A 55,972-nucleotide genomic window follows, 5' to 3' on the forward strand; every position below is an offset into this window, starting at 1 on the left:
GGGGAAACGCCCGGTTACATTCCGAACCCGGAAGCTAAGCCTTACAGCGCCGATGGTACTGCAGGGGGGACCCTGTGGGAGAGTAGGACGCCGCCGAACTCCTTTTAGAGCTCTGGCTCTTGGGCATACAGCCCGAGGGCCAGAGCTTTTTTGCGTTGAGGTAGGGTCGGGGGGCATCGTCGATACATTTCCCCACAGGAGGATCCCGGGTGGAGGTCCAGGAGACGCGGGTGCAGACAGACCGCGTCCTCACCATCCCGAACATGCTCAGCATGGCACGGCTCGTTGGCGTACCCCTGTTCCTGTGGCTCATCCTCAGGCCGGAGTTCGGGGGGCCGAAGAGCGACGGGTGGGCGCTCCTGGTGCTGGCCTTCAGCGGCGTCAGCGACTACCTGGACGGCAAACTGGCGCGGCGGTGGAACCAGATCAGTAGTCTCGGCCGGCTGCTCGACCCGGCCGCTGACCGGCTCTACATCCTCTCGACCCTCGTAGGACTCACCTGGCGTGAGATCCTGCCGCTTTGGCTGACAGCCGTTCTGCTGGCGCGTGAGCTGGTTCTCCTGGTCATGGTGGGCATCCTCCGGCGGCACGGCTATCCGCCGCCGCAGGTGAACTTCCTGGGGAAGGCCGCCACCTTCAACCTGATGTACGCCTTCCCACTGCTCCTGCTCAGTGACGGAAGTGGTTGGATCTCGTCACTCGCTGCTATTTTCGGCTGGGCGTTCGCAGGATGGGGTACAACTCTGTATTGGTGGGCAGGAGTGCTTTACGTGGTCCAAGTCCGCCGTCTGGTTCGTGCGGACGCTGTGGCCGATTGAACTCGCTGATCAGCACGCGCATCGTGGCGCGGCGGCCCGCACTGTAAAAGTGCCGGCCAGTCCTGGCGGGTGAAGTCGGCCAGACCGTCGTCTCTTCGAGGAGGACGCTTCCGACATGAAGGCCGTCGTGATGGCCGGGGGTGAAGGCACCCGCCTTCGCCCCATGACCTCAAGCATGCCCAAGCCGCTCCTGCCGGTGGCCAATAGGCCGATCATGGAGCATGTTCTGCGGTTGCTCAAAAAGCATGGGCTCAACGAAACCGTTGTGACCGTCCAGTTCCTTGCGTCGCTCGTCAAGAACTACTTCGGTGATGGCGAGGAGCTCGGAATGGAGCTCACCTATGCCAATGAGGAGAAGCCACTCGGTACCGCCGGGAGCGTGAAGAACGCCGAGGAGGCGCTGAAGGACGACGCCTTCCTCGTCATCTCCGGCGATGCCCTCACCGACTTCGACCTCACCGAGCTGATCAATTTTCACAAGGAAAAGGGCGCTCTGGTCACGGTCTGTCTGACCCGCGTCCCCAACCCGCTGGAATTCGGCATCACCATCGTGGACGAGGAAGGCAAGGTCGAGCGCTTCCTCGAGAAGCCGACCTGGGGGCAGGTCTTCTCCGACACGGTGAACACCGGTATCTACGTCATGGAGCCCGAGGTCTTCGACTACGTCGACCCCGATGTGCCCGTCGACTGGTCCGGTGACGTCTTCCCGCAGCTGATGAAGGAAGGCAAGCCCGTCTACGGCTATGTCGCGGAGGGCTACTGGGAGGACGTGGGCACGCACGAGAGCTATGTGAAGGCGCAGGCCGACGTCCTGGAGGGCAAGGTCGACGTCGACATCGACGGCTTCGAGATCTCCCCGGGCGTGTGGGTCGCCGAAGGAGCCGAAGTTCACCCCGACGCCGTACTGCGCGGGCCCCTCTACATCGGCGACTATGCCAAGGTCGAGGCCGGTGCGGAGATCCGCGAACACACGGTCGTGGGGTCCAACGTCGTCGTGAAGAGCGGTGCCTTCCTGCACAAGGCCGTCGTCCACGACAACGTGTACGTCGGCCCGCACAGCAATCTGCGGGGCTGTGTCGTCGGCAAGAACACCGACATCATGCGCGCAGCGCGGATCGAGGACGGCGCCGTCATCGGTGACGAGTGCCTGGTCGGTGAAGAATCGATCGTCCAGGGCAATGTGCGGGTCTATCCGTTCAAGACCATCGAGGCGGGTGCGTTCGTCAACACCTCGGTGATCTGGGAGTCCCGGGGACAGGCGCATCTCTTCGGGGCCCGGGGCGTGTCCGGCATTCTGAACGTCGAGATCACACCGGAACTCGCGGTGCGGTTGGCCGGCGCGTACGCGACGACGCTGAAGAAGGGCTCGACCGTCACCACGGCCCGAGACCACTCCCGTGGTGCCCGTGCGCTGAAGCGAGCGGTCATCTCCGCGCTGCAGGCCAGTGCCATCGACGTACGGGACCTGGAGAACGTGCCGCTGCCCGTGGCGCGGCAGCAGACCGCGCGGGGCAGCGCGGGCGGCATCATGATCCGGACCACGCCCGGAGTGCCGGACTCCGTCGACATCATGTTCTTCGACGGACAGGGCGCCGACCTCTCCCAGGGCAGCCAGCGGAAGCTGGACCGGGTGTTCGCGCGGCAGGAGTACCGGCGCGCGTTCCCCGGGGAGATCGGGGATCTGCACTTCCCGGCCAGTGTCTTCGACTCGTACACGGGATCGTTGCTGCGGAACGTCGACATCACCGGCATCGCGGAGTCCGGCCTCAAGGTGGTCGTCGACGCCTCCAACGGCAGCGCCGGCCTGGTGCTGCCGAGCCTCCTCGGCAAGCTGGGCGTCGACTCGCTGACCATCAACCCCGGCCTCGACGAGTCCAGGCCGACCGAGACGGCCGACATGCGGCGCTCGGGGCTGGTCCGGCTCGGGGAGATCGTGGCGTCCTCCGGCGCCGCCTTCGGCGTACGGTTCGACCCCGTCGGCGAGCGGCTGTCCCTGGTCGACGAGAAGGGGCGGATCATCGAGGACGACCGGTCGCTGCTCGTGATGCTCGACCTCATCGCCTCCGAGCGGCGCAGCGGCCGGGTGGCGCTCCCGGTGACCACCACCAGGATCGCCGAGCAGGTCGCGGCCTACCACGGCACGCAGGTCGAGTGGACCACCACCTCGCCCGACGACCTCACGCGCGTGGGCGGTGAGGAAGGGACGATCTTCGGCGGCGACGGCAAGGGCGGCTTCATCGTCCCGGAGTTCAGCAGCGTCTACGACGGCACCGCGGCCTTCGTACGGCTCATCGGGCTGGTGGCGCGCACCCAGCTCACGCTGAGCCAGATCGACGCGCGCATCCCGCGGGCGCACGTGCTCAAGCGGGACCTGGCGACCCCGTGGGCCGTCAAGGGCCTGGTGATGCGAAGGGTCGTGGAGGCGGCCGGAGACCGGTTTGTGGACACCACCGACGGCGTGCGCGTGGTGGAGACCGACGGCCGCTGGGTGATGGTGCTGCCCGATCCGGCCGAGGCGGTCACCCACCTGTGGGCGGAGGGCCCCGACGACGCCTCCGCGCAGGCCCTGCTCGACGAGTGGTCGGCGGTCGTGGACAGCGCGGGTCGGTGAGCGGCCGACGCGGGCGGTAAAACGAGCGGTACGCGTGCGTGCCGGACAAGTGTCCCCAACGGGGCCTGTCCGGCACGCCGGTAGGTCCGTTCGGAGGTAGGGGCCGCGGCGTGCGACGATGTGCGGCATGCCGCAGCAACCCCCCGTTCGGAGCACACCCGCGCGGCCCGTTCGCCCGGACGCCTCCATGTCGTTGATCACCAACGTCATGGACCACAGCCTCGACGACGGATACGCCGAGGCTGCCGCGCGGCGGAAGGCCGACGGAGACGGCGGCATGCCGAAGACGCTCAGGGCGAAGCTGGGGCTGGCAGGCGGCCTGGTCCTCGCCGCTCTGATCGTGACCGTCGGCGCCGCACAGGCCCGGGTCGCGGCCCCGGTGGTGGCCAAGGAGCGCGAGGAGCTGATCGACCGGATCGATCAGGAGACCGAGGCCGCGGACAAACTCGAGGACAGCGTCGATGAGCTGCGCGCCGATGTGAGCGCACGGCAGCGCGACGCGCTCCGGGACAGCGGAGGCGACGGGTCCACGCTGGTGGGCATCCTGTCCGGCGCCGTCGCGGTGCACGGGCCCGGGGTGCGGCTCGTGGTGAACGACGCCAAGGACGCGAGCGCGGGCGGGGACGGCGACGCCCGGTCGACCTCCGGGTTCTCCGACACCGGGCGGGTGCGCGACCGTGACATGCAGCGTGTGGTCAACGGTCTGTGGGAGTCCGGAGCCGAGGCCGTCTCCATCAACGGGCAGCGGCTGACCGCCCTGTCGGCGATCAGGGCCGCGGGAGACGCGATACTGGTCGACAACAGGCCGCTGGTGCCGCCGTACACGGTGCTCGCGGTGGGGGACGGCGGAGAGCTGAGCGAGCGGTTCCAGAACAGCGCGGACGGGCTGTATCTGCATGCGCTGCAGGAGAACTACGGCATCCGGACGGCCATCTCCGTGGAGGACGACGTCCGGCTGCCCGCCGCACCGAGTGTGATCGTACGTACCGCACAGCCGATAACCGAGAAGGGCACATCGTGATCGCCGTACTGGGCCTCGTCGTGGGAGTCGTGGCCGGACTGTTGGTCCGGCCCGAGGTTCCGGCGGTCGTCGAGCCTTACCTGCCGATCGCCGTCGTCGCGGCGCTCGACGCCGTGTTCGGAGGGCTGCGGGCGATGCTCGACGGCATCTTCGACGACAAGGTCTTCGTGGTGTCGTTCCTGTCGAACGTCGTCGTCGCCGCCCTGATCGTGTTCCTCGGCGACAAGCTCGGCGTGGGGGCCCAGCTGTCGACGGGCGTCGTGGTGGTCCTCGGCATCCGCATCTTCTCCAACGCCGCGGCGATCCGCCGGCATGTGTTCCGGGCGTGAGGCCGATGAACGAGCACGAGCACCACGAGACGACACGCCCGGCGGTGTCCCCGCCGAGGTCCGCTCCGGACGCCTCGCCCGCGGCCGGCCTGCGCAGGGAACTGCCCGCCGAGGTACCCGCCGAGGCACCAGCCGGGACGCCCATGAGGGCGCCCGCACCCGCGGAGGAGGAGGTTCCTGAGCCTCCGCCCGGTCTGACCGGCCGGCAGCGGCTGGTGAAGGGGCTGTGGCCGCCGCGGGTGACCCGGGCCCAACTCATCGTCGCCCTGTTGCTGTTCGGCCTCGGTTTCGGTCTGGCCGTCCAGGTGGCGTCGAACAGCGACGGCGACAGCGCGCTGCGCGGGGCACGTCAGGAAGATCTTGTGCGCATCCTCGATGAACTGGATGACCGCACAGAGCGTCTTGAGGACGAGAAGCAGGGACTCGAGAAGCAGCGCGACGAGCTGGAGAACAGCTCCGACCAGGCCGAAGAGGCCCGTAAGCAGACGATCGAGAAGGAAAGGCAACTCGGAGTGCTGGCGGGCACCGTGGCCGCGCAGGGGCCCGGGATCACGATGATCATCGAGGACGCGAAGGGGACGGTCGAGGCGGACATGCTGCTGGACGCCGTCCAGGAGCTGCGTGCGGCCGGCGCCGAGGCGATCCAGGTGAACGGCGTGCGGGTGGTGGCGGGCACCTACCTGACGGACTCCGGGAACGGCGTCGGCGTGGACGGGAACAAGATCACCGCACCCTATCGTTTCAAGGTCATCGGCAAGCCGCAGGACCTCGAGCCGGCGCTCAACATTCCCGGAGGCGTGGTGCAGACTCTCGAAAAGGAACAGGCCACCGTTACCGTGGAGCGGTCGACCAAGATCGTCGTGGATGCCTTGCGGGCGGTGAAGCGGCCTGACTACGCTCGGTCGTCATCCCAGTGAACCGGGGGTGCATGGGGGGTGTTCGGCAAGGGCATGAGGTTGCGGGGGGTCGGCGCACTGAATGGGTGGTGCGTGGTGGAAACTGTCTGGCGGAGGCGGACGTTGTGAAGATGTCCGGGTCGGCCAATGTGTTCAGTCAGGGTTCGTCCTGCCCCACGGGCGGGTCTGTTTCGGTCAAGGGGAATCGCCCGTGAAGTTGTTTGCGAAGTTGTTCGGCAAGAGCGCGCGGCGAGAGGGCAGCGACAACGCGACCGCTCGTCATCGCGCACAGCCTGAGGCGGAAGGTCAGCGCCCGCTGTACCGGGACCAGGTGGGTCAGGGCGCGTCGTCCGTTGACCCCGCGCAGCCGGGCGGCATAGGTTTCGGGCAACCGTCGACCTCAGGTACGGGTGGAGGGTTCTCCGACCCGTACGCGTCCCACGCCCCTGGGGGGCAGCCGCGGCAGGAGGATCCGTCCATGTCGGCCCTGGTGTGTACGAGGTGCGGTAACCGCAACGCGGAGAACAGCCGCTTCTGCTCCAACTGCGGCGCGCCGCTGAGGCCCGGGGTCACCCCGGAGCGCCCCTCGGAGACGACGTCCACGATCTCGATCTCCGGTCTGGAGGCCTACGACGCCGAGGCCACCGGTCAGACGCCGACGCCGACGCTCTCTCCCGAGGCGCAGGCGGCCGTCGACGCGCTGCCGATGGGTTCCGCCCTCCTGGTCGTGCGCCGCGGGCCGAACTCGGGCAGCCGCTTCCTGCTGGACGGCGACCTGACCACGGCCGGGCGTCACCCGCAGAGCGACATCTTCCTGGACGACGTGACGGTCTCCCGTCGGCACGTGGAGTTCCGGCGCGCCCCGGACGGCTCCTTCACGGTGGCCGACGTGGGCAGTCTGAACGGCACGTACGTCAACCGGGAGCGGATCGACCAGGTCGACCTGTCCAACGGCGACGAGGTGCAGATCGGCAAGTACCGGCTGGTCTTCTACGCGAGCCAGCGGGGCTACTGACCTCCCCGGATCCGTCCGGGGGACTCCAGGGAAGGTTCATGGTTCAGACACCGAGCGGCGGTGCCGGCAACGGCGCCGCTGCCGCGGGCACCGGACTGATGAGCATCGGCGCGGTGCTGAACATGCTGCGCGAGGAGTTCCCCGAGGTCACCATCTCCAAGATCCGCTTCCTGGAGTCGGAAGGGCTGGTCGAGCCGCAGCGGACTCCGTCGGGGTACCGCAAGTTCAGCGCCGGGGACGTCGAGCGCCTCGGCCATGTGCTGCGCATGCAGCGCGACCACTACCTGCCGCTCAAGGTGATCCGTGAGCACCTTGACGCCATGGAGCGCGGCGAGGCCGTCCAGCTGCCGGTGCTGGGCCGTCCGGGGGACGGGGACACCGGTCAGGAGCCCGTCGTCGAGGGGCCCACGGCGGCGCGTATCGGGCGCGGCCGGCTGCTGGCGGCTGCAGGCATCGACGAGCGGACGCTCGTCGAGTGGGAGTCGTACGGGCTGCTGGCCCCGGTCGAGGACGGCATGTACGACGCCGAGTCGGTCACCGTCGCCGGGCTCATCGCCGAGCTGGGGCGGTTCGGGATCGAGCCGCGTCATCTGAGGGCGATGAAGGCCGCCGCCGACCGTGAGGCCGGTCTGGTGGACCAGGTCGTCGCCCCGCTGAAGCGCCACCGCAACCCGCAGACCAGGGCCCACGCCCAGGCGCGCACGAAGGAGCTGGCGGGGCTCACGGTGAAGCTGCACGCGGCGCTGGTGCAGGCGGCGCTCGGGATACGGCTGCCCTGAGACGGAGCGGTGCGGGTGCCCGGATCGGCCACCTGTTCCCTGCCCGACTACCCAAACGTCCCGGGCACGGCCTAGGGTTGCTGTGTGAACGAGCTCGATGTCGTAGGTGTCCGGGTCGAGATGCCCTCCAACCAACCGATCGTGCTGTTGCGTGAAGTGGGCGGCGACCGCTACCTCCCCATCTGGATCGGACCGGGGGAGGCGACGGCCATCGCCTTCGCCCAGCAGGGCATGGCACCCGCACGGCCGCTGACCCACGACCTGTTCAAGGACGTGCTGGAAGCCGTCGGGCAGGAGCTCACGGAAGTGCGCATCACCGATCTGCGTGAGGGCGTCTTCTACGCGGAGCTGGTGTTCGCCAGCGGTGTCGAGGTGAGTGCCCGCCCCTCCGACGCCATAGCGCTGGCCCTGCGGACGGGTACGCCGATCTACGGCAGTGACACGGTGCTCGACGACGCCGGGATCGCCATCCCGGACGAGCAGGAGGACGAGGTGGAGAAGTTCCGCGAGTTCCTCGACCAGATCTCGCCGGAGGACTTCGGGAGCAGTAACCAGTGAGGGCGGTCGGTGGTCGCCGTTCGGGTCGGCCGCCGGTCTCGTGCCGGAGGCATTCGGCTAGCCTTTCCCCACGGTGAGGCACGAGAAACCACTCTTAGGGTGATTATCACTCGGCGTGCCGAGTGTGGCGATCGTTGACGCACCCTTGGTGACTGCCTACCTTCGAGGAGGCAGGTCAAGGACGGAGGTCGGCGTGAGAAGCAGCGGCGACGGTACGGCTGGGGGTGCTCCCGGACGTGGTTTCGGGACGAGCGGACCGTACCCTCCCCAGAGCTCCCGGCTCCGTCCGAACGGGGGGCATCCCGTGCACGACGGCGCGATCGACCACGTTCCGCAGCGACCGACGGCTGTGCCGAGCAGCGGAGGGGCGACGTCCATGGCGTCCGAGCAGATCGGCTACCGGGGGCCCACGGCCTGTGCCGCCGCCGGTATCACCTACCGACAGCTCGACTACTGGGCCCGTACGGGCCTGGTCGAGCCGAGCGTGCGGCCGGCCCACGGATCGGGCACGCAGCGGCTGTACAGCTTCCGCGACGTCGTCGTACTGAAGATCGTCAAGAGGTTCCTGGACACGGGCGTCTCCCTGCAGAACATCCGCACGGCGGTCCAGCACCTGCGTGAGCGCGGCTTCAGCGACCTGGAGCGCATGACGCTGATGAGCGACGGCGCGACGGTCTACGAGTGCACCTCGCCCGACGAGGTCCACGCCCTGCTCCAGGGCGGCCAGGGCGTCTTCGGCATCGCCGTGGGCGTGGTGTGGCAGGACGTGGAGAGCGCGCTGTCCCAGTTGCACGGCGAGCGGGTCGACACGGGGGAGACCCTGGTCGGGCACAACCCGATGGACGAACTGGCGCGGCGGCGGAACAAGGCCGTCTGAGACCGTCCGGGGACGGCCGTTGTCAGTGGCGTAGGGCAGCATCAAGGACGTGAGATCCGCGCCCACGATCCTGCATCTCGACATGGACGCCTTCTTCGCCTCGGTGGAGCAGGCGTCCAAGCCGAGCCTGCGCGGCAAGGCGGTCGTCGTGGGCGGGCTCGGGCCGCGGGGCGTGGTGGCCACCGCCTCGTACGAGGCACGGATCTTCGGCGTCCACTCGGCGATGCCCATGGCGCAGGCCCGGCGGCGTGCGCCGAACGCCGCGTACCTGGTGCCGAGGTTCGCTCTCTACCGGTCGATCAGCGAGCAGGTGATGGGGTTGCTGAGGGCTCTGTCACCGTTGGTGGAGCCGTTGAGCCTGGACGAGGCGTTCGTGGACCTGGAAGCCGGCGGCGCGGCCCGGGACGAGCGGTCGGCGCGGCTGGCCGGGGCGAAGCTGCGCGCGGACATACGGGCGGTCACGGGGCTCACCGGGTCGGTGGGACTCGCGGCCTCCAAGATGCTGGCGAAGATCGCCTCGGAGCAGGCGAAGCCGGACGGACTGGTGCTGATCGAGCCGGGCACGGAGCGGGCCCTGCTGGGACCGCTGTCGGTCCGCACCCTGCCGGGCGTGGGGCCGGCGACCGGTGACCATCTGCGGCGGGCGGGGATCCACACGGTCGACGAGCTCGCCGAGGCCGGGGAGGACGAACTCGTACGGCTGCTGGGCAAGGCCCACGGGCACGCGCTGTTCGCGATGGCGCTGGCCCGGGACGAGCGGCCCGTGGTGGCCGAGCGGGAGGCCAAGTCGGTGTCGGTCGAGGACACGTACGACGTGGACATCCACGACCGGACGCGGGTCGGTACGGAGGTGCGGCGGCTCGCGGAGCGGTGTGTGCGCAGACTGCGGGCAGCGGGGCTGTCGGGGCGGACCATCGTGCTGAAGGTGCGCCGGTACGACTTCTCCACCCTCACCCGGTCCGAGACGCTGCGGGGCCCCACGGACGATCCGGTGGTGGTGCGGGAGGCGGCCGCGCGGCTGCTGGACTCGGTCGACACGACGGGCGGGGTGCGGTTGCTGGGCGTCGGGGTCAGCGGACTGGCCGACTACACGCAGGAGGACCTGTTCGCCCAGGCGGGCGGGCACGCGGACGACCTTCCGCACGAGGAGGCCGAGACCGCGTCCGCGCCGGAGCCGGAGACGCCCGCCGAGCGGCGCTGGTCGGCCGGACAGGACGTACGCCACACCGTGCACGGGCACGGATGGGTGCAGGGCAGCGGGCTGGGCCGGGTCACGGTGCGCTTCGAGACACCCGGCTCGGAGCCGGGCCGGGTGAAGACCTTCCGGGTCGACGACCCGGCTCTGGAACCGGCGGAACCGCTGCCGCTGGTGCCCCTGAGACCCGGGGAGGACGAGGGTGCGGGAGCCGGCGGAGGGCCGGTGGGCGGGGCGGATCAGGCAGGCTTGTCGTTCCCGGCGAGTTTGCCGAAGTCGCGGTCCGGGAGGGGAGGAGGAGCGGCGAGGTCCAGGCCGTAGTGGTGGTAGAGCTGGAGTTCCTGCTCGGGGGAGAGGTGGCGGCCCACGCCGAAGTCGGGGGCGTCCTTGATGAGGGCGCGTTCGAAGGGGACGTGGAGGGCGCCGTCGATGAGGTCGCTGGGTTCCAGGGGGACGAAGGCGTCCCTGCTGAACAGGCCGGTGCGTATCGCCGCCCACTCCGGTACGCCGGTGGCGTCGTCGAGGTAGACCTCGTCGATCGTGCCGATCCGGTTTCCGTTGCGGTCGAACGCCTTGCGGCCGATCAGGTGGCGCGGATCGATGTCGGTCTGCACGGGCCCTCCACTGGTCGCAAACTCATCCGTAAGCACCACAAAACGGCACAATCCGCTGGACGGCCACTCGAAGGTACCGGCGCGGTGCTCGCTGGTACGCTGGCAAACGGCTGCTGACCCCGTGCGGGAGAGCCCTCCGGACACCATCGGGGGCGCCGAAGGAGCAAATCCTCCCCGGAATCTCTCAGGCACACGTACCGCACGGACGAGGTCACTCTGGAAAGCAGAGCGGGTGTCGACGGCTTCCGCTCTCACCGACGGTGAAAACCGGACGCCTTCGGGCCGTCCGGTGAAACTCTCAGGTTGAGATGACAGAGGGGGAGGCCGTCCGGGTACCCGCGCCGTGGTGCCCTCGAAGGTCGTCGGACCAGGAGGCCTCCTCAATGACCGCCCCTCGCACTCCGCTCTCCGAGCTCGAACGGGGAATCCCCTTCGAGCAGCGCCACATCGGCCCCGACCACGAGGCCCGGGCCAAGATGCTCGCCCAGGTCGGTTACGGCTCGCTGGACGAGCTGACGGCCGCCGCGGTGCCGGATGTGATCAAGAACGCCGACGCGCTGGACCTGCCGGGGGCCCGGAGCGAGGCCGAGGTGCTGGCCGAACTGCGTACGCTGGCCGACCGCAACGAGGTGCTCGGCTCGATGATCGGGCTCGGGTACTACGGCACCTTCACCCCGCCCGTCATCCTGCGCAACGTGATGGAGAACCCCGCCTGGTACACGGCCTACACGCCGTATCAGCCGGAGATCTCCCAGGGCCGGCTCGAGGCGCTGCTGAACTTCCAGACCGTGGTCGCGGAGCTCACCGGGCTGCCGACCTCCGGCGCCTCCCTGCTCGACGAGGGCACCGCCGCCGCCGAGGCGATGGCGCTGTCGCGGCGCATGGGCAGGAACAAGAAGGGCCTGTTCCTGGTCGACGCGGACGCGCTGCCGCAGACGATCGCGGTGATCGAGACCCGTGCCGAGCCGACCGGCGTCGAGGTGGTCGTCGCCGACCTGAGCGAGGGCATCCCCGCCGAGGTGGCCGAGCGCGAGATCAACGGCGTACTGATCCAGTACCCGGGCGCCTCCGGTGCCGTACGTGACATCAAGCCGCTGATCGACCAGGCGCACGGGCTCGGCGCGCTCGTCACCGTCGCCGCCGACCTGCTCGCCCTCACCCTGCTGAAGTCGCCCGGTGAGCTGGGCGCGGACATCGCGGTCGGCACCACGCAGCGCTTCGGTGTGCCGATGGGCTTCGGCGGGCCGCACGCCGGTTACATGGCCGTGCAGGAGAAGATGGCGCGCAGCCTGCCCGGACGGCTCGTCGGCGTCTCCGTCGACGCCGACGGACACAAGGCCTACCGCCTCGCGCTCCAGACCCGTGAGCAGCACATCCGCCGCGAGAAGGCCACCAGCAACATCTGCACCGCCCAGGTGCTGCTCGCCGTCATGGCCGGGATGTACGCCGTCTACCACGGCCCGGAGGGGCTGCGGCTGATCGCCCGGCGCGTTCACCGGTACGCCACCGTCCTCGCCGAGGGGCTGCGGTCCGGCGGGGCCGAGATCGTGCACGGCTCCTACTTCGACACGCTGACCGTGCGGGCCGCCGGGCGGGCCGCCGAGGTCGTCGCCGCCGCCCGCGACAACGGCGTCAACCTGCGTCTCGTCGACGCCGACCACGTCTCCATCGCCTGCGACGAGACCACCACCCGGTCGCAGCTGGCCGCCGTGTGGAGCGCCTTCGGCGTCGAGGGCGACATCGAGGTCCTGGACGCGGCCGCGCGGGACACGCTGCCGGACGCCCTGCTGCGCAACGACGAGTACCTGACCCACCCCGTCTTCCAGCAGCACCGCTCCGAGACCGCGATGCTGCGCTACCTGCGCCGGCTCTCCGACCGCGACTACGCGCTGGACCGCGGCATGATCCCGCTGGGCTCCTGCACCATGAAGCTCAACGCGACCACCGAGATGGAGCCGGTCACCTGGCCCGAGTTCGGGCAGCTGCACCCCTTCGCGCCCGCCGAGCAGGCGCAGGGCTACCTCACGCTCATCCACGAGCTGGAGGAACGCCTCGCCGAGGTCACCGGCTACGACAAGGTCTCCCTCCAGCCCAACGCCGGCTCCCAGGGCGAGCTGGCCGGTCTGCTCGCCGTGCGCGGCTACCACCGGGCACGCGGCGACGAACAGCGCACCGTCTGCCTGATCCCGTCCTCCGCGCACGGCACCAACGCCGCCAGCGCCGTGATGGCCGGGATGAAGGTCGTCGTCGTCAAGACGTCCGACGACGGCGAGATCGACGTCGCGGACCTGCGGGCGAAGATCGGGCAGTACCGCGACGAGCTGGCGGTGCTGATGATCACCTACCCCTCGACGCACGGCGTGTTCGAGGAGCACGTCGCCGACATCTGTGCCGAGGTGCACGAGGCCGGCGGCCAGGTGTACGTGGACGGCGCCAACCTCAACGCGCTGGTGGGTCTGGCCAAGCCCGGGCACTTCGGCGGCGACGTCTCGCACCTGAACCTGCACAAGACCTTCTGCATCCCGCACGGCGGCGGCGGCCCCGGTGTCGGCCCGGTCGGCGTACGGGCGCATCTGGCGCCGTACCTGCCGAACCACCCGCTCCAGCCCGAGGCGGGCCCGGAGACGGGCGTCGGGCCGATCTCGGCGGCGCCGTGGGGCTCGGCGGGCATCCTGCCGATCTCGTGGGCGTACGTCCGCCTCATGGGCGGCGAGGGACTGAAGCGGGCCACACAGGTGGCCGTGCTCAGCGCCAACTACATCGCCAAGCGCCTGGAGCCGCACTACCCGGTGCTCTACACCGGTCCCGGCGGCCTGGTCGCGCACGAGTGCATCATCGACCTGCGCCCGCTGACCAAGGCGACCGGCGTCAGCGTGGACGACGTGGCCAAGCGGCTGATCGACTACGGCTTCCACGCGCCGACGATGTCGTTCCCGGTGGCCGGCACGCTGATGATCGAGCCCACCGAGTCCGAGGACCTGACCGAACTCGACCGGTTCTGCGAGGCGATGATCGCGATCCGCGCGGAGATCGAGAAGGTCGGCTCCGGCGAGTGGCCCGCGGACGACAACCCGCTCCGCAACGCCCCGCACACCGCCGCCGCGCTCGGCGGGGAGTGGGAGCACGCGTACGGCCGTGAGGCGGCCGTGTTCCCGGCCGGGGTGAGCGCCGCCGACAAGTACTGGCCGCCGGTGCGCCGCATCGACCAGGCCTTCGGCGACCGGAACCTGGTCTGCTCCTGCCCGCCGCTGGACGCGTACGAGGACTGACCCATGACGAAGGGCCTCGCTCCGACGCCGGAGCGAGGCCCTTCGTCACGGGCCGCTAGGCCGGGTAGGCGTGCGTCTGCGTCGCTTTGACCGCCGCCCAGGCCGGGGCGCCCGGACGCAGGTCGAGTTCGGCCGCGGCGACCGCGGTGAGGTCGGCGGCTAGGGCGAGTTCGCCGGTGAGCTCCGCGCGGATCCGGTTCCCGTGGGTCTCGAGACCGGCGACCTCGCAGCGCCAGAGGTTGCGGGCGCTGGAGCCCGCCGGCCGCTCCCGGTACAGGGTGACGGCGTCGGGCGGGAACGCCACGAAGGCGGGCCCGGAGAGGTCCTCCGTGGTGCTGACGGCGGGGCCCGCGTCGAGCCGCACCGTGTGGCCCTCGGCCTGTCCGCGGTACAGGTTGAGGCCGACCAACTGGGCGATGTACTCGGTGCGCGGGTGGCGGGCGATGTCGGAGGGCGTGCCCTCCTGCACGATCCGGCCCCGCTCCACGACGACCAGACGGTCGGCGAGCACCATGGCGTCCAGCGGGTCGTGCGTGACCAGGACGGCGACGGCCTCGAACGCGGCCAGATGGCGGCGGAGCCGCGCGCGCACCTCCAGCCGGGTGCGGGCGTCCAGGGCGGCGAGCGGTTCGTCCAGGAGCAGCAGCCGGGGGTGGGTGGCCAGGGCACGGGCGAGGGCCACGCGCTGGGACTGGCCGCCGGACAGCCGCCGGGGCTTGGCGTCCGCGTGTTCGGCCAGGCCCATGCGGTCGAGCCACTCGGCGGCCCGGGCGCGTGCCTCCGTCCTGCCGGCGCCACGGCAGCGCGGCCCGAAGGCCACGTTGTCGAGCGCGGTCAGGTGCGGGAAGAGCAGGTAGTCCTGGAAGACGACACCCACCGGACGCGACTCCGGCGGTGTGCGGCGCAGGTCCACGCCGTCCAGCCGCAGATGCCCGGTGCTGAGCGGGGTGAGGCCCGCGAGGGCGCGCAGGGCGGTGGTCTTGCCGGCCCCGTTCGGGCCCAGCAGGGCGACGACGTCACCGGGTGCGGCGGCCAGCGCGACGTCCAGGTGGAAGGAGCCGCGGTCCACGACGAGCCGCGCGTCCAGGCCCTCGGCGGCGCCGGCCGGGTCGGGCACATGCTCGGAGTCCTTCTCGATGCCGGTCACGAGGCGGTCATCCAGCGGTCGCGGAGCCCGGCCAGTACGGCGATGGACACCGCCAGCAGGACCAGGCTGAGGGCGATGGCGGCGGCCGGGTCGTTCTGCAGGGCGAGGTAGACCGCGAGCGGCATGGTCTGGGTGCGGCCGGGGAAGCTGCCGGCGAAGGTGATCGTCGCGCCGAACTCCCCGAGTGCCCGCGCCCAGGCCAGTACCGCGCCGGCCGCGATGCCGGGAGCGATCAGCGGCAGCGTGACCCGGCGGAACGCGGTGGAGCGGGAGGCGCCCAGGGTGGCGGCCGCCTCCTCGTAGCGCGGGTCGGCGGCCCGTAGCGTGCCCTCGACGCTGATGACGAGGAACGGCATCGCCACGAACGTCTCGGCGAGGACGACGCCCGTGGTGGTGAAGGGCAGGGTGACGCCGAACCACGCGTCCAGCCACTGGCCGACGACGCCGTTGCGGCCCAGGGCGAGCAGCAGGGCGACACCGCCCACCACCGGGGGCAGCACCAGCGGGAGCGTCACCAGGGCGCGCACCAGGCCGCGGCCGGGGAAGTCCGTGCGGGCCAGCAACCAGGCCAGCGGGACGCCGGCGACCAGGCTCAGCGCGGTCGCCGTCGTGGCGCAGAGCAGCGACAGGCGCAGTGCGTCCCACACCTCGGGGCTGGTGAGCTGCTCGGGAAGGCTGCGCCAGGGGGCGCGGAGGAGCAGGGCGATAAGGGGCACCAGGAGGAACGCCAGGCCCAGGAGGGCGGGCACGAGGAGGGCGAGGGGGACACCGCGGCCGGGGGCGCGCAGACGTGCCTTCCGGGGGGCTTCCCGGCCGGTGGTCATGGCGTCAGGAACCCCGCCCGGCCCAGTACCTCCTGGCCCTCGGGAGACTTCACCAGTGCCACGAACGCCTTCGCCGCCGACGGATTGGGGGCGTTCTCGAGCCGGGCGATCGGATAGTCGTTGACGGCCTCGGCGGACTCCGGGAATTCCACGCCCTCCACCTTGTCACCGGCCGCCTTCACATCCGTGCGGTACACGACGGCGGCGTCGGCCTCCTTCAGCTCGACCTTCGTCAGGGCGCTCTTGACGTCCTGCTCGTACGAGACCGGTTCCAGCTCGACCCCGCCTGCGGCGAGGGCGGTCCGGGCGGCGGCTCCGCAGGGCGCCGTCCTGTCGCACAGGACGACCTTGAGGCCGGACGCGGTCAGGTCATCGAGGGAGTCGATCGCGTGCGGGTTGCCCGGCACGGTGGCGATCTCCAGCCGGTTGCGGACGAACGTGCTCGGGCTGCCCGCCGTGCGTCCCTCGTCCGTGACGAGCTTCATCGTCCTGGCGCTGGCCGCCGCGAAGACGTCGGCCGGCGCACCGTTGTTGACGCCGGCCGCCAGGCCGTCGCTGCCGCCGAAGCTGAAGGCGACCTCGGTCCCCGGGTGCTCCTCCTCGAAGCGCTCGCCCAGCGTCGTGAAGCTCTCCTTCAGCGAGGCGGCCGCGAAGACGGTGACCGTGCCGGTGACGCCCTGCCCGCCGGACTCCGCGGACGCCGACGCGCCCGGGCCGGACGCGGAGCAGGCGCTCAGTGCCAGTACGGCGGCGGCTGCCCCGGCGCCGGCGATCCGACGGGTCCGATGCGAACGGGTCATGGCGGAGCACTCCCTCCGTGGGCCGGTGGAAGAGCCCGCGAAGCCCTCCCGATGCGCCGATCATACTGGCGCATTCACCAGCCTTTTACCGTCTTTCCCCGCGCATGAGCCAGGAAAATTGGCCAGAAGGCGCGCATGTGCGTTCACTCGGGTGCGTTGTGGCCGTCAGGTGCGGTCGATATGGACGTTCGTCGACTTCACGCGAGCCGTGGCCTCCACGCCGACCTCCAGCCCCAGCTCCTCGACGGCCTCCCGGGTGAGCAGCGAGACGAGACGGTGCGGGCCGGCCTGGATCTCCACCTGGGCGGCGACGTCACCGAGCTTGATCGCGGTCACGATGCCGGGGAAGGCGTTGCGGGCGGAGGTGTACGGGGCGCCCTCCTCGACGGCGCCGGCCCTGGCGAGTTCGACGGAGAACGCCGCCAGGTCCCGTCCGTCGACGAGCCGGCGTCCGCCGTCGTCGCGGTGGGTGGTGAGACGTCCCGCGTCCGCCCAGCGGCGGGCGGTGTCCGGGCTCACGCCGAGCAGCCGCGCTGCCTGGCCGATCGTGTAGGACTGCATGCCGGTCACGATAGGCCGTACCGGAGGCGCGTCGGCCCCGCCCGGCGGGAGCCGCCGTGCTCGCCCGGACGACGAGGTCCGTGCCCAGTTCCACGCGGGGGAGTCCGGCTGTTCGTCGAGGGTGGGACGCGGCACCGCGCGGACGACGAGTCCGCCCATGTCGGCCAGGGGCCGGCGGACGGTGGTCGGCGGCGGCGCGGCCCAGCGGACTTTCGGGAGGTCGTCGAAGCCGACCACGCTCATGTCCTCCGGGACCCCGACCCCCCGGCCGCGCGGCGCCCCGATCGCCCCGGCGCCATCCGGTCGCCGGCCGCGAACACCGCGGTCGGCGGCTTCGGCGGGTCCAGCAGGACGTTGCGGCCCGCGAAGCCGGACTCCGGCTCGAAGTCGCCGGGCACCGTGGGCGACGCGTCGGGCGTGACGCCCGAGCCTTCGAGCGCCGCGCGGTGGCCGTCTGCCGTGCGCGGGAGCAGAGCAGCCGCGGCGGCCCGGCGGTCACGCCGCTCCTGCGGTGCCCCAGGGCGAGCGGATGCCCGGTCGCGGCCGGACCGCCCGACCGGTCGGCGGCGCCGGTGGTCGGTACGTCCAGGCCGGGAGAGTCCGCCGGGTCCACGGCCATCAGCGGCACCCCCGGGATGTGCGACTCGTCGAGCGGCGTGGGCTCCAGCGCCGAGGTCACGAGGATGACGCCGTCGGACGCGCGGGCCCGCAGGTTGCGCATCCACTCCCGGGCGTCACCGGAGCGCCCGTGGATCGCCGACGCCGCCGTGCCCGCCCCGGCGCCGTGGGCGACCTCCTCGACACCGCGGAGGATCTCCACGGCCCAGGGGTTGCCGAGGTCGTCGAAGACGAGGTCGATCAGGGCCGCGCGGGAGGGGGAGGAGGCGGGGCGCCTGCGGCAGCCGTGACGGCGCAGCAGGTCCTCGACCCGGGCGCGGGTCCGCGAGGAGACGTCGGAGCGGCCGTTGACCACGCGGGAGACGGCCGCCACGGAGACGCCGGCCCGCCGGGCGATCTCCGTGATCGTGACTCCGCCCCCGGCGCCGGCCTCCTGCGCTGCCACGTGCCCCACCTCCGTGACGAAACCCGCGGAACCTCCAGGGTCTCCCGGAAAGCGGGCGCCCGGGGGAAGGCGTCGCGGCGCGGACTCCTGCCGGAGGGCCGCCCGGTCACTCCTCCCACGTGCCCGACCACGGTGGGTGACGCACCCCGGACACGCGTCGGGGCCGGCGCGCGGGAAGTCCTGCGTCCGGCCCCTCCTCGTCTCCCGGGCGGGCCCCGTTTCCGCCCGGTCGTGCTCAGGCGGTGGTCAGGCTGGCGTCCCGGGGGCGCTGCGGGGCGATGACCCTGCCGTCGGGCAGGAGTTCACCGGTGTCCTCGAAGAACACGACACCGTTGCACAGCAGGCTCCAGCCCTGCTCCGGGTGGTGCGCCACGAGACGGGCGGATTCCCGGTCGGCGGAGTCGGCTGAGGGGCACGGTGGCTGGTGCTGGCACATGGGTGGGATCTCTCGCTCTGTGGTGACCTGTGAGTCGGCTGTCGTCTCAGTTCCGCGGCGTGAAGCTTCGTTCATGGCCGCCCCCCCGTTGTGATGAGTCGGTCGGAAACCAGTGTTGCCCCATGGGCGAGGATCCGCAGGGATTTCGCGGCACCGCTCCTCACAGGTTGAGGACGCGTCACCCACGCGGACGGTTCATCTCAACTGCACTGTCACTTCGGGTGGTTCACCGTGGCCGGATGGGGCTAGTCCTCCCCTGGGAACAGCATGTGCCCCGCCGCGTCGAAGGGCCGGGCGGCGGGGCACGCGGTGTCTTCTCAGGCGGATGAACCGAGCAGGCGGGTCGGTGCCACCCGGTGCGTCAGGACCGGGAGCAGGTCGGTGAACCGGTGCGGGCGGTGGGCCGCGATGCCGGGCGGCGCCGGGGCGAGCGGGACGAGCAGATCGGTGGCGCCCGGGTGGCCGGTGGCGCCGTCCGCGGTGGGGTCGCCGTGCAGCCAGAGCGTCAGCATGTAGAGGCCCGGCACCGAGAGCAGCCGGGGCTGGTACGGCTGCGTCATGGCGTCGGCCTGGCGCAGCGCGAGTTCGGTGGAGGTGATGTAGGGGCCTTCGAAGAAGCGGGAGAACGTCCAGCCGTCGGCGGTGAGCACGGTGTCCGCGGCGGCCACCGCGCGGTCGCCGGTGCGGATCAGGAAGCGCCAGCCGGTCAGCCGGGTCGTGGTCCCGCTGTCGGGGGTGGTCCGGTCCAGGACGTGCACGGGAAGGGGCAGCTCGGGCGAGGCGGGCCCCTGGGCGACGAGCAGGGAGGGAGTTCGGGCTTCGCGGACCGCGGTCGGCGACGAGAGCGCGGTCAGGACGGAACGCAGTGCGGGCGCGGGAGCCGGGGGGACATGCAGGGGCATGGTGGGTCGCCTCTCATTCGAAGGCACAGTGGCGCGAGGGCGGGGCGTGGCGGGGCGGACGGCGCTGTCAGCTCGCGAAGGTCAGAGAGGCAGGGGCCGGGGGCCGAGTCCGGGGAACGGGGGCGAGGAGTGCCGCACGCCGCCTCCCGGCTGGATCACTCGAGCCGTGGGCGCCAACCTTCTGCCTTGTGCGCAAAGTTTATACGACACGTGTTCAGACTGTGTTTCGACTAGCTGTTTCCGACCGGCGGAACAAGGGTACTTCTGGCCGGTGGAATGCGAAAATCATCCCGATTTCAGGTGGGGCGCACGGCGATGACCTCGGAAAATGGCCGCGAAGTGGTCGGCCAATTCTCGTCGGCGTTTTTCACGAGTTCGCAACCGACCCGTAAGTCGCCTTCTGCGCCATGCCCCGTGAATGTGCCACTGGTCACATCGACCAGACTAGCGGTCGATGGCGCCCTCCGGGGCGTTATCGATCGCATCGACGGGGCATCCTTGCCTGTGGACCGGGACCCCGGCGGACGATCTTCGGTCCGCCTGCGCGAGGAAGGACGCTTCGATGGGCGAGAAGGTCGTGGCGGGTCAGTTCGACCTGTCCGATCGCCAGCGCTATCGCGAGAAGCTCGGCAGTTGTCTGACGGGCTTGGAGCGACTCCTGGCGGAGAAGCGGTTCGACCGCCCCAAGAACTTCATGGGGCTGGAGATCGAATTGAATCTCGCGGGTGCCGACGGCATGCCGAGAATGTTGAATGCGCAAGTCCTCGAACGGATCGCCAGCAGGGACTTCCAGACGGAACTCGCCATGTTCAATCTGGAAGTGAACATCGCCCCTCACCGATTGGACGGGCGGGTATTCGACCGGCTCGACGAGGAACTGCGCACTTCGCTCGCGTACGCCGACCGTAAAGCCGGCGAGGTGGACGCGGGGATCGTGATGATCGGCATCCTGCCGACGTTGGACCGGGACGACCTGGTCTCCTCGAACCTTTCCGACGTCGACCGCTACGCATTGCTCAACGAACAGATCGTGGCCGCGCGCGGCGAGGACTTCACCCTCGACATCGACGGCGTCGAGCGCCTCAGCTGCACCTCCAAATCCATCGCCCCGGAGGCCGCCTGCACCTCGGTGCAACTGCACCTCCAGGTCACCCCGGAGCGCTTCGCCAGTGTGTGGAACGCGGCCCAGGCCGTCGCCGCCGCCCAGATCGCCATCGGCGCCAACTCGCCGTTCCTGTTCGGCCGCGAACTGTGGCGCGAGTCCCGGCCCCCGCTGTTCCAGCAGTCCACCGACACCCGCCCGCCCGAGCTCCAGGCCCAGGGAGTACGGCCGCGCACCTGGTTCGGGGAGCGCTGGGTGACCTCGGCGTTCGACCTGTTCGAGGAGAACCTGCGCTACTACCCGGCCCTGCTGCCCATCTGCGACGACGAGGACCCGCTCGAGGTGCTGGACCGGGGGGGAGTCCCCACGCTCGCCGAACTCGTCCTGCACAACGGCACCGTCTACCGCTGGAACCGCCCCGTCTACGGCATCGCCGACGGCGTCCCCCACCTGCGCGTGGAGAACCGCGTACTGCCCGCCGGTCCCACCGTCACCGACGTCGTCGCCAACGCGGCCTTCTACTACGGCGTGGTCCGCGCCCTCGCCGAGGAGAGCCGGCCGGTGTGGACCCGGCTGCCGTTCGAGGCGGCGGCCGCCAACTTCGACGCCGCCTGCAAGGACGGCATCGACGCCCGCCTCACCTGGCCCCGGCGCGGCCGCCTCGGCGGTCTGGGCGAGGTGGACGCGGTCACCCTCGTACGGGACGAACTGCTGCCGCTCGCCGAGGCCGGGCTGGACGCGTGGGGGATCGAGCCCGCCGACCGCGACCGGTACCTCGGGGTGATCGAGGAGCGGTGCCGGCGGAGGGTGAACGGCGCGACCTGGCAGGCAGCGACCTTCCACCGGGCCCTCGAGCTGGGCCTCGGCCGGGAGGCCGCCCTGGCCGCCACCACCCTCCGCTACCGGGAGCTGATGCAGCAGGGCGATCCGGTGCACAGCTGGCCGGTGGGACTGCCGGAGCCGGTGCCGACGGCCTGAGACCCCAACGGCCCGCCCCCGCACGGCCCCCGGCCGGGCGTGCGGCCGCTGCCCTCATACTGATCGGACCGATCGGTGATGTGGAGGCAGGTGTGCAGGCGGAGGCGGGCCCGGTGGCCGATTCGTATCCTGAGCGGAGGCCCTCGCGGACGACGCTCCGCGACGAGACACTGCTGGTGCTCGCGCTGTCGCTCGGCGCGAGCGGGGTGTCGGCCCTGATCAGCTTCGTCGGCTCGGTCACCGAACCCGGTGGCCTGAAGGACCAGGCGGCCACCCTCAACGCCTCGGCGGCGCCGGGCCGCCCCTGGCTGGACCTGGCCTGGCAGCTCTTCGGGATCACCACGGCGCTCGTCCCCGTCGCGCTGGTCGCGCACTTCCTGCTGCGCGAGGGCGCGGGGCTGCGCGCCCTCGGCTTCGACCGCACCCGGCCCTGGTCCGACCTCGGCCGCGGAGCGGCGGTCGCGGCGGTCATCGGCAGCAGCGGCATCGCCTTCTACCTGGCCGCGCGCGGCTTCGGGTTCAACCTCACCGTGGTGCCGGAGGCGCTGCCCGAGGTGTGGTGGAAGTACCCCGTGCTGATCCTCTCGGCGCTGCAGAACTCGATCGTCGAGGAGGTCATCGTCCTCGCCTACCTGCTGCGCCGGCTCGACCGGCTGGGCTGGTCCCCGGGCGCCGCGATGGCGGGCAGTTCGGTGCTGCGCGGCTCGTACCACCTCTACCAGGGCATCGGCGGCTTCATCGGGAACATGGTGATGGGCGTGGTGTTCGTGTACCTCTACCGGCGCTGGGGGCGCGTCGGGCCGCTGGTGGTCGCGCACACGCTGCTCGACATCGGCGCGTTCGTGGGATACGCGCTGCTGGCCGGCAAGGTGGACTGGCTGCCGACGGCGTGAGACGACGGCACGGGGGCGTACGGCCGTGCCGTACGCCCCCGTGCCGCACCGGGATCAGACCAGCAGGTCGCCCTCGATGACCGTCACGGCCCGTCCGCTCAGCAGGGTGCGCTCGCCGCGTACCTCGGTGCGGACGCGGCCGGAGCGCGGTGAGGCCTGCAGGCCGGTGAGGCCGGAGCGACCGAGGCGCTCGGACCAGTAGGGGGCCAGAGCGGTGTGCGCGCTGCCGGTGACCGGGTCCTCGTCGATGCCGACGTTCGGGAAGAAGCAGCGGGAGACGAAGTCGTAGCCGAGAGCGGGGTTCTCGGCCCGGGCGGTGGCGATGATGCCGCGCTCGGAGTAGGAGGCCAGGACCTTGAGCTCGGGCCGCAGGGCGTGGACGGTCCGCTCGTCGGCGACCTCGACGAGCAGGTCACCTATGTTCGGGCCGGTGTCGAACGCCGTGAGCGGCCGGGCGCCCAGCGCCTCGGCGACGCCCTCGGGAACGTCGACCGCGGTGAGCGGGGCGGTGGGGAAGTCCAGGGTGACGGAGCCGTCCTCGCCGGGCGTGGCGATGAGGACGCCGCTGCGGGTGGCGAACCGCACCGGGCCCCGGTGCGCGCCGGTGGTGTGCAGGACGTGCGCGGTGGCCAGCGTCGCGTGGCCGCACATCGCGACCTCGGTGGCGGGGGTGAACCAGCGCAGCGCCCAGTCGGCCTCGCCGCCCGCCGGGAGCGGGTGGGCGAAGGCCGTCTCGGCGTGATTGACCTCCAGGGCGACGTTCTGCAGCCAGGGGTCGTCCGGGAAGGCGTCAAGCAGCAGCACTCCGGCGGGGTTGCCGGCGAAGGGCCGGTCGGTGAAGGCGTCGACGATTCGAATCCGCATGACCTGACCGTACGGGCGGTGCGAAGCCGCGGGCCAAGGCCAATACGCGGGTGGTGGCCCGGTAGCCGGGGCCGCCGGTGGCCCGTCCCGGCGAAGAGCGCGCGAAGACATCGACGGCAGGCCGGGACCCCGAGGGTCCGTGATCAGCCGTGGGCGCCGAAGCCGCTGCGGCCGAGTGCCGGCCGGGTCCGGCTGCGCCGCTTTGTGCCCGGCCGGCGCCCGCCCGGGAACCGGCCGTCCCGGTCCCGGCGCCACACTGTGATCATCGCCGACGCGAGGATCCGGCACGCGCGGGGCGTCCCGATCGACATCCGAGCGGTGCGCGCCGACTTCTTCAAAAGCGCGGCCGGGGCCGAATGCGACGGGCCCGCGGCGACACGTCCCGAGGTCCATGAACAGCGGCCCGTCCTCCGTGGCGAGCAGGTCGCCCGGAGCGCGGCCGCGGTCCGCCGCGAGGTGCCGGGCCTGCCCGTCCCGGTCCGTGGAGTGCGGCGCCGGGACGTCAGCTCGCGCAGGCCCGGCGTGCAGCCGCTCAGGGCGTGGCCGACTGGTGGGCCCTCTCGGGGCGCCACGGGCGCCGCCCGGGCCGGGACGTCACAGGGCAGCAGACGCGGAGCGGGGTCGTTCGCGCCATGGGGAACGAGCACGTCGTCGTCTGCGGGGCCGAGGGATGAGGCGACCGACACGGCAGCGGCCCCCGTACGGCGGACCTCCGGCGTCCGCGTCGTCGCCCACTCCCTCCTCCGGGAACGGGGCGCGGCGTCATCGGGGGATCCGTCCCTGAAACCGCCCGGACCGGCCGCGCCCGCGCTCGGGGCTCGTCCTTGGTCGTACCGAGCACGTTCTCCGTCGACCGTCCGCGCCGGCGGGCGAACGCGGCCGGTCGCCGGTCCTGTTCGGACGGCCGGACGAGGGATTGCCGAACGAACAGTCCCGATATATCGTTGAAGCATCGTGATGGATCGACGATGGAATGGAGTGGTGGCGATGCGCACCCATGGTCACGAGCGCGGACACGGTCATGGCGGCCGGGGCGACTTCGAGCGGCTGCGGGCGGCCTTCGGGCCCTTCGGGCCGGGGGGTCCGGGTGGTCCCGGCGGTCCCTTCGGCCCGGGTTTCGGGCACGGCGGCCCCTGGGGCGGGCGAGGGCGCGGCGGACCGAGGGGGAGGGCGCGGCGCGGTGACGTACGGGCCTCGATCCTGGCCCTGCTGAAGGACCGTCCGATGCACGGCTACGAGATGATCCAGGAGATCGCCGAGCGCAGCGGCGGGGCGTGGAAGCCCAGCCCCGGCTCGGTGTACCCCACCCTTCAGCTGCTGGAGGACGAGGGGCTGATCGTCAGCGAGTCCGAGGGCGGGAAGAAGCTGTTCTCACTCACCGACGCCGGCCGCTCGGCGGCAGGGGAAGGTCCCGAGGCTCCCTGGGAGGAGGCCTCGCGCGGGGTCGACTGGGAGGCGCTGAGCGAGATCCGGCAGGCCGGTTTCGGTCTGATGGAGGCCTTCGGCCAGGTCTGGAAGACGGGCAGCAAGGAGCAGCGGGAGAAGGCCCTCGCCGTCATCAACGAGGCACGCAAGAAGCTGTACCTGATCCTCGCCGACGAGGACTGAGGGAGTCGGTGAGGACCGGTGGGGGGCGTGGCGCAAACCGGCGCGCGCCCCTTGGGCCGAAACGCCCGGATCTCCTCCGCAAGGAGGAGATCCGGCCCGGGGCGTCCACTTCCCGTGGGACGCCGAGATGCTTCCCGCCGGGGATGCCCCGGGCCCGCGGGGCTGATGGAGTGGGGACGTGCACCCCCGTATCCCCCGGCAACAGGCCCAGGAACTCCAGGAGCAGGGCGTCCACCGCGCGGAGAACGATGTCAGGCTCGGCGCCGGGCTGGCAGCGGTGCTGGCCGGTGCCCGGCGCAGGGCGGTCCGGGACGGGGACCGCCAGATCGACACGGCCCATCTGCTGCACTCGCTCCTGGAGTCCGACGCCGAGGTGAGAGCCGTCTTCGACGAGGGGCCCCGGATCGCCCGGCTGCTCGGCTACCTGGTCCAGCGCAGCATCGGCTACGGCCTGCGCTGGCAGAGCGCGGTCGAGGACTCCGGCGGCGTTCCCGTGGTGGCCGAGGCCGCGGGCCTCTCGCCGCTGGCCGCGGGCTGCATGGAGGACGCCCACGAGCGCGCCGCCCGCCACGGCCGCGGCCCGGCGGGCGGTACGGATCTGCTCGCGGCGATCGTCGTGGTCCCGCGGGCGCGTGCCGTCGAGGTCCTCGAACGCGCCGGGATCGACCCCCGTGAACTGTCCGCCCGGATCGAGGCGTCGTCCAGTCGGTGAGACAGGTGTCATGAGGGATGACGCTCCTGTCGGGGCCTGGCATCATGTGCCGGTGCCTACCTCTGTCAGTACCCCGAGCGACCACCGAAAGGGCGTCGGACTCGGCCTCGCGCTGCTGTCCGCGCTGGCCTTCGGGGGTTCCGGTGTGGCGGCCAAGCCGCTGATCGAGGCGGGTCTCGACCCGCTCCACGTCGTGTGGCTGCGGGTGGCGGGCGCGGCGCTCGTCATGCTGCCGCTGGCGGTGCGCCACCGCGGACTCCTGCGCCGCAGGCCCGGACTGCTCGCCGGGTTCGGCCTGTTCGCCGTGGCCGGTGTCCAGGCCTGCTACTTCGCCGCGATCTCCCGCATCCCCGTCGGGGTCGCGCTGCTGGTCGAGTACCTGGCGCCCGCGCTCGTGCTCGGCTGGGTGCGGTTCGTGCAGCGACGGCCGGTGGCCCGGGCCGCCGCGGTCGGCGTGGTCCTGGCGGTGGGCGGGCTCGCCTGTGTCGTGGAGGTGTGGGCGGGCCTCGGCTTCGACGCGCTCGGTCTGCTGCTCGCGCTCGGCGCGGCCTGCTGCCAGGTCGGCTACTTCGTCCTGTCCGACCAGGGCAGCGACGGCGAGGAGGTCCCCGATCCGCTCGGGGTGATCGCCTACGGGCTGCTGATCGGCGCCGCCGTCCTGACCGTCGTCGCCCGCCCCTGGTCCATGGAGTGGTCCGTGCTCACCGGCAGCGCGGAGATGAACGGCGCCCCGGTCGCCGCCCTCGTCCTGCTGGCCTGGATCGTCCTCGTCGCCACGGTGGCCGCGTACGTCACCGGCGTGGTGTCGGTGCGCCGGCTCTCGCCGCAGGTCGCCGGTGTCGTGGCCTGTCTGGAGGCGGTCATCGCCACCGTCCTCGCCTGGGTCCTGCTCGGCGAGCACCTGTCGGCACCGCAGATCGTGGGCGGCGCGGTGGTCCTGGCGGGCGCTTTCATCGCCCAGTCCTCGGCACCGGCGAAGGGGTCAGGGAAGCCCGTGGCGAGCGGCGGGCCCGAAAGGGAGTTGTCCACGCCGGGAACGGCCGCCTAGGGTGCCGATCATGCATGCGCACGCACGTGTTCTTCCGCCGCCGGCCGCCTGAGGCGGGCCCTCCGGTACATCCGCCCGGCTGGTCGCCGGGCGGAACGGCGCCGCCCGCGGACGAAGTCCGTGGATCCCGCCGCTCGGGCCCCGCCCGGGCCCGAGCCGGGATCCCTTCCCGAACTTCCGCGCCCACGCCGATGCGCGTGGTGCGGGCATCTGTGGAGAGCGCACGTGTCGAACGCCGTCTCCGGCCTGCCCGTCGGGCGAGGCCTCCTCTATCTGATCGTCGCCGGTGCCGCCTGGGGCACCGCGGGGGCCGCCGCGTCACTGGTCTACCGGACCAGCGACATGGGCCCGGTCGCCCTGTCCTTCTGGCGCTGCGCGGCCGGTCTGGTGCTGCTGCTCGCCGCCCGGCCGCTGTCGCGGCGCGCCCGGACCGCCGCCCCCGAGCCGCGCGGCCGGCGCGTGCTGCGGGCCGGAGCCACCGGCATCGGGCTCGCGGTCTTCCAGACCGCCTACTTCGCGGCCGTCTCCGCCACGGGACTCGCCGTGGCCACCGTCGTCACCCTCGGCGCCGGACCCGTACTGATCGCGCTCGGCGCGCGACTGGCCCTGGGGGAGCGCCTCGGGCGCGGCGGACTGGCCGCCGTCGTGGGCGCGCTCGCCGGACTCGGCGTGCTCGTCCTCGGCGGCGGGGGCGCGACCGTGGACCCGCGGGGTGTGCTGCTCGCCCTGCTGTCCGCGGCCGGCTACTCGGCGATGACCCTGCTCACCCGGTGGTGGGGGCGCGGCGGCGCCGTGGACTCCTCGGGCACCACGGTGGGGGCGTTCGCCGTCACCAGTCTGGTGCTGCTGCCGTTCGCCGCGGTCGAGGGGCTGGTGCCGCACACCGACGCCCCCGGCGCGCTGCTGTGCCTGCTGGCCTACGTCGCCTCCGTGCCGACGGCGCTCGCGTACGGCCTCTACTTCGCCGGCGCGGCCGTCGTGAGGTCGGCCACCGTGTCCGTGATCATGCTGCTGGAGCCGGTGAGCGCGGCGGTGCTCGCGGTCGCCCTGCTCGGGGAGCGGCTCACGACGGCCACCCTGGCCGGCACCCTGCTGATGCTCGGCTCGGTCGCGGGGCTCGCGATGGGCGAGGTGCGGGGCGCGCGGGCCCGTGAGGAGCCGGGCATGGTGCCGGTGTGACGGCGCGGGGACCCGTCCACAGGGAGGAGGGTCCCCGGCCTCGGGGGGCCGGACCGGCTGCCGGCGCAGGACGTGCGCGCGTGCCGCCGCGTCACGCGCGCCGTCCCGGTCCGCCGGTCCGATGTGATGCGCTCCCGCACCGCATCGGACCACTTGCCCGCATACGTGGAATCCGCCCGCGCGCCCGTCACTTCGAGCCGGAGCCCGCGGATCCCGGACAGCAGCCCGCGCGGAGCCGCCCTCCGGCTGGAAGTGGGCGATCCGGCGGTCGAGGAGCGCGGCCTTCCGCTCCGGATCGTCCATGACACGGACATGGCAGCGCAGTGGACGGAGGCGTGGAGGCGCGCCGGGACACCGTGCTCGGACGGGGCGCCGGGCTCGGCCTGCCGGGGACGTACACGTAGTCGTCGGCCACGCTCAGCAGGACCTTCGGACACGCCTCGACGGCGTGCCGGAGCGGGTGGGGCCGGGCCGGGTGGGCGACCGCCCCGCCGCGCTCCGGGTCGCGGGCGAAGTGCGGGGGCTGGACGTGGGGCGGCGCCCCCGGCGGGCCGCTGACCGCGAGCTGTCCGAAGTCGTGCGCGGCCGGCCACCGCTGCCGCTCGTCTCGTCGCGGGGCGCGTCCCAGGGGTGGACCGGCATCACAGGACCGCCAGATAACCGGGCAGTTCGGTGCCGGGGGCCAGGCCCGGGTCGGCGAGCGGGGCGTCGTAGCCCTTGTGCAGTGGGACGACGCCGGCCCAGTGGGGGAGGGAGAGGTCCTCGGGCTCGTCGTTGACGCCGCCGGTGCGGAGCTTGGCGGAGACCTCGTTCAGGTCGAGGCGGATCACCGCCGTGGCGGCCAGCTCCTTCTTGTCGGCCGGCCGGGAGTCGGCGGCGCGGCCCGGTACGACGTGGTCGACCAGGGCGTCGAGGGCCTGCCGCTTCTCCTCGGGGTCGGTCACGTCGTACGCCGTGCCGTGCACCACCACGGAGCGGTAGTTGATCGAGTGGTGGAAGGCCGAGCGGGCCAGCACCAGCCCGTCGACGTGGGTGACGGTCAGGCAGACCGGGAGGCCGGGGGCGGCCCGGCCCGCCGCGCGCAGCGGGCGCGAGCCGGTCGAGCCGTGGACGTAGAGGCGCTCGCCGACCCGGCCGTACAGCGTGGGCAGCACCACCGGCGCGCCGTCCCGGACGAAGCCGAGATGGCACACGTAGCCCTCGTCGAGTATCGCGTGCACCAGCTCCTTGTCGTACGCGGCACGGCCGGGGGAGCGGGTGGGGACGGTGCGCTCGGTGGGCGGGTAGGTGGTGGCGGGCCGCTGCTGCCGGTTCCCCTGCATGGCGCTCTCCATTGCACTAGTGCATAATCGACTTTGTGCTAGGAGAGTATCGGATCAGTGGGCGGCGCGCAGCGGAGATTTCCGCGAGCATCGAGCGCGCGGTGGGAGACGGGGCGCTGCGGCCGGGTGAACCGCTGCCGCCCATGCGGGAGTTGGCGGAGCGGCTCGGGGTGAACCCGAACACCGTCGCCGCCGCGTACCGGACCCTGCGCGAGCGCGGGGTCATCGAGACCGCGGGCCGGCGGGGGAGCCGGGTGCGGTCCAAGCCGGCCACCACCGCGCGTGAGCTCATCCGGGTGGAGGTCCCGCCGGGCGTGCGGAACCTGTCCGAGGGCAACCCGGACCCCGCGCTGCTGCCCGCCCTGGCCGGGGCGTTCGCGGCGGCGGCCGAGGAGGGAGACCGGGAGCCGGTGCTGTACGGGCACGCGCCCGTGGAGCCCGAGCTGGCGCGGCTGGCGCGGGCCGGGCTGGACGCCGACGGCGTTCCCGACGGGCCCGTCGCCGTCACCTCGGGCGCGCTGGACGCGATGGAGCGGGTGCTCATGGCGCACCTCAGACCCGGGGACGCGGTCGCGGTGGAGGATCCGGGGTGGGGGAGTCTGCTGGACCTGGTCCCGGCGCTGGGACTGAGGACCGTCCCCGTCGGGGTCGACGACGAGGGCCCTTCCCCCGACGACGTGCGCAAGGCGCTGGCGGGCGGGGCCCGGGCCCTGATCGTCACGGACCGGGCGCAGAACCCGACCGGCGCCGCGCTGAGCGCCGCACGCGCGCGTGCGCTGCGCACGGTGCTCGCCGACCACCCGGAGACGCTGCTCGTCGAGGACGACCACGGGCACCACATCGTCGACCTCCCGCTGCACGCCTTGGCGGGCACGACCCGCAGCTGGGCCTTCGTGCGCTCGGCGGCCAAGGCCTACGGCCCCGACCTGCGGCTCGCGGTGCTCACCGGGGACGCGGTCACCCTCGACCGGGTGCGCGGACGGCAACGGCTCGGACCGGGCTGGGTCAGCAGGATCGTCCAGCGCGCGGTGGTGCGGCTGTGGAGCGAGGGCGCGGTGGACCCGGCGGCCGTGGCCGCGCGGTACGGGCGGCGCCGGGACGCGCTGATCGGGGAGCTGGCCCGGCGCGGGATCACGGCGCACGGGCGCAGCGGCATGAACGTATGGGTGCCGGTCCCCGACGAGACCGGCGCCGTCGCCCGCCTGCTGCACGCCGGCTGGGCGGTGGCCCCCGGCGCCCGCTTCCGCCTGAGCGCGCCGCCGGGCATCCGCGTCACCGTCTCGACGCTCGCGGAGGGCGAGACCGAGCCCCTGGCCGAGACGATCGCGGCGGCGCTCGGCCCGGCCGGGGGACCGGTGCGGACGTATGCCTGAGGCGGGGCGGGTCTCCGGGGTGGTGCGGGTGAGGGCTGGGCGGGGGCATTTCACAGCCCGGCGTCGGCGGGGTGCCTCCCCCGCTCTCGGCTTCTCCCCCGCTCCCGGCTCCCTCGAGCGGAAGGACCCCCATGAGCGGGAGGATTCCCATCGCCCACCCGTGCCGCCCTGGGGTTGCCTCCCCCGTGGGAAGCGCGACCGCCCGCAGCCACGCGGGTCGCCCATCATGCCGCTGCCGGGGCTACGCCGGCTTCTTCGGCCTCACCTGGGTGAGTGCCGCACCCGCCAGGACGATCGCCGCGCCCACCGGTGTCGACCAGGTCAGCGTTTCGCCGAGGAGGACGATGCCTGCCGCGGCGGCGATCACCGGGACGAAGTAGGTGACCATCTGACCGGTCGTCGGGCCGACCTCGGCGACCAGGCCGTACTGGATCAGTACGGCCAGCCCCGTGCCCAGCATGCCCAACGCGGCGATCGCCAGCAGCGGGCCGACGGCGAAGCGGGTCGGCGGGGTGGTGAACAGCGGAGTGACGACGGCCAGTTGGACCGTGGCCAGCAGCAGCTGGCCGCCGGTCAGGGACAGGTTCGAGTGGCTGCTGCCCGCCAGGGTGCGGCGGACGTAGATCCAGCCGACGGGGTAACTCAGCGAGGCCAGCAGGGCCAGCGTCGTGCCGCGTGCGTCCAGTCCCTCGAAGCCCTGCCAGGCGCCCAGCACGGTCAGCACCCCGAGGAAACCGACGCCGAGCCCCGCCACCCGCACCCGGGTCGGCCGGTCCTCGGACAGCGCCACCAGCGACAGGGCCATGCCCCACAGCGGCGAGGTCGCGTTGCAGATGCCGGCCAGCGTGGACGGGATGGTCAGCTCCGCGAAGGCGAACAGCGAGAACGGCAGGGCGTTCAGCAGGAACCCCGCGACCGCGAGATGACCCCAGGTGCGCGCACCGCGCGGCAGCCCCTCCCGCCGCACCACCATCGCCACCGCCAGGACGGCGGTGCCGAAGGCCAGCCGGCCGAGGGTGACCTGGAAGGGCGCGTAGCCCTGGGTGCCGACCTTGATGAGGAGGAAACTGAATCCCCAGATCAGGGAGAGCGCGCCGAAACGCAGCCGCCAGTCCAGGCGGGGGCGGGTACGTTCCGGGGCGGGGCCGGTCGGGGCCGGCGTGGTGGTGGTCGCGGTGACGCTGCTCATGGACGCAACGATGCGGGACGTCCATCGCGTAGCACAATCGAGATTTCGCACGTGGTATCTCGTAGCATCGCTTACATGTTGAACCTGGAGCGCCTGCGCACCCTCGACGCCCTCGCCCGGCACGGCTCGGTCAGCGGCGCGGCCGAGGGTCTGCACATCACGACCTCGGCCGTCTCGCAGCAGCTGTCCAAGCTGGAGCGCGAGGTCGGTCAGCGGCTGCTGGCCAAGAACGGGCGCGGGGTCCGGCTCACGGACGCGGGCCGGCTGCTGGCCGAGCACGCGGCGCGCATCCTCTCCCAGGTCGAGCTCGCCCAGTCCGACCTGGAGGCGCAGCGCGGACAGGTCGCCGGTGAGCTGCGGGTCTCGGCGTTCCCGACCGCCGCGCGGGGGCTGTTCCCGGTGGCCCTGCGGGACCTGCGCGAGCGGCATCCCGCGCTGCGCGTGCGCTCCCGCGAGCAGGAGCCGGAGCAGGGCGTCCGGGGAGTGGTGCGCGGGGACCTCGACCTCGCGGTGCTGCTCGACTGGTACAACAAGCCGATGCCGCTGCCCGACGGCCTGGTCAAGGCGCCCCTGCTGGACGACCCGGCCGATGTGGCGCTGCCGGCCGGCCACCGGTTCGCCGGCCGCGACGAGGTGGACCTCGCCGACTTCGCCGAGGACGAGTGGATCACCTGGGGCGAGGGCGAGTTCTGCCACGAGTGGCTGATGTTCACCCTGCGCTCCAAGGGCATCGAGCCGATCATCGGCCACCGCGCCGCCGAGAGCCACACCCAGCTCGGCCTGGTCGCCGCGGGTCTCGGCGTCTGCATCGCCCCGCTGCTCGGCCGCGACCCGCTGCCCGACGGGGTGGTGACCGTCCCGCTCCGGCAGCGCGTACGACGGCAGGTCTTCGTCGTCTGGCGCGCGGACGCCGACCGCCGCCCGTCGATCCGGGCGGCGGTGCAGGCCCTGCGGGCGGCGGGGGAGCGGGTAGGGGAGGGCGTGGAGGACTAGGACAGCGTCGACAGCTTCCTGAAGTCCCAGGACACGGTCTTCTCCGGGGTCAGGCGCAGCCAGGCGTGCCGGCCGTCGTGGGGCATCTCGTCCAGGCCGAAGTTCTTGCGGGCGAACAAGGTCTCCGGAACGTCGAGTTCCGCGCGCAGTTCGCCGGTGCGCGGGATCTCGCCCACGAACTCCACCCGCCCGGACAGCTCCGCGCCGCGCAGTTCGTCGTACTCCTCGCCCGTGTCGACCACGATCGCCACCCGCGGGTCCCGCCGCAGATCCGCCCAGCGCCTGCTGCGCACCACGGAGTACAGCCACAGCGAGGTGCCGTCCCAGGCGAACCAGAGCGTGCTGACGTGCGGTGCGCCGTCGGCGGACACCGTGGCGACCCGGCAGGTGCGCTGGACGGTGAGGAAATCGTCCAGTTCACCGGGCGTCATCATGATCTTCCTGCCCCGGCGCTGCGTGGCGGTCATACGGCCCCTTCGTCTCTCGTGTCGTGCCCGGCGCCGGCGGCTCAGGCGAGGGTGATCGAGTCCCCGCTCACCGTGATCTCCACGGCGGGCAGCGGCTTGGTCGCCGGGCCGCTCTGCACACTGCCGTCGGTGATGGAGAAGTTGCTGTTGTGGCAGGGACAGTTGATGACCCCGTCGGCGATGCTCTTCACCGCGCACCCCTGGTGGGTGCAGGTCGCCGAGAACGCCTTGAACTCGCCCGCCGTCGGCTGGGTGACGACCACTTTACGGTCGGCGAAGACCTTTCCACCGCCCTCGGGGATGTCGGCGGTCGAGGCGAGCGGATCGGCCCCGGCGTTCTCGCCGCCGCCCGATCCTCCGCCGTTCGTGCCGCCGTCCGACGGGCCGCCGGCGGAGCCGGCGTCCGCGGAGGAGCCCGACGCGGCGTCGTCGGAGCCTCCGCACGCGGTCAGTGCGACGGCGAGGCCCGCCGCTCCGGCCGCCGCCACGACGGTTCGACGGGCGGGCCCCGCTGCGGACGTGAACGATGCGCTGGTCATACCGGTGTTCCTTCCGGGGAGGTGTGATCTGTCGAGAGGTACGGCCAGCGGGCCCACACCGTTCATGCGATGCCGAGAGCCTGGCCCGTCCGCGGTCGGACGGGCGTAGCACACGGCTGTCGTTTCGCTGTCGGCCTCGGGCCGTCCCGCCCGGGCCGCCTCCGACGTGCGGTGACGCGCCAGGAGCCCGGGGCGGTGCTCGAGGAGGTCATCGCGCCCCGTCTCGTCACGCCCCGCGTGAGGGCGGATCGCGACCGGGACTGAGCACGGCACCACCCTCGACGCGGCGACCCCGGTACGGAGGCGGGTCACCGCCGTGGCGTATCGACCGCGGTGCCGGTTTCGGGGCGGAGGAGATTCGTGACGTCGACGACACCGTCGACGCTCTCGGACAGGCGTACCGCGATGGGGATGAGGCTCTCCTGCGGCACGGTGCCGCTGAGCGTCACCCGGCCGTCGGTGACCTGGACGACGACCGTGCCGGGAGTCAGGCCGAGGGTGCGGGTCAGGATGTCCGTCGTGATCTCCTCACCGATCGTGAGGTCTCGCCGCAGGAAGACACGCAGCAGGTCGGCACGGCTGACGATGCCCACCAGCCGGCCGGCGTCGTCGACGACGGGCAGCCGTTTGACGTGGTGGCGGGCCATGGCACGGGCTGCCTCCACGACCGACCACTGGGGCCGGGCCACGACGGCGGGGCCGGTCATCAGCTCCTCGGCGGTCAGCGCGTGGGCCTTGGTGCGTTCCGCGGGCGACGGGTGGGCGGCGGCCAGATGGCCGCCCGGATCCGCCTGGCTCTCCTGTTTCCGTAGCAGGTCCGCCTCCGACACCACGCCGACCGGGCGGTCCTGGCCGTCGACGACGGGTACCGCGGTGATGTCGTGATGCGCGAGGCGCTCGGCGATGTCCTTGAAGCCCGTGTCCTGCCGCACACTCACGACTGCCGAGGTCATGAGGTCTCCGACCAGGCGATGCAGCATGTCCCGTTCCCTCCTCGGACGCTCGCGGCAAGGTCCTCTCTCCACTGTCCGCCCTTCGGGGAGCGCCCGCACCGCCGGCGCGTCCGGCCGGCCCTGCCCGTCCGCCCGAGCGGGCGGCACGGTTCACCGGCCGGGACCGCCTCGCCGAGGCGAAGGCCTGGCGTTCGGCTTCCGGGCCGGGAACGGGTGACGGTTCGGGGAACCGGGATCCGTCCGGCGATCCTGCGTGCGACAGCTCCTCGCCGAGGGCCTGGCACAGGTCGACGGGGAACACCGGCAAGCCGCGGAGTGCGGGGGCGCCGACGGGAAACCCCGGCTGAACCGGATCACCGTTCCGTGCGCCGCGCGGCCACGCTGTCGCTGTCGTGCTGATCGCCCTGGTACAGCCGGTCGAGGTCGACGAGCACCACCTGCCCGTCGGCTTCGGCCGCACGGAGCGAGGGAGTGAAGCCGACGCCGCTGTAGCAGGCGGGGCGGGTGTGGGTGACGTCCTCGCCGCGGGCGGCGAGCAGCGTGAGGAGACGACGGATGTGTTCCAGGTGGCGCAGGTCCATGACCCTGTCCCAGCGTGCCAGCCCCACCGACAGCAGAGGCTTGGAACGGGCGTCCGCCCGGCCGCGTACGACCACTTCGGCTTCCAGGTCCGGACCGGCGCGTTGCTCCGGGTCGGAGAGCGAGCCGTGGGCCACCGTCGCGGGACGCGCGCCGAAGACGGCCTGGCCGGCGTGGTCCATGACCCAGTCCCGGCAGATCTGTGCGAAGTGGGGGCCGGCCACCGCGGAGTCGAAGACGGGACGCGCGCGACGCCAGACCTCGACGGAGTCCTGCTGTTCCAGCGCCGAGCGGTGGGGCCAGACGGCCGCGTGCTCGAAGGCGAGCAGGGGCTCCGCGATACGCAGCCGGACCAGGTGCGGCCGGAACGCGTCGGGCGTGCCGTACAGAAGGCCGTTCGTCTGCAGGAGCGTCAGACAGTGCGAGGCGTCGGTGAGCGGCGTGCCGAGACACTCGGCGATCTCGCCCTGGGTCCGGCAGCCCGTGGCGATGGCGGTGAGCGCGGAGTGGCACAGCGCGCGGTCCCAGTGGTCGGTCTCCTCCTGCAGCAGGTGATGTGACTCCAGGAACAAGGGGGTCCGGGGGTTGAGGACGGTTCGGCAGACCCAGGCGTCGAAGTCGTCCGCCCTGCTGGGGGCGTCGCCCGCGACGTAGTGCCGGTAGGCGGGGGTTCCGCCCACGACGGCGTGGACCAGCAGGGCGAGGCGGGGGTCGTCGATGTGCCAGAACCGTGCGGACTGCCGGAAGTCCAGCGGGCGGAGGGTGAGTTCCAGGTCGGCCAGTCCGTGCAGCGGTGCGGCCGCGCCGAACAGCCGGTGCATCACGGGCAGGGAACTGCCGCTGAGCAGCAGGCGGGTACGGTTGTCCCGCCCCGTCTCGCGCAGCCGCCGGTAGGCGCCGTGGATGACGGAGGGGAGCTCGGGGCTCTGCCGTACCAGATCGGGGAACTCGTCGATGACGACCGGTACGGGTCGCCCCCGCTCACCCAGCGCGAGCAGCGCGTCGACGACGTCCTCCCATCCGGTCCGGTGAGGGGGTGGCGCCTCGCCCGTGTACCGGGCGAGCTCGTCGCCGAGGCGGCGCAGGGACTCGGCCCGGGCTGCCTGCTGCGCCCCGAAGCAGAAGCCGCCCAGGGCGGCGGTGAGTTCCTTCAGGAGGTGCGTCTTTCCCTGCCGCAGCCGCCCCGACACGACACCGAGTCCGGCACCGGGCCGGGCGTCACAGGTGAACGCGACGAGCGCGTCCCACTCGGCGTCGCGGTCGAAGACCGTCTCCGGCTTCACGGGGCGGGAAATCTCGGGCGGCGACACGGCTGCTCCCCTCGCTCGGCAGCGCTCCTGTCACCAGTACAACCTCGAATTCCGGACGCCGCGACACGCGCGGACACGCACGCGACGGTTGCCGCGTTCCGCCGTCGGTCCGGCCCGCGGACCTTCCCCGCGGATCCGGGTGCGCGTGCCCCGATCCCCGTGCGCGGGCGGGGCGCTGCCCGGCGCGCGGAGTCAGCGGCCGGGAGGTCTACTGGAAGGGCGGAGGGGGTGGGAGGGCTGCCGTACACGGTGGCCGGGTGCGGAGGAGGACCGGTTCGGAGCCGGCGCGAACGGGCCACCGTGATGAGGAGCGATCGTGGAGCCGACCTTTCTCGACCCTGTGGACGCCGGGCCGGGGCCCTGTGCCCGCGCCTGCGTGGACACCTCGCGTGACGTCCCCGCCCCGGAGGCGGCGATCGATCCGCGGCGCCGGCGTCGGCGTGAGGACCTGACCCGGCAGGGGGCGGACGTACACCGACCGCACCGACACCGGGGTACACGCGTGAGCCCGCGTCGCCCGGCCGGAGTCGCGGCGGTGGGCTCCGTCCGGTCCCGTGAGGAGCTGGTGGGGTATGCCTGAGGGGCCGGTGGTGGTGGGGACGGACGGTTCGGCCGGAGCGGCACGCGCCGTGCTGTGGGCGGCGCAGGAGGCCGCCCTACGGCACCAGCCCCTGCACATCGTGTGCGCCGTGGACCTCGACCTGGCGGAACGCCTGGGCGCCGACACCGCGCGGCGGGTGCGTGAGGCGGCCCGGTCCCTGCTGGCCGAGGCGGCGGCCGCGGCTTCCGGCAGGGTGCCCGGCCTGGCGGTCTCCACGGAGGTCGGCCGGGAGCCCGCGGGCGACGACCTGCTGCGGGCGGCCGCGGCTACGGCTCCGCGAGCACCGGGTGTGACGACGGCCGAGGCGACGATCGTCGTGGGGTCCCGCGGGCTGGGTGGTTTCTCCACGCTGCTGCTGGGCTCGGTCGGTCTGACGGTTGCCGGACGGGCCAGGTGCCCGGTGGTCGTCGTGCGTGGTACGGAGCGGCCGTCGAGCGGGGTGGTCGTGGTGGGTGTCCGGGACGAAGGGGACCTGGAGTCGGTGCGCTTCGCCGGGGAGACCGCCAGGCGGCACAAGGCGTCGCTGCGGCTGCTGAGTACGTGGACCTACCTCCAGTACGTCGCGAGCATGGCGCCCCTGGCCGACGTGGTGCGGGTGGCCGTGGAGGCGGAGGCGGCGGCGAGCACCCGCATGCTCGGCTCCGTCCGGGAGGAGTTCCCGGACCTGGAGGTGAGCGAAGAGGTGGTGCGGGTCCCCTCACCGGCCGGCGAACTGGTCGCGGCGTCCCTGCGCGCGGATCTCGTCGTGATGGGCGCACGCAGGACCGCGCACCACGTCGGCCGCGGGCCGGGCCGGGTCACGCACGCCGTTCTGCAGCACGCGCACTGCCCCGTGGCCGTCGTCCCCCACGAGTGACCTCTGCCGCTCGCCGTCGGCGGCCGGGAACCGCTCGATCGACGTCGTACGGCCGGGCGACGCCCGCGCCCCGGTCGGCGGGGGCGGCCACCGGCGTCACCGGATTGCGGCAGGCCGCGGCCGGGGTGACGCTGGGACGGTGGTTCGACATGCACCAGTGGTCGTGCATCCCCCGGGACCGGATGGCGGACGGCACGTGACGATTCGCGGTGAGCAGGTGGGTACGGCCTATCACCTGCTCGACGTTCTGGAGTTCCTGCGTCGCACCGGCCTGCCGGAGGCGCACGAGGGAATCGATGATCCCCACCTGGTCGAGTGGCGCGGTGGCGACTCCAGAAGGTGGCGTGAAGAGCCGTAGGAGGAGCGTCTCCGACCGGTCTGCCGTCCCACCGGGCCGACGAGGGGACGAGGGCCGTGTCGCGCGGGGACCGCGGCCGGACACGCGGACCGCGGCATCGGCCGAGGGGCGCGCTTCCGTCCGCGGTCCGGAATCGCCGGGCCACCGACCCGGGCGGAGCCGCGATCGGGCAGCGTGCGGCAGGGGAGCCTGCCGGGCTCCGTGGAGAAGGCCGGGGGTCTTCCCGGCGGCGTCGGTCACGGCAGGCGCCGGCCACGGCCCCGGGTCCGAAAGCCGCCGGGCCGGCTGCCGGAACAGGCCGTCGAAGGAGACCATGCCGACCAGGCGGCCCCCGGACACCACCGGAGACGTCCGCGGGCGGCCTCCTCGTGGGCGCGCGCCTTGAACGTCTCGCCTCCGGCGATGGCGATGGCGATGAGGTCCGCGTACTCCTGAAGGAGCGACTCGGCCTCCTCCTCGGGCCGGACCACGTCTCACGTCCGGGAACCGACTCGTGCGGCATGCCGGCTCGAGGACACGCGCGCGGCGGCAGGGCGACCGGACGCAGGCGGCCGCGACCCGGCGTGCCCCGCCTCCCCGCTGCCCGTCCTCGGGCCCCTTCAGCACGCGGAGCCGTCGGGCCGAGGGTGTGCCGGGACCAGGAGGACCAGCTGAGCGGAAGGGCCGGTTCGGCGAGGGACCCGAGGCGAGCGCGGCCGACCCGTGGCCCGGCCACGGGGACGGAGTCCGCACGGTCGTGCCGCCGGACCGCAGGAGACGAGCGGAGCGGCGGTGGGACGGAGCGGGACGGCCGTGGGCCGGGCGGGTTCTCCGGACCGCTGCTCGGCTCGGTCGGCCGGGGCCTCGTGCACCATGCGTCCCGCCCGGTCGTCGTCGTGCCGCACCCTGCCGGGGACCGACGCGGCCACCTGACCGCCATGCGACGGGCGGGACCCGCCGGTGCGGCGCGTACGTCAGCCCGTCCGGACGGAGGAGGGCGCCCCCGGCCGGAGGCTCGCCGCCTCCTGAGGCCCTGAGCCCGCGCTCCGTCCTCGAGAGGGCGCCTCGCAGCGGTGCGCATTCGTCTTCCGCGGGGGTGAGGATGAAGGTACGGGGCGCGCCGGTCACCACCGTGTCGCTCCGGGATGAGGAGGTCGGATCGTGTTCTTCCTGGATCGTCGTGACGCCGGCCGGCAACTCGCCGCCCGGCTGGGGCACCTGAAGGAGAGCGAGGTGGTGGTGCTGGGCCTGCCCCGGGGCGGGGTTCCGGTCGCGGCGGAAGTCGCCGGGGCGCTCGGCGCGCCGCTGGACGTGTGCTTGGTGCGGAAGCTGGGCGTGCCGTCCCAGCCGGAACTGGGGATGGGAGCGATCGGTGAGGGCGGGGTGCGCGTGATCAACGACGACGTGGTGCGCATGGCGCGTGTCACCCCCGAGGAACTGGCCGAGGTCGAGGCCCGTGAGAGGGAGGTGATGGACACGCGCGCCCGGCGCTACCGGGCCGGGCGGGAGCCGGTCGGGTTGCGGGGCCGCACGGTGCTGGTGGTCGACGACGGGATGGCCACGGGGTCGACGGCGCGCGCGGCCTGCCGGATCGCCCGGGCCCGCGGTGCGGCACGGATCGTGCTGGCGGTCCCCGTGGCACCGGCCGACTGGACCGCACGGCTCGGCGAGGACGCCGACGACATGGTGTGCCCGTACACCCCGCGGGACTTCTTCGCCATCGGGGAGTTCTACGCCGACTTCTCCCAGACCGGCGACGACGAGGTCGTCGCCTGTCTGGAAGAGGCGCTCGCCCGCCCGGAGAGCACCCGCCGGACCGAGCGGCGTCACGCTGTGCCCGCGGACCGGGAGGTGAGCGTCCGGGCCGGTGCGGTGGTGCTGCGTGGGCAGCTGACCGTGCCCGAGGGGGCGGCCGGGGTGGTGCTGTTCGCGCACGGAAGCGGCAGCAGCCGGCACAGCACACGCAACCGGTTCGTCGCCGCCGGACTGAACCGGGCCGGGCTTGGCACCCTGCTGTTCGACCTGCTCACCGAGGCCGAGGAGACCGACCGGGCCAACGTGTTCGACACCGGGTTGCTGGCCCGGCGGCTGGCGGACACCACCGACTGGCTGCGCGGACAGCCCGAGGCCGAAGGACTGGAGGTCGGGTACTTCGGCGCCAGCACCGGCGCCGCCGCCGCCTTGTGGGCGGCCGCCGAGCCGGGCGCGCGGATCGCCGCGGTGGTCTCCCGGGGCGGCAGGCCCGACCTGGCCGGACCACGGTTGCCGGCGGTGTCGGCGCCCACGCTGCTGATCGTCGGGGGCCACGACCAGCTGGTGCTCGGCCTCAACCGCGATGCACAGGCCCGGCTGCGCTGTGAGAACCGGCTGACGGTCGTTCCCGGCGCCACTCACCTGTTCGAGGAGCCCGGCGCCCTGGAGCAGGTGACCGAGCTGGCCAGGCACTGGTTCACCGGCCACATGGTCCCGGTCCCTCATACGACGACCTGAGGACGAACGCGCGCTCGGGCGACGGGCGGTGATCAGGCGCAGCGGCGTGGTCCCCGCCTGCCGCGCGCCCGGGTGCTCTTGGCGTCCGGCGCCGGGATCCGTGTTCCGGCGCCGGTGAGTACCGCGCGCCTGGTGAGGACGGCCGCCCGGGCAGCAGGGGCTGCCCCGCCGCACGGGCGCCACTGCTCGGGGCGCGGGACGGTGACGACCGGGCCGGCGCCGGCCCCGATCGGTCCGCGTCCTTGGGCACGGGGCGGCGCCGACTCCCTGCGGGTTCTTCGACCGGCGCGTCGGGTTCGGTACCGGTCACCACGGCCGAATCGGTTTCTCCCGGCGCCGGAGAGCGTCTACAGGCCCTGGGAGAGCAGGAGTTCGTGGGCGAGTCGTGCGCCGCGTGCCGCCTCCTCGGGGGGAACGTCCTGTGACGGGATGTTCTCCAGGCCGCGGACGAGCACCCGCACGGCCTCGGCCAGGGTTGCGACCTGCGCCTCCAGTCGGTCCAACCGGGCGTCCGGTCCGAGCACGGCACCGGATTCGTCGGGATGGGACTGTGTCATGATCATGCCTCCCTTTGAGGCGGTGACGGGGTTGCGGGGCCGGCGCCGTCCGGGAGGCCGGTGGTGTCGTGGTCGGGGATCAGCGCCTTCATCGTCTCGGTTCCAGAGCCGGTCCCCAGTCCGCCCCGCACAGGGGACCTCTTGCCACCACACGGTCCGGCTTCCTCGGCGGCGACGGTGTACGGGCGGAGAACCCGGGCACCTCGGGCGAGAGCCCGGCCGGCGGTGGAGGAGCACCACTGCTCGGTCGCCCCAGCAGCCGTGCCCTGCCGGTCACCGCCTATAGCCAGTAAACAACGGTCGCCCGGTGCCCGCAGCGAACGGGGCTTTCCGGGCGTACCGCCGACCCTTCCCGACGCCTCTGCGTCGTTCCTGCCGGAGGCGGGGAGCGAGGGGCGCACGGTGGTCGACGGACTGCCCGGGAAGCGGAGGAAGCGGCGCGTCGGCCGAAACTCCCCTGACTCTCCCCGGAGCCGAGCGTGGCCGGTTCCGCGGAACACGGGGTTCTGGGAGGCCGCGGACGGCAAGATCGGAAGATCGCGTAGCCTGGGGAAATGCTGACCGAGGTCACCGCCACCCGCTACATCGCGCCGCTGCGCGAGGGCGGCTCGCTGCCGGGACTGGTCGAGGCCGACGACCTCGACACCTACGTGCTGAAGTTCACCGGCGCCGGACAGGGCCGCAAGACGCTGGTCGCCGAGGTCGTCTGCGGGGAACTCGCCCGCCGGCTGGGGCTGCGGGTGCCCCGCCTGGTCACCGTCGAGCTCGACCCCGTACTGGGGCTCGGCGAGCCCGAGCAGGAGGTGCAGCAGCTGCTGAAGTCCAGCGGCGGCACCAACCTCGGCATGGAATTCCTCTCCGGAGCCCTCGGCTTCGACCCGCTCGCCTTCGAGGTGAGCCCCGAGGAGGCCGGACGGATCGTCTGGTTCGACGCGCTGGTGAACAACGTCGACCGTTCCTGGCGCAACCCCAACATGCTGCGCCGGCACGGCGAACTGTGGCTCATCGACCACGGCGCGACCATGATCTGGCATCACAACTGGCCCGGCGCGGCAGCCTCCGCCGCCCGCCCCTACGACGCCTCCGACCACGCCCTGAAGTCGTTCGCGCCGGACATCGCGTCCGCCGCGGCCCGGCTCGCGCCGCGGGTCACCGAGGAACTGCTCGCCGAGGTCACCGCGGAGATCCCCGACCTCTGGCTGACCGGCGAGCCCGGGTTCGACACCCCGGACGCGCTCCGGTCGGCCTACGCGCGGCCGCTGATCGCCCGCGCGGCCACCGTCCACCAGCACATCCAGGGCCTTGGGGGGGACCGGTGAGCGACCGGCACGTCTTCGAGTACGCGCTGCTGCGGGTCGTACCGCGCATCGAGCGGGGCGAGTGCGTCAACGCCGGGGTGCTCGTGTACTGCCGCCCCAAGTCGTTCGTCGTGGCCCGCACCCATCTCGACGAGGCACGACTGCTGGCCCTCGACCCGAAGGCCGACCTGCCCGGCGTACGGGCCGCGCTGCGCGCCGTCGAAGGCGTCTGCGCGGGCGGCGACGCGGCCGGGCAGGCGGCGCGGGACGACGCCGGGCGGCGCTTCCGCTGGCTGATCGCTCCCCGGTCCACCATCGTCCAGCCCGGCCCCGTGCACACCGGGCTCACCGCCGATCCGGCGGCGGAGGCGGAACGACTGCTCGACCTGCTCGTGCGCTGACGGCCGGCGGCTGACGGGGCAGGGGCGGCCGGGACGGTCCGTGGGCGCGACCGGCCGCCCGCAGCCGCCCGCGGCCCGTCAGGCCCGGCGGCGTCTCACCAGGTGACCGGCCGCGGCCACGGCGCCCGCCGCGAACGTCGCGCCGATGCCCAGGTCCCAGCCGCTGGGCCCGGACCCCGACGAGCCGCCCAGCCCGCCCCGCACGCCGCGCGTCGGCGCGACGGAGGCGGGGGCCGCGGGCGCGGGCCGTGTCGTCGGCGCGGAGGTGGGAGCCACGGCCCGGGTGGGCGGAGCGGCCGGCGGCCGGACCGGCGCCGGGGCGGAGGGGGCCGGACGGAAGGCGGACGAGGCGAGACCGCGCCGGGGCAGCGCCTCGCAGGCCACTCCGTCGTCCGGGCCCGGATCCTCGTCGAGCCGGTGCGGATCGCTCCGGTCCGTGTCGAAGAAGGCCTGCGCGTCCTCCTGGTAGGTGAAGTCGCCGCAGTCCAGGTCCTGGGCGTGAGCGGGGTCGGCCAGCGGCACGATCGCGGCGAGCGCGATCAGCGTGCCCACGGCACCGGTGCGACGGCGCACGGAGGGCCTCCTTTCCGGTCGTGGACGGCTCGCGTTTCGACGCTAGGGGCCGCCCGGCGCGAGGGCGCGCAGCACTGATCCGATCGGGTGCTCCATGCGTATGCCGGGCGCGAGACGGCCACGACGGGCGGAAGAGGGCCCCGGCACGGGGAATGGATCACACACGTGCGATGTGCCGTTGACACCGGGTGCCAGGGCTTCTAGCGTCACGTCTGCTGAAGGTACTAAGCGGTCGCTCATCGATTCCGGTCCGGCCGCAGGAGCCGCATCCCAAGCGCGAGGAGAAGCAGCAATGTCCACCACTGAGCAGCGGGTCGCGGTCGTCACCGGCGCCGCGCGCGGCATCGGCGCCGCCACCGCCGTACGACTGGCCGCCGAGGGCCGCGCGGTCGCCGTGCTCGACCTCGACGAGGCCGCCTGCAAGGACACCGTCGAGAAGATCACCGCCGCCGGCGGCAAGGCGATCGCGGTCGGCTGCGACGTCTCCGACGAGGCGCAGGTCGAAGCGGCCGTCGCGCGGATCGCCGAGGAGCTGGGCGCGCCCACGATCCTCGTCAACAACGCGGGCGTGCTGCGCGACAACCTGCTGTTCAAGATGAGCGTCTCCGACTGGGACACCGTCATGAACGTGCATCTGCGCGGCGCCTTCCTGATGTCCAAGGCCTGCCAGAAGCACATGGTGGACGCGGGCTTCGGCCGCATCGTCAACCTGTCCTCCTCCTCCGCGCTCGGCAACCGGGGCCAGGTCAACTACTCGGCGGCCAAGGCAGGCCTCCAGGGCTTCACCAAGACCCTCGCCAAGGAGCTCGGCAAGTTCGGCGTGACCGCCAACGCCGTCGCCCCCGGCTTCATCGCCACCGAGATGACCAAGGCCACCGCCGACCGCGTCGGCATGGGCTTCGACGACTTCAAGGCCGCCGCCGCCACCCAGATCCCGGTCGCCCGCGTCGGCGAGCCCGAGGACATCGCCAACGCGATCGCCTTCTTCACCGGTGAGGCGGCCGGCTTCGTCTCCGGCCAGGTGCTGTACGTCGCCGGTGGACCGCTCGACTAGGAAGACCGGGAACATGACTGCTGTGGAACTCTCGGGCAAGGTCGCCCTGATCACCGGCGCCAGCCGCGGCATCGGCTACGGCGTCGCCGAGGCCCTCGTCGCGCGCGGCGACCGGGTCTGCATCACCGGCCGGGGCGAGGACGCCCTCAAGGAGGCCGTCGAGAAGCTCGGTCCCGACCGGGCCGTGTACGTCGCCGGCAAGGCGCATGACGAGGCCCACCAGGCCCTCGCCGTCGAGCGCGCCATGGAGGCCTTCGGCCGTGTCGACTACCTGGTCAACAACGCCGGCACCAACCCGGTGTTCGGGCCGATCGCCGACCTCGACCTGAACGTGGCGCGCAAGGTGTTCGAGACCAACGTGATCTCGGCGCTGGGCTTCGCGCAGAAGACCTGGCACGCCTGGCAGAAGGACAACGGCGGCGCGATCGTCAACATCGCCTCCGTCGCGGGCCTCGCGCCCTCGCCGTTCATCGCCGCCTACGGCGTCAGCAAGGCCGCGCTGATCAACCTGACCCAGCAGCTGGCGCACGAGTTCGCGCCCCGGGTACGGGTCAACGCCATTGCCCCGGCCGTGGTGAAGACCAAGTTCGCGCAGGCGCTGTACGAGGGCCGGGAGGCGGAGGCCGCCGCCGGCTACCCGCTGGGCCGGCTCGGCGTGCCCTCCGACATCGGCGGTGCCGCCGCGTTCCTCACCTCGGACCAGTCGGACTGGGTCACCGGCCAGACCCTGGTCGTCGACGGCGGCATCTTCCTGAACGCCGGCGTCGGCTGAACCGCGGTGCGACAGATGCGCCGCGAGAGGTGGTCCGGGGTGCCGCGCGGGTGACGTGATCGTCCGCGCGGGGCCTTGGTTCCGACGATCCGACACGGGTGTCCGTCGACGAGAACGGCGCCCGTGTCGGCGTATCGGGGCGGCGACGGTGCGTGACAACGTAGTCATCGGGAAGCCGATCCCAAGGGCCGCTCAGAGGGGGGTCAACGGGGCGAACACTGCGGTATGGTCTGCCGACTCTTGGGACGGCGGATCGAGGAGCGTGCGCGTGTTCAACCGGAACCGATGCCTGCGGCGGGTGGCGGCCATCGCGTCCATATCGTCCTTGGTGACCGGATGCGGCGTCCTGTCGTCCGACACCTCGGACGACGAGGGACCCATCGTCGTGGGAACCACCAGCTCGCCCAGCACGCTGGATCCCGCCGCCTCCTGGGACAGCTCATGGGAGCTGTTCCGCAACATCTACCAGACCCTGCTGAGCTACCCGGTCGGCGCGTCCACCCCGCAGCCGGACGCCGCCAAGAGCTGCGCGTTCTCCGACGGTTCCCACCAGGTGTTCCGCTGCGAGCTGCGCGAGGGGATGACGTTCTCCGACGGCAGCACCCTCGACGCCGGGGCCGTCAAGCACTCCATCGACCGGATCCGGCGGATCAACGTCAACGGCGGTCCGGCCGGTCTGCTGGGCAGCCTCGAACGGGTGCAGGCGCCCAGCGAGCGCGAGGTCGTCTTCTACCTCAACAAGCCGGACGCCACCTTCCCGTTCGTGCTCGCCACCCCGGCGATGTCCATCGTCGCCCCCGACGCCTACCCGGCCGACGCCCTGCGCGAGGACGACGGCGTCGTCGGCTCGGGCCCCTACACCCTCCGGTCGTACGAGGAGGGCGAGGAGGCCGAACTCGCCCGCAACGGCCGTTACAAGGGCTTCGCCGAACGCCGGAACGACGCGGTGACCCTCCGCTACTTCCAGGACTCCGGCACCATGGTCAAGGCGCTGCGGGACGGCCGGATCGACCTGACCTACCGCGGTCTGGCGGCGGGCGACATCATCGGCCTCCAGGGCAAGACCTCCCAGGAGGAGGAGCTCCAGCTGATCGACGGCGCCGGGACGGACATCAACTACCTGGTGTTCAACCCGAAGGACCCGTGGGCCGGCAAGAAGGAGGTGCGCCAGGCCGTCGCCCAGGTCGTCGACCGCGCGGCGATCGCGCACAAGGTCTACAAGGACACCGTCGACCCGCTGTACTCCATGGTCCCCAAGGGCCTGACCGGGCACACCACCGGCTTCTTCGACGACTACGGCGAGCCCAGCGTGTCCAAGGCCCGGCGGATCCTCACCGGGGCCGGGATCACCGAGCCGGTCCCGCTGACCCTCTGGTACACCACGGACCGCTACGGCTCCGAGACCGCGCTGGAGTTCAAGGAGCTCGAGCGGCAGCTGGAGGCGTCGAAGCTGTTCGACATCACGCTCAAGAGCCGCCCCTGGAAGACGTACGTCGAGGGCTACCAGAAGGGCGAGTACCCGGTGTTCGGGCGCGGCTGGTCCCCCGACTTCCCGGACGCGGACAACTTCATCGCCCCGTTCGTCGGCGAGCAGAACGCGCTCGGCACACCCTACGAGGCATCCAGGATCACGACCGAGCTGCTGCCCGGCTCCCGCCGGGAGAGCGATCGCGGCAACGTGGTGAAGCAGTTCGAGGAGGCCCAGCGGATCCTCGTCGACGACGCGCGGCTGCTGCCGCTGTGGCAGGGCCGGCAGCACGTGGCGGCGAGCCGGGACATCTCGGGCGTGGAGCGGGCGCTGGACCCGTCCACCATCATGATGGTCTGGGAACTCTCCCGGAAGACCAGCTGGTAGAGCCGGACACGGCCATCCGCCGGGCCGGTTGTCAGTGGCCGCCTGTAGGTTCTGTGCCCTGGAAGCGACCGCACACGTAAGGACATCGACGTGACCGACATCGCCATGCTGCCCACATCCTGGCGCGGGGTTCTGGGCGACGAACTGCAGCAGCCCTACTTCAAGGAGCTGACCGAGTTCGTCGAGGAGGAGCGGGCGAACGGTCCGGTCTACCCGCCCCGCGAGGAGGTCTTCGCGGCGCTGGACGCCACGCCGTACGACAAGGTGAAGGTCCTGATCCTCGGCCAGGACCCCTACCACGGCGAGGGCCAGGGCCACGGCCTGTGCTTCTCCGTCCGCCCGGGCGTGAGGATCCCCCCGTCCCTGCGCAACATCTACAAGGAGATGCACGCCGAGCTGGGCACGCCCATTCCGGACAACGGCTATCTGATGCCGTGGGCCGAACAGGGCGTGCTGCTGCTCAACGCGGTGCTCACGGTCCGCGCCGGTGAGGCCAACTCCCACAAGGGCCGTGGCTGGGAGCGCTTCACCGACGCGGTGATCCGCGCGGTGGCGGACCGCCCCGACCCGGCGGTCTTCGTGCTGTGGGGCAACTACGCGCAGAAGAAGCTGCCGCTGATCGACGAGAGCCGGCACACGGTGGTCAAGGGAGCGCACCCCTCGCCGCTGTCCGCGAAGAAGTTCTTCGGGTCCAGGCCGTTCACGCAGATCAACGAGGCGGTGGCCGCGCAGGGCCACGAGCCGATCGACTGGACCGTCCCGAACCTGGGGTGACACCGTCTCGCCGGGTGCGGACCGTTCCGCCGGCCCCGCACCCGGCCCGCTCGATGTGCTGCGGAGCGGCTTGTCCGGTATCGCCCCGGCCGGCGATTAGCGTCGGGGATGACAGCCGGCGAGCGGTGCGGAGGACGTGGTGGCGGAGCGACAGGAACGGTCGGCGCCGGACGCCGTGCTCACGCGGATCGGCCAGGTCGTGATGTTGCACCACGCGGGGGACCGCGAGGAGGCCCGGCACCGGCTGCTCGGCCTGTGGACGGAGATCGGCGAGCACGGGGACCCGCTGCACCGCTGCACCCTGGCCCACTACCTCGCCGACACACAGGACGATCCCGAGGACGAACTGGCCTGGGACCTGCGGGCGCTGACGGCGGCCGAGGAGGCGGCGGACGGCCGTGCCGGCGCGCACGGGGGATCCCCCGCCGTGCGCGCGCTCTACCCGTCCCTGCAGCTGAACCTGGCCGCCGACTACGCCCGCCTCGGCCGCCCCGACGCCGCCCGCACCCACCTCCACCGGGCCCGGGGCGCGGCCCGCACCCTGGCCGACGACCGTTACGGCGAGGGCGTACGGGCCGCCATCCGGCGGCTGGAGATCCGGCTGAACGAGGATCAGGCGCCCGGGGGCTGAGGGCCGCCGGGACCCCGTTCCCAGGAGACCGGCGTCCGTACCGCTCCGGCCGGTTCAGCCCCCGTACGTCTCCCCGCAGATGGTCGCCTCCGGGCTGCCCGGGCGCCAGCCGCCGTACTGCCTTCCCAGCGCGCACACGTCCGGTCCGCCGGGGGCGCCACGGCGCATCGACTCCGCGATGTCGGGGAGGTCCGCCGCGGGCTGCCGCGGCCGGCCGTTCCCGCCGTGCCCGGGGCGAGGCGGTTGGACCTGCCCGCTGCGGTCGGCGGGCGGTGTCCTCCGCTCCGGAGCGGCCCGGGGAGCGGCACGGGGAGCGGCACGGTGCGACGGGGGCGCGGGCGTCCTCGGGGGCCGGGACGGGCCGATCATCTCCAGGGCCTCGCGTGCCGGTGCCTGGACGACCTCCCTCTCGTCCCCTGCGACCGGATGGGGATCCGACCCCCGGGACGGTGCCGTCGCCGGTCCGGGCGCGAGGGGACGGTGGACCGTCACACAGCCCGAGAGGGCCGAGACGGCCACGGTCACCAGAAGCGTTGCTGCGGTCGTCGTTCGATGCACCCGTGCCACTCTGCTGGCTCCGGCCGTCCGGAGGGGGCCGGACGGGCAGAGCATGCCCCGCACGAGTGATCTCCCGCCCCGTACGGAGGCGTCGGTGGCGCCGTGGGTGACGTCATTCGCCGGTGGCGCCGTCGATCCGCTCGCGGATCAGATCGGCGTGGCCGTTGTGACGCGCGTACTCCTCGATCATGTGGGTGTAGATCCAGCGCAGGCTGTACGGATCCGCGCCGAACCGTTGGCGGCCCCGGGACGGGTCGTCGAGGGCGAAACCGGCCGCGTTGCTCCGCGCGGCGGCGATCTCGGCCTGCCAGGCGCCGTACGCCTCCTTCCAGGTGTCCGCCTCGGTGGGGTGGAACTCGCCGTCCGGGTCGGCCTCGCCGTAGTAGAGGGGGCCGGCGTCCTCGTCCGCGAGCACCCTGCGGAACCAGCTGCGCTCCACCTCCGACATGTGCCGCACCAGGCCCATCAGGGACAGGTCCGAGGGCGGCACCGACGCGGTGCGCAACTGCTCGTCGGTCAGACCTTCGCACTTCTGGGCGAGGGTGTCGCGGTGGTAGTCGAGCCACCCCTCCAGCATGGTGCGTTCGTCGGCGTCGTTGGCGGGTTCGGTGCGCTCGGTCGTCATGCCGCCATCCTGGCCCGGAATCGATCCACTTCACCAGGGTTTTCCGGTCCCGAGCATTCCGGCCAGCAGTTCCTCCAGGTCCGAGCGGACCTCGGCGAGGTCCGGCACGCGCGCGCTGAACGAGCCGGCCACGCAGGAGAACATCAGGCCGTCCGCCCAGGCGATCAGCGACAGCGAGTGACGTTCGGGATCCGTGGAACCGAGTCCGGTGACGAGGGCTGTCAGCCGATCGCGGAACCGGGCGCCGGCCGCGTCGAAGTACGTCCGCAGCTCGGGACGGCGGGTGGCCTCCAGGGCCAGTTCGTAGCGGGCGAGGGTCAGCTCCCGGTTGCCGGTCAGCGCGCGGTGGGCGGTCAGCGCGAGGGCGTCCACCAGGGAGCCGGCGCCGGCCCGCGGATCGGGCATCTCGTGCAGCGCGAGCACCCGTGCCTCCCGCTCGGCGAGCCGTCGTACCGCCAGTTCCAGCAGGGCCTGCCGGGTGCGCGCCAGGTTCGAGGTGGACCCCTGGGGGAGCCCGGCCGCCTCGTCGACCGCCCGGTGGGTGAGGCCGCGCATCCCGCGCTCGGCGAGCAGGGAGAGGGCGGCGTCGGCGACGAGATCGGCACGGGCGGCGCCCGGGGTGCGTACGGACATGGAGGTCAAACTACCCGCCGCACTACGGCTGTAGTACGTTGGACCCCGGGTTGTACTACAGGTGTAGTTCGATCAGGAGGAGGAGTCATGGCACGTCTCGAGCGGGCGATCGTGATCGGCGGCGGGATCGGCGGCCTGACCGCGGCCGTCGCCCTGCACCGGCGGGGTGCGCGGGTGACGGTGCTGGAACGGGCCGGGTCCCTGCGACCGGCCGGCGCGGCCATCTCCCTGTCACCCAACGCGCTCCGCGCGCTGGACGTCATCGGGCTCGGCGACGACGTCCGCGCCCTGTCGGCCTGGCAGGGCGACGGCGGGCTGCGCGCGCCCGGCGGCCGGTGGCTGTCCCGCACCGACGCCGCCGAGGCGGCCGAGCGCTTCGGCGGACCGCTCGTCCTGCTCCACCGCGCCACCCTCATCGGCCACCTGGCCGCGCGGCTCCCGTCCGGCGCCGTCCGCACGGGCGCCGCGGCCCGCCTCCTCGACCCGGGCGCCCCGGGGCGGCCCGCCCGGGTCGGCACCCCCGCCGGTGAACTGGAAGCCGATCTGGTGGTGGCCGCCGACGGCATCCACTCCGCCGTACGCCGCGAACTCTTCCCCGGTCACCCCGGGCCGGTGTACTCCGGCTTCACCACCTGGCGGCTGGTGATCCCCCTGCCCGGCGTGGAGTTCGCCTCGCACGAGACCTGGGGCCGGGGCCGCATCTGGGGCACGCACCCGCTCAAGGACGGCCGTGTCTACGCCTACGCCGCAGCCGTCGCGTCCTCGGGGGAGCACGCCCCGGACGACGAGCGGGCCGAACTGCTGCGGCTCTACGGCGACTGGCACACCCCCGTCCCCGAGGTGCTGGCCGCCGCCCGCCCCGAGGACGTACTCCGCCACGACGTCCACCACATCGCCGAACCGCTGCCCGCGTTCCACCACGGCCGGGTGGCGCTGGTCGGCGACGCCGCGCACGCCATGCCGCCCACCCTCGGCCAGGGCGGCAACCAGGCGATCGAGGACGCGATCACCCTCGCCCACCACGCCGGCGACCTGCCCGCCTACACCGCGGCCCGGCTGCCCCGCACCACCGCGATCGCCCGCCGGGCGGTGCGGGTGGCCCGCGTCAACATGGGGACCGGACGCGTCGGCACCGCCGTACGCGACAACGCGCTCGCCGCGCTGTCGAAGGCCGCTCCCGCGTTGTTCCTGCGCGGCTTCGAAGGGATCGCCGACTGGCGCCCGCCGCAGCAGCCGTATGCTTCCCGGACCACGGCGGGCAAGGGCTAGAGGAGCACACACGGTGAAGGTCGGCTGCATCGGACTCGGTGACATCGCGCGGAAGGCCTACCTCCCGGTGCTCGCCCACCGGCCCGGTGTGGAACTGCACCTGCAGACCCGTACCCCCGCGACGCTCGACCGGGTCGCCGACGGCCTCCACCTGCCGCCCGGGCAGCGCCACGCGGACCTCGGCTCCCTGATCGCCCAGGACCTCGACGCGGCCTTCGTGCACGCGCCGACCGAGGTCCACCCGGAGATCGTCGCCCGCCTCCTGGAGGCGGGCGTACCGACGTACGTCGACAAGCCGCTCGCCTACGAACTCGCCGGCTCCGAGCGGCTGGTGGAGCTCGCCGAGGAGCGCGGCACGAGCCTCGCCGTCGGCTTCAACCGGCGCTTCGCCCCCGGCTACGTCCAGTGCGCGGACCACCCGCGCGAGCTGATCCTCATGCAGAAGAACCGCGTCGGACTGCCCGAGGAACCCCGCACGATGATCCTCGACGACTTCATCCACGTCGTCGACACCCTGCGCTTCCTGGCGCCCGGCCCGGTCGACGACGTGACCGTGCGCGCCCGCACGGAGAACGGACTGCTGCACCACGTGGTGCTCCAGCTCTCCGGGGACGGTTTCACCGCGCTCGGCGTGATGAACCGGCTCAGCGGCTCGGCCGAGGAGGTCCTCGAGGTCTCCGGTCAGGACACCAAGCGTCAGGTGGTCAACCTCGCCGAGGTGATCGACCACAAGGGGCAGCCCACCGTGCGCCGGCGCGGCGACTGGGTGCCGGTGTCGCGGCAGCGCGGCATCGAGCAGGCGGCGCTCGCCTTCCTGGACGCCGTCCGCGCGGGCGAGGTGCTCAGCGCCCGGGACGCGCTGGCGACCCATGAGCTGTGCGAGCGGGTGGTGCGAGCGGTTCACGAGCGCCCCGCCTGACCCGCAGCACCTCGACGACGCCCCAGACGGCGAGGACCACGGGGGCCCCGTACAGCGGCCAGTCGCCGAAGCGGACGTAGAACGTGGTGCCGTGGGCCGGCGGCACCTCGTACACCTGCGCGGCGGCGGTGTCCGTGCCGAGCCGCGGGCCGACGGGCTCCCCGTCCGGTCCGTACACGGCGGAGACGCCCGTCAGGGTCGCGTGCACCATCGGGCGGCCGGTCTCGGCGGCGCGCAGCGCGCCGAGCGAGGCGTGCTGCGCGGGGGCCCAGCTCCGCTGGAACGTCGACGTGGAGGACTGGGCGAGCAGCACGTCGGCGCCGTCCTCGGCGAGGTGCCGGCTCATGTCGGGGAACGCGGACTCGAAGCACACCATCGGGCCGATCCGCAGCCCGTTCCCCGTGTCCATCACCACCTGCCCGGAGCCCCGCCGGCGGTCCTCGCCGGCCGCCTCGCCGACGGAGGTCGCCCAGCCCAGCAGGGAACGGGCCGGGACGTACTCGCCGAAGGGGACCAGCCGCATCTTGTCGTACCGGTCGCCGGTCGGACCGTCCGGGCCGATCAGCACCGAGCTCTTGTAGATGCCGGGCTTGTCCGACCGCCGGGCGTCCACGTTGACCAGGATCCCGGCGCCCGTCTCGCGGGACAGCGCGGCGAGCCGCCGTGCGAGGTCGGGCCGGTCCCCGAGGTCGAAGCCGACGCTGCTCTCGCCCCAGACGATCAGGCCGACGTCCTGCCCGGCGAGCTCACGCGTGAGCTGTTCCTCGCGGTCGAAACGCCGGTCCGCGCTGTCGGTCCCGGCGACGACACCCGGCTGCACCAGCGCGATCCGGACCCGGTCGCCGGTGTCGGGCCGGGGTGCGTACACCCAGGCGGCGGAGGTGACGGCGGCCATGGCGACGAGCCCGGCCAGGGCGGACACCCGGGCCCGCCGGACCGCGACCAGCACGGCCACGGCGACGTTGAGGGCCACCACCAGGAAGCTGAGCAGCCATGTGCCCCCGACCGAGGCCAGCCGCAGCGCGGCCTCCACCTGCCACTGGCTCGCACCCAGCACGCCCCAGGGGCCACCGAGCCCCTGCCAGGAGCGGACGAGTTCGATCGTCAGCCACCCCGACGGCACCACGGCGAGCGCGGCCGCGACCCGACCGCGCGACGGCGCCCCGCCGAGCAGCCGCCGCACCAGCCACCCCCACGGCGCCCACAGCGCGCCCAGCAGGGCGGCGACGACGAACGTGAACACGTGCAGGTTCGGCAGCAGCCAGTGGTGCATGGCCAGCATGAAGCCGAACCCACCGCACCAGCCGTCACAGGCCGCCCGTCTCCCCGTGGGGGCGGTACGGACCAGCAGCATCCACGGGACCAGGGCGACGTAGGCGAACCACCACAGGGACGGGGCCGGGAAGGCCAGGACGGGCAGGGCGCCCACGACCGCGGCGACGGTCGAGCGCCGCCAGGGGGAGGCGAGCCAGTGGCCGAGCGTCTTCATAGGCGCCTCCCTACCCCGTGGTGCCTCCAGTGTGCGTCCCCTCGGTGATCCGGGACGGCGCGCCGGGTTCAGTCGACCACAGGGCGCCGCTCACGGCACGTGCGCGGCCGAGGGGCGTGCGCGGAGGTCCACCGGCTTGCGACGCCCGCCGCGGTACCGCGCCACGGCCTCTCCCGCGCCGCGGGCCGTCGGCCGCCGTTCGGATCACCGGAGGTGGCCCTTCAGGTGATTGCCGGACGCCTCGTGAGCCGGACGGCCGGCGCGGGGGTACGACGTCCCGGCAGAGGACGAACCCGGAACGCCGTGAGGAGCTTGGGGATGTACGCAGCAGTCCGGCGGTACGAAGGAGTGACCGATGCGGCCGAGGCGGCACGCCTGGTGAACGAGGGGTTCGTGCCGCTCATGCGCCAGGTCGCCGGCTTCGTGGCCTACTACTGGATCGACGCCGGCGACGGGGTGATGGTCTCGGCCAGCGTCTTCCAGGACCGGGCCGGCGCCGAAGAATCGATCCTGAGGGCCACGGGCTTCGTGCGGGACAACCTCGCGTCACTGCTTCCCAGCCCTCCCGAGGTCATGGCCGGCGAGGTGGTGGCCTCCGCGTGACGCCGTTCGGACCGGCCGCACGGGGCGGTCCCCGCAGGGCCGCACCGGCCTGCCGTGCCCACATGACCGGTCTTCCCGGCGAGGCGCCGTCGGCTGCGAAGGGGGCGGCGAACGCGGCTTGACATGGATCGAGCCGTCCTTCCCGCGGACGGTGCGCCGCCGCGGACGGGGCACGCGGGCGAGCGCATCGCGGGCATCGAGGACGTGACGCCGCTCGCCGCCGGGAGCCACGTCCTGGTGCGGGACGGAGAACCCGGCCGTGCCGCCGGGCTGCTGCCGGAGGAGCGCCCCACCCCCCTCGACGACGACGTGCTCGCGCGTCTGCGAGCCTGAGGACCTTCGTCCCGCGCTCTTCGCCCGGAGGTACTCATGAAGCGTCTCGTCACGGTGGTCACCGGTGGCAGCCGGGGGATCGGCGCCGCGATCTGTCTGCGGCTCGCGGCGGAGGGGCACGACGTGGCGGTGAACTACGTCCGGGACTCCGCGGCCGCCGGGGACGTGGCGGAGAGGGTGCGGGCGGCCGGGGCGCGGGCCGTGACCGTGCGCGCGGACACGGCCGTCGAGGCGGACGTCGAGCGGCTCTTCGAAGTGGCGGAGCGGGAGCTCGGGCCGGTGACGGGGCTGGTGAACAACGCGGCGGTCACCGGGCCGCTGGGACGGTTCACCGAGGTCGGCACGGACGTCCTGCGGCGGGTCGTCGACGTCAACCTCATGGGGACGCTGCTGTGTGCGCGGCGGGCCGCGCAGCTCATGACGGTCCGGGGCGAGGGCGTGATCGTGAACATCTCGTCGGGCGCCGCCACGCTGGGCAGTCCGAACGAGTACGTGCACTACGCGGCCACCAAGGCCGCCG

Annotated in this window: 53 protein-coding genes, 1 rRNA gene, 2 pseudogenes and 1 riboswitch (1 of these 57 cut by a window edge); of the genes and pseudogenes, 35 read left to right on the plus strand and 21 right to left on the minus strand. The window is 72.7% G+C overall.

Annotated elements, in window-relative coordinates:
• The 11 genes from rrf to ADK41_RS20795 form a co-directional block, all read left to right on the plus strand.
• A 5S ribosomal RNA gene (rrf, locus tag ADK41_RS20745) occupies positions 1 to 99 on the plus strand; the annotation flags it as partial.
• Between the two features lie 110 nt (positions 100 to 209).
• Positions 210 to 818 (plus strand): CDP-alcohol phosphatidyltransferase family protein, encoded by a 609-nt coding sequence (locus ADK41_RS20750; RefSeq protein WP_030833765.1) that lies wholly within the window; start codon positions 210 to 212, stop codon positions 816 to 818.
• 115 nt (positions 819 to 933) lie between these two features.
• Complete coding sequence (locus ADK41_RS20755; protein ID WP_030833762.1) at positions 934 to 3,429, plus strand: mannose-1-phosphate guanyltransferase; 2,496 nt, start codon at positions 934 to 936, stop codon at positions 3,427 to 3,429.
• A gap of 187 nt (positions 3,430 to 3,616) precedes the next feature.
• Positions 3,617 to 4,450, plus strand: coding sequence for a DUF881 domain-containing protein (locus tag ADK41_RS20760; protein WP_030833759.1), 834 nt, complete (start codon positions 3,617 to 3,619; stop codon positions 4,448 to 4,450).
• A complete protein-coding gene (locus ADK41_RS20765) occupies positions 4,447 to 4,779 on the plus strand; it encodes a small basic family protein (RefSeq protein WP_003988855.1) in 333 nt (110 codons plus the stop codon). The genes ADK41_RS20760 and ADK41_RS20765 overlap by 4 nt, the downstream gene beginning before the upstream one ends.
• A 5-nt stretch (positions 4,780 to 4,784) precedes the next feature.
• Positions 4,785 to 5,696: a DUF881 domain-containing protein gene (locus ADK41_RS20770; protein WP_037805065.1), complete on the plus strand. Its 912-nt coding sequence runs from the start codon at positions 4,785 to 4,787 to the stop codon at positions 5,694 to 5,696.
• Positions 5,697 to 5,757: 61 nt separating this feature from the next.
• On the plus strand, positions 5,758 to 6,690 hold the full coding sequence (locus tag ADK41_RS39590; RefSeq protein ID WP_078662125.1) for an FHA domain-containing protein: 933 nt from the start codon (positions 5,758 to 5,760) through the stop codon (positions 6,688 to 6,690).
• A 38-nt stretch (positions 6,691 to 6,728) separates the two neighbouring features.
• Positions 6,729 to 7,469 (plus strand): transcriptional regulator FtsR, encoded by a 741-nt coding sequence (ftsR, locus tag ADK41_RS20780; RefSeq protein ID WP_030833749.1) that lies wholly within the window; start codon positions 6,729 to 6,731, stop codon positions 7,467 to 7,469.
• Positions 7,470 to 7,553: 84 nt separating this feature from the next.
• Entirely contained in the window at positions 7,554 to 8,027 is a 474-nt protein-coding gene (locus tag ADK41_RS20785) for a bifunctional nuclease family protein (protein ID WP_030833746.1), read from the plus strand.
• A gap of 193 nt (positions 8,028 to 8,220) precedes the next feature.
• Positions 8,221 to 8,904, plus strand: a complete 684-nt coding sequence (locus ADK41_RS20790; protein ID WP_106979565.1) for a MerR family transcriptional regulator — start codon at positions 8,221 to 8,223, stop codon at positions 8,902 to 8,904.
• A gap of 49 nt (positions 8,905 to 8,953) precedes the next feature.
• Positions 8,954 to 10,420 (plus strand): DNA polymerase IV, encoded by a 1,467-nt coding sequence (locus ADK41_RS20795; RefSeq protein WP_078662123.1) that lies wholly within the window; start codon positions 8,954 to 8,956, stop codon positions 10,418 to 10,420.
• Here ADK41_RS20795 and ADK41_RS20800 read toward each other — a convergent pair.
• Positions 10,339 to 10,713, minus strand: a complete 375-nt coding sequence (locus ADK41_RS20800) for a PRC-barrel domain-containing protein (protein WP_030833737.1) — start codon at positions 10,711 to 10,713, stop codon at positions 10,339 to 10,341. The two genes, ADK41_RS20795 and ADK41_RS20800, sit on opposite strands and share 82 nt — an antisense overlap.
• A gap of 114 nt (positions 10,714 to 10,827) precedes the next feature.
• Positions 10,828 to 10,923: riboswitch (glycine riboswitch) on the plus strand.
• A 173-nt stretch (positions 10,924 to 11,096) separates the two neighbouring features.
• On the opposite strand from ADK41_RS20800, the gene gcvP reads away from it, so the two are divergent.
• Positions 11,097 to 13,982 carry an aminomethyl-transferring glycine dehydrogenase gene (gene gcvP / locus ADK41_RS20805; RefSeq protein ID WP_030833734.1) on the plus strand — a complete coding sequence of 962 codons (2,886 nt, stop codon included), beginning with the start codon at positions 11,097 to 11,099 and terminating at the stop codon, positions 13,980 to 13,982.
• A gap of 55 nt (positions 13,983 to 14,037) precedes the next feature.
• Here gcvP and ADK41_RS20810 read toward each other — a convergent pair whose 3' ends face one another.
• The 7 genes and pseudogenes from ADK41_RS20810 to ADK41_RS20840 all read right to left on the minus strand — a co-directional run bounded on the left by ADK41_RS20810 (position 14,038) and on the right by ADK41_RS20840 (position 19,715).
• Positions 14,038 to 15,129, minus strand: a complete 1,092-nt coding sequence (locus ADK41_RS20810) for an ABC transporter ATP-binding protein (protein WP_037805063.1) — start codon at positions 15,127 to 15,129, stop codon at positions 14,038 to 14,040.
• Positions 15,126 to 15,953 carry an ABC transporter permease gene (locus ADK41_RS20815; protein ID WP_030833727.1) on the minus strand — a complete coding sequence of 276 codons (828 nt, stop codon included), beginning with the start codon at positions 15,951 to 15,953 and terminating at the stop codon, positions 15,126 to 15,128. Before ADK41_RS20815 ends, ADK41_RS20810 begins: the two co-directional genes overlap by 4 nt.
• The gene (modA, locus tag ADK41_RS20820; protein WP_030833725.1) at positions 15,950 to 16,753 is read right to left on the minus strand and encodes a molybdate ABC transporter substrate-binding protein; all 804 of its coding nucleotides are present in this window, start codon (positions 16,751 to 16,753) and stop codon (positions 15,950 to 15,952) included. Before modA ends, ADK41_RS20815 begins: the two co-directional genes overlap by 4 nt.
• Before the next feature lie 165 nt (positions 16,754 to 16,918).
• Positions 16,919 to 17,314: a TOBE domain-containing protein gene (locus ADK41_RS20825; RefSeq protein WP_030833722.1), complete on the minus strand. Its 396-nt coding sequence runs from the start codon at positions 17,312 to 17,314 to the stop codon at positions 16,919 to 16,921.
• A gap of 43 nt (positions 17,315 to 17,357) precedes the next feature.
• A pseudogene (locus ADK41_RS20830) lies at positions 17,358 to 18,377 on the minus strand (substrate-binding domain-containing protein); the annotation flags it as partial.
• Positions 18,378 to 18,612: 235 nt separating this feature from the next.
• Complete coding sequence (locus ADK41_RS20835; protein ID WP_030833720.1) at positions 18,613 to 18,813, minus strand: DUF5999 family protein; 201 nt, start codon at positions 18,811 to 18,813, stop codon at positions 18,613 to 18,615.
• Between the two features lie 317 nt (positions 18,814 to 19,130).
• Entirely contained in the window at positions 19,131 to 19,715 is a 585-nt protein-coding gene (locus tag ADK41_RS20840) for a hypothetical protein (RefSeq protein WP_030833718.1), read from the minus strand.
• Positions 19,716 to 20,277: 562 nt separating this feature from the next.
• Between ADK41_RS20840 and ADK41_RS20845 the strand changes: the two genes are divergently transcribed.
• Both ADK41_RS20845 and ADK41_RS20850 read left to right on the plus strand, forming a co-directional pair.
• Entirely contained in the window at positions 20,278 to 21,795 is a 1,518-nt protein-coding gene (locus ADK41_RS20845; protein WP_030833715.1) for a glutamate-cysteine ligase family protein, read from the plus strand.
• Between the two features lie 92 nt (positions 21,796 to 21,887).
• Entirely contained in the window at positions 21,888 to 22,688 is an 801-nt protein-coding gene (locus ADK41_RS20850; RefSeq protein ID WP_030833711.1) for a CPBP family intramembrane glutamic endopeptidase, read from the plus strand.
• A 54-nt stretch (positions 22,689 to 22,742) separates the two neighbouring features.
• Here the strand turns inward: ADK41_RS20850 and ADK41_RS20855 are convergent, their stop codons facing one another.
• Positions 22,743 to 23,552 carry a PhzF family phenazine biosynthesis protein gene (locus ADK41_RS20855; RefSeq protein ID WP_030833708.1) on the minus strand — a complete coding sequence of 270 codons (810 nt, stop codon included), beginning with the start codon at positions 23,550 to 23,552 and terminating at the stop codon, positions 22,743 to 22,745.
• 987 nt (positions 23,553 to 24,539) lie between these two features.
• Here ADK41_RS20855 and ADK41_RS39595 point away from each other — a divergent pair.
• From ADK41_RS39595 to ADK41_RS20875, 4 genes are all read left to right on the plus strand, one after another.
• The gene (locus ADK41_RS39595) at positions 24,540 to 25,160 is read left to right on the plus strand and encodes a PadR family transcriptional regulator (protein WP_030833705.1); all 621 of its coding nucleotides are present in this window, start codon (positions 24,540 to 24,542) and stop codon (positions 25,158 to 25,160) included.
• A gap of 178 nt (positions 25,161 to 25,338) precedes the next feature.
• Positions 25,339 to 25,872, plus strand: coding sequence for a Clp protease N-terminal domain-containing protein (locus tag ADK41_RS20865; protein WP_030833703.1), 534 nt, complete (start codon positions 25,339 to 25,341; stop codon positions 25,870 to 25,872).
• 46 nt (positions 25,873 to 25,918) lie between these two features.
• On the plus strand, positions 25,919 to 26,920 hold the full coding sequence (locus ADK41_RS20870; protein WP_030833701.1) for an EamA family transporter: 1,002 nt from the start codon (positions 25,919 to 25,921) through the stop codon (positions 26,918 to 26,920).
• Between the two features lie 225 nt (positions 26,921 to 27,145).
• Complete coding sequence (locus ADK41_RS20875) at positions 27,146 to 28,099, plus strand: DMT family transporter (RefSeq protein ID WP_030833699.1); 954 nt, start codon at positions 27,146 to 27,148, stop codon at positions 28,097 to 28,099.
• Positions 28,100 to 28,156: 57 nt separating this feature from the next.
• Here ADK41_RS20875 and ADK41_RS43325 read toward each other — a convergent pair.
• Both ADK41_RS43325 and ADK41_RS20880 read right to left on the minus strand, forming a co-directional pair.
• Positions 28,157 to 28,741, minus strand: a pseudogene (locus tag ADK41_RS43325) (FMN-binding negative transcriptional regulator); the annotation flags it as partial.
• Complete coding sequence (locus tag ADK41_RS20880) at positions 28,741 to 29,421, minus strand: pyridoxamine 5'-phosphate oxidase family protein (RefSeq protein WP_030833697.1); 681 nt, start codon at positions 29,419 to 29,421, stop codon at positions 28,741 to 28,743. The pseudogene ADK41_RS43325 and the gene ADK41_RS20880, both read right to left, overlap by 1 nt.
• 35 nt (positions 29,422 to 29,456) lie before the next feature.
• Here ADK41_RS20880 and ADK41_RS20885 point away from each other — a divergent pair, with 35 nt between their 5' ends.
• Positions 29,457 to 30,794 carry an aminotransferase class I/II-fold pyridoxal phosphate-dependent enzyme gene (locus ADK41_RS20885; RefSeq protein WP_030833695.1) on the plus strand — a complete coding sequence of 446 codons (1,338 nt, stop codon included), beginning with the start codon at positions 29,457 to 29,459 and terminating at the stop codon, positions 30,792 to 30,794.
• A gap of 241 nt (positions 30,795 to 31,035) precedes the next feature.
• On the opposite strand, the gene ADK41_RS20890 is transcribed toward ADK41_RS20885, so the two are convergent.
• Positions 31,036 to 31,983: a DMT family transporter gene (locus ADK41_RS20890; RefSeq protein WP_030833693.1), complete on the minus strand. Its 948-nt coding sequence runs from the start codon at positions 31,981 to 31,983 to the stop codon at positions 31,036 to 31,038.
• 75 nt (positions 31,984 to 32,058) lie between these two features.
• Here ADK41_RS20890 and ADK41_RS20895 point away from each other — a divergent pair, with 75 nt between their 5' ends.
• Positions 32,059 to 32,976, plus strand: coding sequence for a LysR family transcriptional regulator (locus ADK41_RS20895; RefSeq protein ID WP_030833691.1), 918 nt, complete (start codon positions 32,059 to 32,061; stop codon positions 32,974 to 32,976).
• Here ADK41_RS20895 and ADK41_RS20900 read toward each other — a convergent pair.
• From ADK41_RS20900 to ADK41_RS20915, 4 genes are all read right to left on the minus strand, one after another.
• Entirely contained in the window at positions 32,973 to 33,443 is a 471-nt protein-coding gene (locus ADK41_RS20900; protein WP_030833689.1) for a pyridoxamine 5'-phosphate oxidase family protein, read from the minus strand. The genes ADK41_RS20895 and ADK41_RS20900 overlap by 4 nt on opposite strands.
• Positions 33,444 to 33,484: 41 nt before the next feature.
• Positions 33,485 to 33,982: a Rieske (2Fe-2S) protein gene (locus ADK41_RS20905; RefSeq protein WP_030833687.1), complete on the minus strand. Its 498-nt coding sequence runs from the start codon at positions 33,980 to 33,982 to the stop codon at positions 33,485 to 33,487.
• 308 nt (positions 33,983 to 34,290) lie between these two features.
• Positions 34,291 to 34,962: a CBS domain-containing protein gene (locus ADK41_RS20910; protein WP_030833685.1), complete on the minus strand. Its 672-nt coding sequence runs from the start codon at positions 34,960 to 34,962 to the stop codon at positions 34,291 to 34,293.
• 326 nt (positions 34,963 to 35,288) lie between these two features.
• Positions 35,289 to 36,824, minus strand: coding sequence for an AAA family ATPase (locus ADK41_RS20915; RefSeq protein WP_051843479.1), 1,536 nt, complete (start codon positions 36,822 to 36,824; stop codon positions 35,289 to 35,291).
• A 572-nt stretch (positions 36,825 to 37,396) separates the two neighbouring features.
• On the opposite strand from ADK41_RS20915, the gene ADK41_RS20920 reads away from it, so the two are divergent.
• The 3 genes from ADK41_RS20920 (at position 37,397) to ADK41_RS20935 (ending at position 41,108) form a co-directional block, all read left to right on the plus strand.
• The gene (locus ADK41_RS20920) at positions 37,397 to 38,281 is read left to right on the plus strand and encodes a universal stress protein (protein WP_030833681.1); all 885 of its coding nucleotides are present in this window, start codon (positions 37,397 to 37,399) and stop codon (positions 38,279 to 38,281) included.
• 217 nt (positions 38,282 to 38,498) lie between these two features.
• Positions 38,499 to 38,639 carry a hypothetical protein gene (locus ADK41_RS44090; protein ID WP_324604914.1) on the plus strand — a complete coding sequence of 47 codons (141 nt, stop codon included), beginning with the start codon at positions 38,499 to 38,501 and terminating at the stop codon, positions 38,637 to 38,639.
• 1,140 nt (positions 38,640 to 39,779) lie between these two features.
• The gene (locus ADK41_RS20935) at positions 39,780 to 41,108 is read left to right on the plus strand and encodes a phosphoribosyltransferase family protein (RefSeq protein WP_030833673.1); all 1,329 of its coding nucleotides are present in this window, start codon (positions 39,780 to 39,782) and stop codon (positions 41,106 to 41,108) included.
• A gap of 347 nt (positions 41,109 to 41,455) precedes the next feature.
• On the opposite strand, the gene ADK41_RS20940 is transcribed toward ADK41_RS20935, so the two are convergent.
• Entirely contained in the window at positions 41,456 to 41,665 is a 210-nt protein-coding gene (locus ADK41_RS20940) for a hypothetical protein (protein WP_030833669.1), read from the minus strand.
• Between the two features lie 554 nt (positions 41,666 to 42,219).
• On the opposite strand from ADK41_RS20940, the gene ADK41_RS20945 reads away from it, so the two are divergent.
• The gene (locus tag ADK41_RS20945; protein WP_030833667.1) at positions 42,220 to 42,984 is read left to right on the plus strand and encodes a HipA family kinase; all 765 of its coding nucleotides are present in this window, start codon (positions 42,220 to 42,222) and stop codon (positions 42,982 to 42,984) included.
• Positions 42,981 to 43,364, plus strand: coding sequence for a DUF3037 domain-containing protein (locus ADK41_RS20950; protein ID WP_030833665.1), 384 nt, complete (start codon positions 42,981 to 42,983; stop codon positions 43,362 to 43,364). The genes ADK41_RS20945 and ADK41_RS20950 overlap by 4 nt, the downstream gene beginning before the upstream one ends.
• A gap of 78 nt (positions 43,365 to 43,442) precedes the next feature.
• On the opposite strand, the gene ADK41_RS20955 is transcribed toward ADK41_RS20950, so the two are convergent.
• Positions 43,443 to 43,937, minus strand: coding sequence for an excalibur calcium-binding protein (locus ADK41_RS20955; protein ID WP_030833663.1), 495 nt, complete (start codon positions 43,935 to 43,937; stop codon positions 43,443 to 43,445).
• Between the two features lie 292 nt (positions 43,938 to 44,229).
• Here ADK41_RS20955 and fabG point away from each other — a divergent pair, with 292 nt between their 5' ends.
• The 5 genes from fabG (at position 44,230) to ADK41_RS20980 (ending at position 49,023) form a co-directional block, all read left to right on the plus strand.
• Positions 44,230 to 44,991, plus strand: coding sequence for a 3-oxoacyl-ACP reductase FabG (gene fabG / locus ADK41_RS20960; RefSeq protein WP_030833661.1), 762 nt, complete (start codon positions 44,230 to 44,232; stop codon positions 44,989 to 44,991).
• A 13-nt stretch (positions 44,992 to 45,004) separates the two neighbouring features.
• Positions 45,005 to 45,763, plus strand: a complete 759-nt coding sequence (locus tag ADK41_RS20965; protein WP_030833659.1) for an SDR family oxidoreductase — start codon at positions 45,005 to 45,007, stop codon at positions 45,761 to 45,763.
• Between the two features lie 268 nt (positions 45,764 to 46,031).
• Positions 46,032 to 47,618, plus strand: a complete 1,587-nt coding sequence (locus ADK41_RS20970) for an ABC transporter substrate-binding protein (protein WP_030833657.1) — start codon at positions 46,032 to 46,034, stop codon at positions 47,616 to 47,618.
• 90 nt (positions 47,619 to 47,708) lie between these two features.
• Entirely contained in the window at positions 47,709 to 48,392 is a 684-nt protein-coding gene (gene ung / locus ADK41_RS20975; protein ID WP_030833656.1) for a uracil-DNA glycosylase, read from the plus strand.
• A 139-nt stretch (positions 48,393 to 48,531) separates the two neighbouring features.
• Complete coding sequence (locus ADK41_RS20980; protein WP_030833654.1) at positions 48,532 to 49,023, plus strand: hypothetical protein; 492 nt, start codon at positions 48,532 to 48,534, stop codon at positions 49,021 to 49,023.
• A gap of 670 nt (positions 49,024 to 49,693) precedes the next feature.
• Here the strand turns inward: ADK41_RS20980 and ADK41_RS20985 are convergent.
• Complete coding sequence (locus tag ADK41_RS20985) at positions 49,694 to 50,206, minus strand: DinB family protein (RefSeq protein WP_030833651.1); 513 nt, start codon at positions 50,204 to 50,206, stop codon at positions 49,694 to 49,696.
• 30 nt (positions 50,207 to 50,236) lie between these two features.
• Positions 50,237 to 50,839, minus strand: a complete 603-nt coding sequence (locus tag ADK41_RS20990; RefSeq protein WP_030833650.1) for a TetR/AcrR family transcriptional regulator — start codon at positions 50,837 to 50,839, stop codon at positions 50,237 to 50,239.
• An 87-nt stretch (positions 50,840 to 50,926) separates the two neighbouring features.
• On the opposite strand from ADK41_RS20990, the gene ADK41_RS20995 reads away from it, so the two are divergent.
• Positions 50,927 to 52,108 carry an FAD-dependent monooxygenase gene (locus ADK41_RS20995; protein ID WP_030833648.1) on the plus strand — a complete coding sequence of 394 codons (1,182 nt, stop codon included), beginning with the start codon at positions 50,927 to 50,929 and terminating at the stop codon, positions 52,106 to 52,108.
• Positions 52,109 to 52,121: 13 nt separating this feature from the next.
• On the plus strand, positions 52,122 to 53,027 hold the full coding sequence (locus ADK41_RS21000) for a Gfo/Idh/MocA family protein (RefSeq protein ID WP_030833645.1): 906 nt from the start codon (positions 52,122 to 52,124) through the stop codon (positions 53,025 to 53,027).
• On the opposite strand, the gene lnt is transcribed toward ADK41_RS21000, so the two are convergent.
• Complete coding sequence (gene lnt / locus ADK41_RS21005) at positions 52,951 to 54,516, minus strand: apolipoprotein N-acyltransferase (RefSeq protein ID WP_030833643.1); 1,566 nt, start codon at positions 54,514 to 54,516, stop codon at positions 52,951 to 52,953. The two genes, ADK41_RS21000 and lnt, sit on opposite strands and share 77 nt — an antisense overlap.
• Positions 54,517 to 54,834: 318 nt before the next feature.
• Here lnt and ADK41_RS21010 point away from each other — a divergent pair, with 318 nt between their 5' ends.
• The 3 genes from ADK41_RS21010 to ADK41_RS21020 all read left to right on the plus strand — a co-directional run.
• Positions 54,835 to 55,119: a hypothetical protein gene (locus tag ADK41_RS21010; RefSeq protein ID WP_030833641.1), complete on the plus strand. Its 285-nt coding sequence runs from the start codon at positions 54,835 to 54,837 to the stop codon at positions 55,117 to 55,119.
• 123 nt (positions 55,120 to 55,242) lie between these two features.
• Positions 55,243 to 55,452, plus strand: coding sequence for a hypothetical protein (locus ADK41_RS21015; RefSeq protein ID WP_030833639.1), 210 nt, complete (start codon positions 55,243 to 55,245; stop codon positions 55,450 to 55,452).
• A 36-nt stretch (positions 55,453 to 55,488) separates the two neighbouring features.
• On the plus strand, positions 55,489 to 55,972 hold the 5' portion of the coding sequence (locus ADK41_RS21020) for an SDR family NAD(P)-dependent oxidoreductase (protein WP_030833637.1). It continues 257 nt past the right edge of the window; the window shows 484 of its 741 coding nt (coding positions 1–484); it begins with the start codon at positions 55,489 to 55,491; the stop codon falls past the right edge of the window.

Source organism: Streptomyces caelestis, from assembly GCF_001279005.1.
Classification (GTDB): domain Bacteria; phylum Actinomycetota; class Actinomycetes; order Streptomycetales; family Streptomycetaceae; genus Streptomyces; species Streptomyces heliomycini.

Coding starts and splice junctions, on each gene's coding strand:
- ADK41_RS20890 (WP_030833693.1), bottom strand. CDS start 31,983: ATGAGCAGCGTCACCGCGACCACCACCACGCCGGCCCCGACCGGCCCC.
- lnt (WP_030833643.1), bottom strand. CDS start 54,516: ATGAAGACGCTCGGCCACTGGCTCGCCTCCCCCTGGCGGCGCTCGACC.
- ADK41_RS20825 (WP_030833722.1), bottom strand. CDS start 17,314: ATGCAGTCCTACACGATCGGCCAGGCAGCGCGGCTGCTCGGCGTGAGC.
- ADK41_RS20945 (WP_030833667.1), top strand. CDS start 42,220: ATGCTGACCGAGGTCACCGCCACCCGCTACATCGCGCCGCTGCGCGAG.
- ADK41_RS20855 (WP_030833708.1), bottom strand. CDS start 23,552: ATGCGGATTCGAATCGTCGACGCCTTCACCGACCGGCCCTTCGCCGGC.
- ADK41_RS20920 (WP_030833681.1), top strand. CDS start 37,397: ATGCCTGAGGGGCCGGTGGTGGTGGGGACGGACGGTTCGGCCGGAGCG.
- ADK41_RS20965 (WP_030833659.1), top strand. CDS start 45,005: ATGACTGCTGTGGAACTCTCGGGCAAGGTCGCCCTGATCACCGGCGCC.
- ADK41_RS20835 (WP_030833720.1), bottom strand. CDS start 18,813: ATGTGCCAGCACCAGCCACCGTGCCCCTCAGCCGACTCCGCCGACCGG.
- ADK41_RS20895 (WP_030833691.1), top strand. CDS start 32,059: ATGTTGAACCTGGAGCGCCTGCGCACCCTCGACGCCCTCGCCCGGCAC.
- modA (WP_030833725.1), bottom strand. CDS start 16,753: ATGACCCGTTCGCATCGGACCCGTCGGATCGCCGGCGCCGGGGCAGCC.
- gcvP (WP_030833734.1), top strand. CDS start 11,097: ATGACCGCCCCTCGCACTCCGCTCTCCGAGCTCGAACGGGGAATCCCC.
- ADK41_RS39595 (WP_030833705.1), top strand. CDS start 24,540: ATGCGCACCCATGGTCACGAGCGCGGACACGGTCATGGCGGCCGGGGC.
- ADK41_RS20905 (WP_030833687.1), bottom strand. CDS start 33,982: ATGACCAGCGCATCGTTCACGTCCGCAGCGGGGCCCGCCCGTCGAACC.
- ADK41_RS20770 (WP_037805065.1), top strand. CDS start 4,785: ATGAACGAGCACGAGCACCACGAGACGACACGCCCGGCGGTGTCCCCG.
- ADK41_RS39590 (WP_078662125.1), top strand. CDS start 5,758: ATGGGTGGTGCGTGGTGGAAACTGTCTGGCGGAGGCGGACGTTGTGAA.
- ADK41_RS20755 (WP_030833762.1), top strand. CDS start 934: ATGAAGGCCGTCGTGATGGCCGGGGGTGAAGGCACCCGCCTTCGCCCC.
- ADK41_RS21010 (WP_030833641.1), top strand. CDS start 54,835: ATGTACGCAGCAGTCCGGCGGTACGAAGGAGTGACCGATGCGGCCGAG.
- ADK41_RS20880 (WP_030833697.1), bottom strand. CDS start 29,421: ATGCAGGGGAACCGGCAGCAGCGGCCCGCCACCACCTACCCGCCCACC.
- ADK41_RS20900 (WP_030833689.1), bottom strand. CDS start 33,443: ATGACCGCCACGCAGCGCCGGGGCAGGAAGATCATGATGACGCCCGGT.
- ADK41_RS20990 (WP_030833650.1), bottom strand. CDS start 50,839: ATGTCCGTACGCACCCCGGGCGCCGCCCGTGCCGATCTCGTCGCCGAC.
- ADK41_RS20985 (WP_030833651.1), bottom strand. CDS start 50,206: ATGACGACCGAGCGCACCGAACCCGCCAACGACGCCGACGAACGCACC.
- ftsR (WP_030833749.1), top strand. CDS start 6,729: ATGGTTCAGACACCGAGCGGCGGTGCCGGCAACGGCGCCGCTGCCGCG.
- ADK41_RS20815 (WP_030833727.1), bottom strand. CDS start 15,953: ATGACCACCGGCCGGGAAGCCCCCCGGAAGGCACGTCTGCGCGCCCCC.
- ADK41_RS20760 (WP_030833759.1), top strand. CDS start 3,617: ATGTCGTTGATCACCAACGTCATGGACCACAGCCTCGACGACGGATAC.
- ADK41_RS20995 (WP_030833648.1), top strand. CDS start 50,927: ATGGCACGTCTCGAGCGGGCGATCGTGATCGGCGGCGGGATCGGCGGC.
- ADK41_RS20910 (WP_030833685.1), bottom strand. CDS start 34,962: ATGCTGCATCGCCTGGTCGGAGACCTCATGACCTCGGCAGTCGTGAGT.
- ADK41_RS20845 (WP_030833715.1), top strand. CDS start 20,278: ATGGGCGAGAAGGTCGTGGCGGGTCAGTTCGACCTGTCCGATCGCCAG.
- ADK41_RS21015 (WP_030833639.1), top strand. CDS start 55,243: ATGGATCGAGCCGTCCTTCCCGCGGACGGTGCGCCGCCGCGGACGGGG.
- ADK41_RS20840 (WP_030833718.1), bottom strand. CDS start 19,715: ATGCCCCTGCATGTCCCCCCGGCTCCCGCGCCCGCACTGCGTTCCGTC.
- fabG (WP_030833661.1), top strand. CDS start 44,230: ATGTCCACCACTGAGCAGCGGGTCGCGGTCGTCACCGGCGCCGCGCGC.
- ADK41_RS20940 (WP_030833669.1), bottom strand. CDS start 41,665: ATGACACAGTCCCATCCCGACGAATCCGGTGCCGTGCTCGGACCGGAC.